56 protein-coding genes, 1 tRNA gene and 3 pseudogenes (2 of these 60 running past the window's edge) are annotated in these 55,835 nt (G+C 67.6%); 36 read left to right on the forward strand and 24 right to left on the reverse strand.

The window, feature by feature from the left end; all coding sequences use genetic code 11:
- Positions 1-608 carry the beginning of an IS607 family element RNA-guided endonuclease TnpB gene (gene tnpB / locus P3H15_RS00960; RefSeq protein WP_276135540.1) on the reverse strand. The gene continues 955 nt to the left of window position 1, outside the view, so 608 of the gene's 1,563 nt are visible here — the first part of the coding sequence; its start codon is at positions 606-608; its stop codon lies off the left edge, out of view.
- Positions 605-715 (reverse strand): annotated as a pseudogene (locus P3H15_RS00965) (IS607 family transposase); the annotation flags it as partial. The gene tnpB and the pseudogene P3H15_RS00965, both read right to left, overlap by 4 nt.
- Positions 716-1,258: 543 nt before the next feature.
- On the opposite strand from P3H15_RS00965, the pseudogene rpmE reads away from it, so the two are divergent.
- The 10 genes and pseudogenes from rpmE to P3H15_RS01015 all read left to right on the forward strand — a co-directional run.
- Positions 1,259-1,438: pseudogene (gene rpmE / locus P3H15_RS00970) on the forward strand (50S ribosomal protein L31); the annotation flags it as partial.
- Between the two features lie 56 nt (positions 1,439-1,494).
- Positions 1,495-2,103, forward strand: a complete 609-nt coding sequence (locus tag P3H15_RS00975) for a trimeric intracellular cation channel family protein (RefSeq protein ID WP_276135541.1) — start codon at positions 1,495-1,497, stop codon at positions 2,101-2,103.
- Between the two features lie 68 nt (positions 2,104-2,171).
- Entirely contained in the window at positions 2,172-2,858 is a 687-nt protein-coding gene (locus P3H15_RS00980; protein WP_005238656.1) for a response regulator transcription factor, read from the forward strand.
- Positions 2,858-4,336: a HAMP domain-containing sensor histidine kinase gene (locus tag P3H15_RS00985; RefSeq protein ID WP_276135542.1), complete on the forward strand. Its 1,479-nt coding sequence runs from the start codon at positions 2,858-2,860 to the stop codon at positions 4,334-4,336. Before P3H15_RS00980 ends, P3H15_RS00985 begins: the two co-directional genes overlap by 1 nt.
- A 129-nt stretch (positions 4,337-4,465) precedes the next feature.
- Positions 4,466-5,953, forward strand: a complete 1,488-nt coding sequence (locus P3H15_RS00990) for a trypsin-like peptidase domain-containing protein (RefSeq protein WP_276135543.1) — start codon at positions 4,466-4,468, stop codon at positions 5,951-5,953.
- Positions 5,953-6,513 (forward strand): molybdenum cofactor biosynthesis protein B, encoded by a 561-nt coding sequence (locus tag P3H15_RS00995; protein WP_005567398.1) that lies wholly within the window; start codon positions 5,953-5,955, stop codon positions 6,511-6,513. The genes P3H15_RS00990 and P3H15_RS00995 overlap by 1 nt, the downstream gene beginning before the upstream one ends.
- Before the next feature lie 663 nt (positions 6,514-7,176).
- Positions 7,177-7,860 (forward strand): MspA family porin, encoded by a 684-nt coding sequence (locus P3H15_RS01000; RefSeq protein WP_276135544.1) that lies wholly within the window; start codon positions 7,177-7,179, stop codon positions 7,858-7,860.
- A gap of 72 nt (positions 7,861-7,932) precedes the next feature.
- Entirely contained in the window at positions 7,933-8,616 is a 684-nt protein-coding gene (locus P3H15_RS01005; protein WP_276135545.1) for an MspA family porin, read from the forward strand.
- Between the two features lie 241 nt (positions 8,617-8,857).
- The gene (locus tag P3H15_RS01010) at positions 8,858-9,541 is read left to right on the forward strand and encodes an MspA family porin (RefSeq protein WP_276135544.1); all 684 of its coding nucleotides are present in this window, start codon (positions 8,858-8,860) and stop codon (positions 9,539-9,541) included.
- 72 nt (positions 9,542-9,613) lie between these two features.
- On the forward strand, positions 9,614-10,297 hold the full coding sequence (locus tag P3H15_RS01015) for an MspA family porin (protein ID WP_276135546.1): 684 nt from the start codon (positions 9,614-9,616) through the stop codon (positions 10,295-10,297).
- 68 nt (positions 10,298-10,365) lie between these two features.
- Here the strand turns inward: P3H15_RS01015 and mscL are convergent, their stop codons facing one another.
- The 4 genes from mscL to P3H15_RS01035 form a co-directional block, all read right to left on the reverse strand.
- On the reverse strand, positions 10,366-10,833 hold the full coding sequence (gene mscL / locus P3H15_RS01020) for a large conductance mechanosensitive channel protein MscL (protein WP_015889435.1): 468 nt from the start codon (positions 10,831-10,833) through the stop codon (positions 10,366-10,368).
- A gap of 82 nt (positions 10,834-10,915) precedes the next feature.
- Positions 10,916-11,629, reverse strand: a complete 714-nt coding sequence (locus tag P3H15_RS01025) for an SAF domain-containing protein (RefSeq protein ID WP_276135547.1) — start codon at positions 11,627-11,629, stop codon at positions 10,916-10,918.
- A gap of 98 nt (positions 11,630-11,727) precedes the next feature.
- Positions 11,728-12,036 (reverse strand): FmdB family zinc ribbon protein, encoded by a 309-nt coding sequence (locus P3H15_RS01030; RefSeq protein WP_276135548.1) that lies wholly within the window; start codon positions 12,034-12,036, stop codon positions 11,728-11,730.
- A gap of 80 nt (positions 12,037-12,116) precedes the next feature.
- Positions 12,117-12,716 carry a 5-formyltetrahydrofolate cyclo-ligase gene (locus tag P3H15_RS01035; RefSeq protein ID WP_276135549.1) on the reverse strand — a complete coding sequence of 200 codons (600 nt, stop codon included), beginning with the start codon at positions 12,714-12,716 and terminating at the stop codon, positions 12,117-12,119.
- A gap of 105 nt (positions 12,717-12,821) precedes the next feature.
- Here P3H15_RS01035 and P3H15_RS01040 point away from each other — a divergent pair, with 105 nt between their 5' ends.
- From P3H15_RS01040 to P3H15_RS01075, 8 genes are all read left to right on the forward strand, one after another.
- The gene (locus P3H15_RS01040) at positions 12,822-13,742 is read left to right on the forward strand and encodes a UTP--glucose-1-phosphate uridylyltransferase (RefSeq protein WP_276135550.1); all 921 of its coding nucleotides are present in this window, start codon (positions 12,822-12,824) and stop codon (positions 13,740-13,742) included.
- 19 nt (positions 13,743-13,761) lie between these two features.
- Complete coding sequence (gene glp / locus P3H15_RS01045; RefSeq protein WP_015889440.1) at positions 13,762-15,021, forward strand: gephyrin-like molybdotransferase Glp; 1,260 nt, start codon at positions 13,762-13,764, stop codon at positions 15,019-15,021.
- An 89-nt stretch (positions 15,022-15,110) separates the two neighbouring features.
- Complete coding sequence (locus P3H15_RS01050; RefSeq protein ID WP_015889441.1) at positions 15,111-15,746, forward strand: GNAT family N-acetyltransferase; 636 nt, start codon at positions 15,111-15,113, stop codon at positions 15,744-15,746.
- A gap of 321 nt (positions 15,747-16,067) precedes the next feature.
- Positions 16,068-16,808 carry a gephyrin-like molybdotransferase receptor GlpR gene (gene glpR / locus P3H15_RS01055; RefSeq protein ID WP_276135551.1) on the forward strand — a complete coding sequence of 247 codons (741 nt, stop codon included), beginning with the start codon at positions 16,068-16,070 and terminating at the stop codon, positions 16,806-16,808.
- Positions 16,809-16,906: 98 nt separating this feature from the next.
- Positions 16,907-16,979: transfer RNA gene (locus P3H15_RS01060), tRNA-Ala, on the forward strand.
- 505 nt (positions 16,980-17,484) lie between these two features.
- Positions 17,485-18,423 (forward strand): cell surface protein, encoded by a 939-nt coding sequence (locus tag P3H15_RS01065; protein WP_276135552.1) that lies wholly within the window; start codon positions 17,485-17,487, stop codon positions 18,421-18,423.
- 2 nt (positions 18,424-18,425) lie between these two features.
- Entirely contained in the window at positions 18,426-18,926 is a 501-nt protein-coding gene (locus P3H15_RS01070; protein WP_095861224.1) for an ImmA/IrrE family metallo-endopeptidase, read from the forward strand.
- Positions 18,926-19,939, forward strand: coding sequence for a hypothetical protein (locus tag P3H15_RS01075; RefSeq protein WP_276135553.1), 1,014 nt, complete (start codon positions 18,926-18,928; stop codon positions 19,937-19,939). The genes P3H15_RS01070 and P3H15_RS01075 overlap by 1 nt, the downstream gene beginning before the upstream one ends.
- Before the next feature lie 22 nt (positions 19,940-19,961).
- On the opposite strand, the gene P3H15_RS01080 is transcribed toward P3H15_RS01075, so the two are convergent.
- Together P3H15_RS01080 and P3H15_RS01085 are read right to left on the reverse strand one after the other, a co-directional pair.
- Entirely contained in the window at positions 19,962-21,380 is a 1,419-nt protein-coding gene (locus P3H15_RS01080; protein ID WP_276135554.1) for a glucose-6-phosphate dehydrogenase (NADP(+)), read from the reverse strand.
- Between the two features lie 133 nt (positions 21,381-21,513).
- Positions 21,514-21,930: a helix-turn-helix domain-containing protein gene (locus P3H15_RS01085; RefSeq protein WP_005238699.1), complete on the reverse strand. Its 417-nt coding sequence runs from the start codon at positions 21,928-21,930 to the stop codon at positions 21,514-21,516.
- A 643-nt stretch (positions 21,931-22,573) separates the two neighbouring features.
- On the opposite strand from P3H15_RS01085, the gene P3H15_RS01090 reads away from it, so the two are divergent.
- Both P3H15_RS01090 and P3H15_RS01095 read left to right on the forward strand, forming a co-directional pair.
- A complete protein-coding gene (locus P3H15_RS01090; protein WP_005561362.1) occupies positions 22,574-22,717 on the forward strand; it encodes a hypothetical protein in 144 nt (47 codons plus the stop codon).
- 140 nt (positions 22,718-22,857) lie between these two features.
- Positions 22,858-23,697 carry an SDR family oxidoreductase gene (locus P3H15_RS01095; protein ID WP_276135555.1) on the forward strand — a complete coding sequence of 280 codons (840 nt, stop codon included), beginning with the start codon at positions 22,858-22,860 and terminating at the stop codon, positions 23,695-23,697.
- A 3-nt stretch (positions 23,698-23,700) separates the two neighbouring features.
- Here P3H15_RS01095 and P3H15_RS01100 read toward each other — a convergent pair.
- From P3H15_RS01100 to P3H15_RS01120, 5 genes and pseudogenes are all read right to left on the reverse strand, one after another.
- Positions 23,701-25,704 (reverse strand): annotated as a pseudogene (locus tag P3H15_RS01100) (ABC transporter ATP-binding protein).
- 50 nt (positions 25,705-25,754) lie between these two features.
- Positions 25,755-26,384, reverse strand: a complete 630-nt coding sequence (locus tag P3H15_RS01105; protein WP_276135557.1) for a hypothetical protein — start codon at positions 26,382-26,384, stop codon at positions 25,755-25,757.
- A gap of 189 nt (positions 26,385-26,573) precedes the next feature.
- Positions 26,574-28,013 (reverse strand): HAD-IB family hydrolase, encoded by a 1,440-nt coding sequence (locus P3H15_RS01110; protein WP_276135558.1) that lies wholly within the window; start codon positions 28,011-28,013, stop codon positions 26,574-26,576.
- 4 nt (positions 28,014-28,017) lie between these two features.
- The gene (locus tag P3H15_RS01115) at positions 28,018-30,276 is read right to left on the reverse strand and encodes a glycerol-3-phosphate 1-O-acyltransferase (protein ID WP_276135559.1); all 2,259 of its coding nucleotides are present in this window, start codon (positions 30,274-30,276) and stop codon (positions 28,018-28,020) included.
- 17 nt (positions 30,277-30,293) lie between these two features.
- On the reverse strand, positions 30,294-31,748 hold the full coding sequence (locus P3H15_RS01120; protein ID WP_276135560.1) for a wax ester/triacylglycerol synthase domain-containing protein: 1,455 nt from the start codon (positions 31,746-31,748) through the stop codon (positions 30,294-30,296).
- A 169-nt stretch (positions 31,749-31,917) separates the two neighbouring features.
- Here P3H15_RS01120 and P3H15_RS01125 point away from each other — a divergent pair, with 169 nt between their 5' ends.
- Positions 31,918-32,412 carry a DUF2505 domain-containing protein gene (locus P3H15_RS01125; RefSeq protein ID WP_276135561.1) on the forward strand — a complete coding sequence of 165 codons (495 nt, stop codon included), beginning with the start codon at positions 31,918-31,920 and terminating at the stop codon, positions 32,410-32,412.
- A 3-nt stretch (positions 32,413-32,415) separates the two neighbouring features.
- On the opposite strand, the gene soxR is transcribed toward P3H15_RS01125, so the two are convergent.
- Positions 32,416-32,895, reverse strand: a complete 480-nt coding sequence (gene soxR, locus P3H15_RS01130; RefSeq protein ID WP_072941138.1) for a redox-sensitive transcriptional activator SoxR — start codon at positions 32,893-32,895, stop codon at positions 32,416-32,418.
- 42 nt (positions 32,896-32,937) lie between these two features.
- On the reverse strand, positions 32,938-33,468 hold the full coding sequence (locus tag P3H15_RS01135; protein ID WP_276135562.1) for an FABP family protein: 531 nt from the start codon (positions 33,466-33,468) through the stop codon (positions 32,938-32,940).
- A gap of 108 nt (positions 33,469-33,576) precedes the next feature.
- On the opposite strand from P3H15_RS01135, the gene arcA reads away from it, so the two are divergent.
- Positions 33,577-34,794, forward strand: coding sequence for an arginine deiminase (arcA, locus tag P3H15_RS01140; protein ID WP_276135563.1), 1,218 nt, complete (start codon positions 33,577-33,579; stop codon positions 34,792-34,794).
- Positions 34,795-34,862: 68 nt separating this feature from the next.
- Here arcA and arsC read toward each other — a convergent pair whose 3' ends face one another.
- Complete coding sequence (gene arsC / locus P3H15_RS01145) at positions 34,863-35,210, reverse strand: arsenate reductase (glutaredoxin) (protein ID WP_346348737.1); 348 nt, start codon at positions 35,208-35,210, stop codon at positions 34,863-34,865.
- 97 nt (positions 35,211-35,307) lie between these two features.
- Between arsC and P3H15_RS01150 the strand changes: the two genes are divergently transcribed.
- The 4 genes from P3H15_RS01150 (at position 35,308) to P3H15_RS01165 (ending at position 38,627) form a co-directional block, all read left to right on the forward strand.
- Positions 35,308-35,991: an NAD(P)H-binding protein gene (locus P3H15_RS01150; protein WP_276135565.1), complete on the forward strand. Its 684-nt coding sequence runs from the start codon at positions 35,308-35,310 to the stop codon at positions 35,989-35,991.
- 58 nt (positions 35,992-36,049) lie between these two features.
- A complete protein-coding gene (locus tag P3H15_RS01155; protein WP_005238723.1) occupies positions 36,050-36,424 on the forward strand; it encodes a GntR family transcriptional regulator in 375 nt (124 codons plus the stop codon).
- A gap of 49 nt (positions 36,425-36,473) precedes the next feature.
- Positions 36,474-36,905, forward strand: coding sequence for a DoxX family protein (locus tag P3H15_RS01160; RefSeq protein ID WP_276135566.1), 432 nt, complete (start codon positions 36,474-36,476; stop codon positions 36,903-36,905).
- An 84-nt stretch (positions 36,906-36,989) separates the two neighbouring features.
- Positions 36,990-38,627: a BCCT family transporter gene (locus tag P3H15_RS01165; RefSeq protein WP_276135567.1), complete on the forward strand. Its 1,638-nt coding sequence runs from the start codon at positions 36,990-36,992 to the stop codon at positions 38,625-38,627.
- A gap of 62 nt (positions 38,628-38,689) precedes the next feature.
- On the opposite strand, the gene P3H15_RS01170 is transcribed toward P3H15_RS01165, so the two are convergent.
- Positions 38,690-40,198 (reverse strand): dolichyl-phosphate-mannose--protein mannosyltransferase, encoded by a 1,509-nt coding sequence (locus P3H15_RS01170; protein ID WP_276135759.1) that lies wholly within the window; start codon positions 40,196-40,198, stop codon positions 38,690-38,692.
- Between the two features lie 74 nt (positions 40,199-40,272).
- On the opposite strand from P3H15_RS01170, the gene rsmI reads away from it, so the two are divergent.
- The gene (rsmI, locus tag P3H15_RS01175) at positions 40,273-41,103 is read left to right on the forward strand and encodes a 16S rRNA (cytidine(1402)-2'-O)-methyltransferase (protein ID WP_276135568.1); all 831 of its coding nucleotides are present in this window, start codon (positions 40,273-40,275) and stop codon (positions 41,101-41,103) included.
- Positions 41,104-41,117: 14 nt separating this feature from the next.
- Here the strand turns inward: rsmI and P3H15_RS01180 are convergent, their stop codons facing one another.
- The 3 genes from P3H15_RS01180 to P3H15_RS01190 form a co-directional block, all read right to left on the reverse strand.
- Positions 41,118-42,293 carry a DUF2786 domain-containing protein gene (locus P3H15_RS01180; RefSeq protein ID WP_276135569.1) on the reverse strand — a complete coding sequence of 392 codons (1,176 nt, stop codon included), beginning with the start codon at positions 42,291-42,293 and terminating at the stop codon, positions 41,118-41,120.
- A gap of 108 nt (positions 42,294-42,401) precedes the next feature.
- Positions 42,402-43,961, reverse strand: a complete 1,560-nt coding sequence (metG, locus tag P3H15_RS01185; protein ID WP_276135570.1) for a methionine--tRNA ligase — start codon at positions 43,959-43,961, stop codon at positions 42,402-42,404.
- 53 nt (positions 43,962-44,014) lie between these two features.
- Entirely contained in the window at positions 44,015-44,869 is an 855-nt protein-coding gene (locus tag P3H15_RS01190; protein ID WP_276135571.1) for an SDR family oxidoreductase, read from the reverse strand.
- 75 nt (positions 44,870-44,944) lie between these two features.
- Here P3H15_RS01190 and P3H15_RS01195 point away from each other — a divergent pair, with 75 nt between their 5' ends.
- Both P3H15_RS01195 and P3H15_RS01200 read left to right on the forward strand, forming a co-directional pair.
- The gene (locus P3H15_RS01195; RefSeq protein ID WP_276135572.1) at positions 44,945-45,787 is read left to right on the forward strand and encodes a TatD family hydrolase; all 843 of its coding nucleotides are present in this window, start codon (positions 44,945-44,947) and stop codon (positions 45,785-45,787) included.
- 138 nt (positions 45,788-45,925) lie between these two features.
- Complete coding sequence (locus P3H15_RS01200; protein ID WP_276135573.1) at positions 45,926-46,366, forward strand: DoxX family protein; 441 nt, start codon at positions 45,926-45,928, stop codon at positions 46,364-46,366.
- A gap of 50 nt (positions 46,367-46,416) precedes the next feature.
- Here the strand turns inward: P3H15_RS01200 and P3H15_RS01205 are convergent, their stop codons facing one another.
- Positions 46,417-47,187, reverse strand: coding sequence for an amino acid ABC transporter ATP-binding protein (locus P3H15_RS01205; protein ID WP_276135574.1), 771 nt, complete (start codon positions 47,185-47,187; stop codon positions 46,417-46,419).
- The gene (locus tag P3H15_RS01210; RefSeq protein ID WP_276135575.1) at positions 47,184-48,605 is read right to left on the reverse strand and encodes an amino acid ABC transporter substrate-binding protein/permease; all 1,422 of its coding nucleotides are present in this window, start codon (positions 48,603-48,605) and stop codon (positions 47,184-47,186) included. Before P3H15_RS01210 ends, P3H15_RS01205 begins: the two co-directional genes overlap by 4 nt.
- Before the next feature lie 288 nt (positions 48,606-48,893).
- On the opposite strand from P3H15_RS01210, the gene P3H15_RS01215 reads away from it, so the two are divergent.
- The 4 genes from P3H15_RS01215 to P3H15_RS01230 all read left to right on the forward strand — a co-directional run bounded on the left by P3H15_RS01215 (position 48,894) and on the right by P3H15_RS01230 (position 52,511).
- The gene (locus P3H15_RS01215; protein WP_276135576.1) at positions 48,894-50,009 is read left to right on the forward strand and encodes a resuscitation-promoting factor; all 1,116 of its coding nucleotides are present in this window, start codon (positions 48,894-48,896) and stop codon (positions 50,007-50,009) included.
- Positions 50,010-50,031: 22 nt separating this feature from the next.
- Positions 50,032-51,159, forward strand: coding sequence for a resuscitation-promoting factor (locus P3H15_RS01220; protein ID WP_276135577.1), 1,128 nt, complete (start codon positions 50,032-50,034; stop codon positions 51,157-51,159).
- 10 nt (positions 51,160-51,169) lie between these two features.
- Positions 51,170-52,060, forward strand: coding sequence for a 16S rRNA (adenine(1518)-N(6)/adenine(1519)-N(6))-dimethyltransferase RsmA (gene rsmA, locus P3H15_RS01225; RefSeq protein ID WP_276135578.1), 891 nt, complete (start codon positions 51,170-51,172; stop codon positions 52,058-52,060).
- A gap of 247 nt (positions 52,061-52,307) precedes the next feature.
- The gene (locus tag P3H15_RS01230; RefSeq protein ID WP_276135579.1) at positions 52,308-52,511 is read left to right on the forward strand and encodes a cold-shock protein; all 204 of its coding nucleotides are present in this window, start codon (positions 52,308-52,310) and stop codon (positions 52,509-52,511) included.
- An 89-nt stretch (positions 52,512-52,600) separates the two neighbouring features.
- On the opposite strand, the gene P3H15_RS01235 is transcribed toward P3H15_RS01230, so the two are convergent.
- Positions 52,601-53,035, reverse strand: a complete 435-nt coding sequence (locus P3H15_RS01235; protein ID WP_276135580.1) for a hypothetical protein — start codon at positions 53,033-53,035, stop codon at positions 52,601-52,603.
- Between the two features lie 107 nt (positions 53,036-53,142).
- Complete coding sequence (locus tag P3H15_RS01240; RefSeq protein ID WP_276135760.1) at positions 53,143-54,111, reverse strand: YafY family protein; 969 nt, start codon at positions 54,109-54,111, stop codon at positions 53,143-53,145.
- Positions 54,112-54,339: 228 nt separating this feature from the next.
- Between P3H15_RS01240 and P3H15_RS01245 the strand changes: the two genes are divergently transcribed.
- The 3 genes from P3H15_RS01245 to P3H15_RS01255 all read left to right on the forward strand — a co-directional run.
- On the forward strand, positions 54,340-55,182 hold the full coding sequence (locus P3H15_RS01245; protein WP_346348739.1) for a YdcF family protein: 843 nt from the start codon (positions 54,340-54,342) through the stop codon (positions 55,180-55,182).
- A gap of 195 nt (positions 55,183-55,377) precedes the next feature.
- Complete coding sequence (locus P3H15_RS01250; RefSeq protein WP_005255454.1) at positions 55,378-55,680, forward strand: urease subunit gamma; 303 nt, start codon at positions 55,378-55,380, stop codon at positions 55,678-55,680.
- 8 nt (positions 55,681-55,688) lie between these two features.
- Positions 55,689-55,835 carry the 5' end (the start) of an urease subunit beta gene (locus P3H15_RS01255; RefSeq protein ID WP_276135582.1) on the forward strand. Its footprint extends 168 nt past the window's final position, so the window shows 147 of its 315 coding nt (coding positions 1-147); it begins with the start codon at positions 55,689-55,691; its stop codon lies off the right edge, out of view.

Below are 55,835 nucleotides of genomic sequence, written 5' to 3' on the forward strand. Positions count from 1 at the left end.
GTGGATTCGCACGTCCGGATCGCTCCGATCCGGGGCAACTGCACATGACGGCGGTCACCGCCGTCGGTGACCAGCCCGAAACTGCCCGTGGTGAACCGGCAGGAGAGCACCGCCCGTTTGCCTTTGAAGCGGGGGAATCCGGTGGCGCCTTTGCGTTTCCTGGATCGGGCATCGGACCAGTTCGACAGGGCGGCGGCGCAGTTCGCGATCCCGGAACTGTACGCCTCCTTCGAATTCTGTTGCCACCACACCTGCCCGGTGTCGCTGTTGACGGCGACGTCGTTCTTGACTGTGTTCCAGTGTTTGCGCAAGCTGTACGCGGACCACGACATCGACGGGGTCAACTCCGCGTCAGGGATCTCGTAGGATCGTTCCGCAGTGCGTTGGTCGAGGTTTGCTTTGACCTGCGCCAGTGCCCAGTTGTAGGCGAAACGCTGCGCCCCACAGTGCGACCGCAACACCGACGCCTGCTCCGAGGTCGGATCGAGGACGTACACGAACGCACGGATCACTGTCCGAGATGAATTCGCGGCCTGTTCGGGAGCCGGGTCCGGAGTCGGTGCCATGTCCTGGGTACCGAGATCGGCGAGCAGAGCGGTGGGCGTCACGACAGGTCCGCCGCAGCGGCCATGGCAGCTGCGGCACGCCGGCGTGCACCGCGCCGCCCGGTCCGGCGAGCGCACAGGGAGGTCATCGCCTCGGTCGTATCGCGCACCCAGATCATCAGCCACCCCGTCGTCGTTGAAACATACGCAGGGTACGACGGGGCACTGACAATACTGCCTCGATGAACCCGAACTCGAACCCGGCGCGGTGGTCCCGATGCTCGGCGAGTGATCGTCGACATACTCGGATCACCCGGCAGCCCGCCGAGTGTGGCGCGTTTCCGCCTCGGGCCGTAACCGATCCCGGTGACCGTCCTCGACACACCAGACAACTCTGTCCGGACTCGGTCACCATCACCACATGCCCCCGGCGTTCCAAATCGGCTTACTGATCCGAGGACGACACCCGGCACTACACCACCACCGCACCCCCAGAACCCACCGATGGGGCCGACCGCCCGGATCCCCCACCGGAATCGCGCCGGACGGCAACTGCCGAGCCCGGACCGGCAAGGCCCCCGCATGTAACCACACCAACGCGGTCCGGTACTTCACACCGTCCGCCGCCGCCCAACCCTTCAACATCACGGCACTAACAACACTAAACAACATCAAACAGTCAGATCGCCCAACCTGTACGCAACCCCTGCGAGAGCAGCGAATGCGACCGCACCGTCAAGTGGGCGGACGGCGGGACCTATCCGCTGGTGGTCGTGGACGTGACCAGTGAGTCGCACCCGTTCTGGACCGGCGCGCAGCGCGTGATGGACACCGCGAGCCGCGTCGAGAAGTTCCAGCGCCGCTATGGAGCGCGCACGGGTCGAAGGCCGTGAAGCTGGGATTGGTGGACCCGGCCGGGAAGTGACACGCCACGTGCGAACCTTGGCGGGTGCTGCTGTACATCCTGGAACTGGTGGGCATCGCGGTGTTCGCGGCGTCGGGCGCCATGGTAGGGGTGACGAAGCGCCTCGACATCTTCGGTGTCTGCGTGGTCGGTGTGTTCACCGCTCTCGGTGGCGGCATCGTCCGCGACGTCCTGCTCGGCATCCATCCGCCGACGTCGCTGGGTAGCTGGCCGAACCTCGGCACGTCGTTCGGCATGTCGTTGCTGGTGTTCTTCCTGCATTCGACTGTCGGACGGCTCCGCCGGGAGATCCTGGTGCTCGACGCCCTGGGGATGGGGCTGTTCGCGAGCACGGGCGCGGTGATCGCGCTCGACCACGGGGCGAGTCCGCTGGCGTCGTGCCTCATCGGCGGCACCGCGGCGATCGGCGGCGGCATCCTGCGCGACGTGCTGGTGAACGAGGTCCCGTTGCTGCTGCAGCGGGACTTCTACGCGGTGCCGGCGCTGCTCGGTTCGGCGCTGGTCGTCGCGGTGAGCGAGTGGGGGTCGGGTACCGATGTGGCGCTGGTGGTGGGGACGGTGTTCGCGTCCGCGCTGCGGTTGGTGGCGTTGTGGCGGAACTGGGGGCTGCCGGGTCCGCGCGTCCTCGAGTGACGGGCGCCATCTCGTGTCGAGGTCCCCTTCTCAGACATATCTCAGTTGATCGGGCCAAACTGTCGGGTATGCGCATTTTGGTGGTCGACGACGATCGCGCCGTGAGGGAGTCCTTACGGCGGTCTCTCAGCTTCAACGGGTACTCGGTGGAACTGGCCGTCGACGGTATCGATGCTCTCGAGAAGGTCGCGAACGCGCGCCCCGACGCGCTCGTGCTCGATGTGATGATGCCGCGTCTGGACGGTCTCGAGGTGTGCCGCCGGTTGCGGAGCACCGGCGACGACCTGCCGATTCTCGTCTTGACCGCGCGCGACTCCGTGTCGGAGCGGGTGTCGGGTCTGGACGCCGGAGCCGACGACTACCTGCCGAAACCGTTCGCCCTCGAGGAGTTGCTGGCCCGGTTGCGTGCGCTGCTGCGCCGCGCCGCGCCGGAGCCGGGCATCGATTCGGAGAAGATGACGTTCGAGGACCTCACGCTCGACCCGGTCACCCGCGAGGTGACGCGTGGCGAGCGGTCCATCAGCCTCACCCGCACCGAGTTCTCGCTCCTCGAGATGCTGATGGCCAACCCGCGCCGGGTGCTGACCCGTGGCCGCATCCTCGAGGAGGTGTGGGGTTACGACTTCCCGACGTCCGGCAACGCGCTCGAGGTCTACGTCGGGTATCTGCGCCGCAAGACGGAGGCGGACGGAGAGACCCGCCTGCTGCACACCGTCCGCGGGGTCGGCTACGTGCTGCGGGAGACTCCTCCGTGATGGCTGTTCCGTTCCACAGAACTGCCCCTAGGTCGGGGTCGGCGAAGCACGACACGCACCCTATTTCGCGGCACCCCACAGGACCGATCCCGTTACCGCCCGAGATGCGGCCTCCGATGCCGTTGACGCGGTCGGTCTCGTTGCGGTGGCGGGTGACGCTGCTCGCCGCGTCCGTGGTGGCCATCGCGGTGGCGGTGATGGCGATCGCAGCGTACGCAGTGGTGTCGCGGGCCCTGTACGCCGATGTCGACAACCAGTTGCGCAACCGCGCGTCGGCGCTGATCGACAGCAACCTCGTGACGTTCGATCCGCGCTACATCGCGGGCGCGACGCTGTACACGACGGACATCAGTGTGGCGCTGGTGTTTCCGGACCTCGACACGTACACGCCGCCGGGTTCCAATGTGCCGATCGGCGAGCCGGAGTTGTCGGTGGCGCGCGGCGAGCAGGAAACGTCCCTGCGCACCGCGGACAACCAGCGGGTGCTGGCCGAGCGCACCCAGGACGGCAGCACCCTGGTGATCGCCCAGCGGCTGGCGCCGACGGGGGCGGTGCTCGACCGGCTGGCCTGGGTCCTGTTCATCGTCGGCGGATGCGGGGTGGTCCTCGCGGCCGCCGCCGGAACGACGGTGGGGCGCACCGGTCTGCGTCCGATCGCCCGGCTCACCGCCGCCACGGAACGGGTGGCCCGGACCGACGACCTGACGCCGATGCCGGTGACGGGCAACGACGAACTCGCCCGGCTCACCGAAAGTTTCAACACCATGCTGAGGGCGCTCGCGGAATCGCGGGAGCGGCAGAGCAGGCTCGTCGCCGACGCGGGACACGAACTGCGGACGCCGCTCACGTCGTTGCGCACCAACATGGAGTTGCTGATCGCGTCGAGTCGTCCTGGCGCGCCGCATATTCCGGACGACGACATGGCCGAACTGCGCACCGACGTGGTGGCGCAGATAGAGGAACTCTCGCAGCTGGTGGGCGACCTCGTCGACCTCGCCCGCGAGGACGCACCGGAAACCGTCTTCGAGAGAGTCGATCTCAGCGAAGTGGTGGACCGCAGCCTCGAGCGTGCGCGACGCCGGCGTAACGAGATCGACTTCACCGCCGTCACCGTTCCCTGGTTCGTGTACGGCGACCACGCGGGATTGTCGCGGGCGGTGCTGAACGTCCTCGACAACGCCGCCAAGTGGAGTCCGACCGGTGAGCAGGTGCGGGTGGCGATGAAACCGGCAGGCGACGGACTTCTCGAGCTGACGGTCGACGACGCGGGCCCGGGTATTCCGGAGGAGGATCGGGAACTGGTGTTCGACCGCTTCTACCGGTCCACGGCGTCGCGCTCGATGCCCGGCTCCGGGCTGGGGCTGGCGATCGTCCGGCAGGTGGTGGTCAAGCACGGCGGCACGATCGCAGTGGACGTCTCCGAACGGGGCGGTGCGCTCATCCGCATCGTCCTTCCGGGTGAACCCGAAGCGGAATAGGCTCGAAGCTCGAGGTCTCGGCTAACTCAAAGGCCGGTCTCAGGACCTTCTCAGTCCCACCGGGCACTCTCGTGGACAGAGACGGTGCGACTGCCCCTGCGGGTGGTCGCGGGAGATGGAAGTGATGCGATGACCGAGGATCGAAACAGCCACGACGGCGACAGCCGCGAGAACGCCGGTGGCGACCGGGGCGGGCGCCCGGACCAGCCGGCCCACCCGCAGCCGCCGACGCCGGGGTACCACCCGACCGAGCAGTTCCCGACCACTCCGCACAACCCGGCGGGCGGTCCGGCGGGTCAGCAGGCCTACGGCGCCGGGTACCCCCAGGGCAACCCGTACGGTGCGCCGCACCAGCCCACCCAGCAGTTCGGGCAGCCCCAGCACGGCGCTCCGGGACATCCGGGTGCCCAGCACGCGGCCGGGCAGCCCGGTGCGCCTCAGGGGCCGTTCCCCGGCCTGCAGGGGCCCGGCCAGGCAGGGGCGGGATCGACGGCGACCGCGACCAAGCGTCCCGCGCGCACGGCGATCGTGGTGGGCGCTGTGGCGCTCGCTCTCGTGAGCGGCGGCATCGGCGGCGTAGTGGGCTCCCTGGCAACGGATCGAAACGGCGGCGGCGCCGCGGTGACCAACTCCCTCGACGCCCCCAAGAACAACACTGCGACCCCGGCCGCGAATGCACCGGCGGGGTCGGTGCAGGCGGTCGCGAACAAGGTGGTCCCGAGCGTCGTGCAGATCGAGGTGGCGACGGCAGGCGGTTCGGGTGGCGAGGGGTCCGGCATCGTCATCTCGTCCGACGGCATGATCCTCACCAACAATCACGTCGCGGGCGCGGCCGCCAAGGGCAGCAAGCTGACGGTCGCCTTCTCGGACGGCAGTAGGGCCGACGCCAAGCTGGTCGGCGCCGACCCGGTATCCGACCTCGCGGTCATCAAGGTGGACGGCAAGACGGACCTCACGCCGATCGAGCTGGGCACTTCGGGCAACGTGCAGGTCGGACAGCAGGTCGTGGCGATCGGTTCGCCTCTCGGTCTCGCCGGCACCGTCACCGAGGGCATCATCTCGGCGCTCAACCGCCCGGTGTCCACCAGCGGTGAGTCCGGCAACCAGAACACCGTCATCGACGCCCTGCAGACGGATGCGGCGATCAACCCGGGCAACTCCGGCGGCGCCCTCGTCAACATGGACGGTCAGCTGATCGGCATCAACACCGCCATTGCGAGCATCGGCGGTTCCGGCGGGGGCGAGCAGAGCGGCTCCATCGGTCTCGGCTTCGCGATCCCGGTCGACCAGGCCCGGCGCATCGCGGACGAGTTGGTCAAGACGGGCAAGGCCACCCAGGCCGTCATCGGGATCCAGGTCCCGTCGCAGGACGCCGCCAACGGTGCCACCGTCGTCGAGGTCACGTCGGGCAGTCCGGCGGAGAAGGCGGGAATTCCGAAGGGCTCGGTGATCACCAAGGTCGACGACCGGGTCATCACCAGCGGCGACGCGCTCATCGCCGCCATCCGTTCACACGCACCGGGAGACAACGTGTCCATCACTTACACCGACGGGAACGGATCGAATTCCAAGACCGTCGACGTCACACTCGGAACCGCCGAACAGGGCGGCCGCTGATGAACACGGGGATTCTCGGGCAGGTCGAGTCTGTTCTGAACGGGGCCACTACGGTAGGGACCATGGACATCGAAGCCTCGCTGGCCGGCCGCGCGCTGGTGGTAATCGTCGACGACCGCACCGCTCACGGTGACGGCAAGGACTCCATCGGACCTCTGGTGACGGAACTGCTGAACGAGGCCGGCTTCATCGTCGACGCCATCGTCGCGGTGGCGGCCGACGAGGTGGAGATCCGCAACGCGCTCAACACCGCCGTCATCGGCGGCGTCGACCTCGTCGTCTCCGTCGGCGGCACCGGGGTGTCGCCCCGCGACGTCGCCCCCGACGTCACCGCCGAGGTCCTCGACCGCGAGATTCCGGGAATTTCGGAGGCCCTCCGGTCTTCGGGTCTCGCCGCCGGTTCACTGGATGCCGGCCTCTCCCGCGGGCTCGCCGGTGTGTCCGGCAGCACACTCGTGGTCAACCTCGCGTCCTCCCGCGCCGCGGTCCGGGACGGCATGGCCACCCTGACGCCGCTCGCGGCACACGTGATTTCCGAATTGTCCGGTCTGGAAGGCTGAGACGATTTCTCGTTCCGACGAGCCGGGTTCGCACAGCGAGCCCGACGAGCAGGCAGTTCCGAGCCGGGCCCCGATCGACAGGGCCCGGCTCGAGCGCATCTTCGGGGACGTCTTCCCCGACACCACCGCGGACGAACGCGAACCCGGCGAGGCGTCTCAGTATGTGGACACACGCAACGAGTCCGAGGAGTGGCTCCGGCGTCAGGTTCCTCCCCACCATGGGTGAATGCGTGATTGGAATCTGGATGAATCTAAGTGTTGTCTGCAGTAACGGAAAAATTCGCGCTCGGAAAGTCACTGGTACGGCCGCTTTCATTCACGCGATTCCAAAGCGGGGCTACCCGTAGGTAATGTTTCGTTTTCAACTTTGTGAGGCACATCACAATTGCGTCACGAGCTGATCACGTTGCTCAGGTTCTTAGCGCAGGTTAATGTCCCTGACGAGTCAGTACGAAGATGGAGGGCGGGGCGTGGTGCCACGTCGTCGCCCGGACGGCCTCCTTGTGAGGTGTGTCTCTAGTGTCGAAATTCGGGCAACTGGACTTCTGTAGTTAACGCTGCGGACACCTTTGCTCCGAATACTGCGCTGGGCCCGAAATGGACCACTCCTCAGCTTCGATCGTCGGGGCTGGGAACCTGCACGAATCCTGATGAGGGGAACGAATGAGCGAGAACCGCAAGTCCGGCCTGCGCCGTGGCGCCCGTATTGCAGGCCTGGGTGCTGCTGCGGCTGTTGCACTCGGTTTGATGTCTACTGGTGCGGCGAGCGCGGATACTTTCATCCCGCTGCCCGATGGTTCGAAGGCCGGCCCGAATGCGACGTTGACGCGTACCGCGGAGAGCGCTCTGTCGTCGCCGTCGTTGGCTGCCAATGGCGCCGGTCGTGTGGCGTGGGTGTCGGGAACTGTGACTGCTGATGTCAAGGGCATCAAGGAGGTCACCGAGGTTCCGGACGCGAATGCCACGACGAACAATGCGGGTACCTACAACGGTACGAATGCGACGACGACGCATGGTGTTTCGCGGGTGTCGACCGGGTACATCGTGGGTTGCCAGGTGGACATCACCGGTCTGTCGGCGAGCCCGTCGTTCTCTGCGGATCTGTCTTCGTTGACGCCGAGCCTCGGGCTGTCGGTTCCGTTGAACTCGGGTGAGGTCAAGTACGTGCCGATCGCGGCGAAGGACATCAAGAAGGACGGCGTGTACGCGCTGCAGTACCAGGATGCGGAGCTGCAGGTTCAGAAGTGCGGTGGATTCGCGCAGGCTCGGTCGTACTCGGTCGTGGAGATCGTGGGTAACGACTACTCGAAGACCGTTCTGTACGGTGCGCCGTTCAGCATCGGCTGATTTCGGTCTCTTTCGCAGTTCTTCCCACCCACTTTCTCGCGTGTGCGAGGTTTCTATCCCTGAGAGGGAACAATGATCATCAACCGTAAGAACGGTGTGCGTCTGGCCGCGGTCGGTGCCGCTGCTGCCGCGACCATGGGCTTCTTCTCCGTCGGTGCGGCGAATGCCGATACGTTCATTCCGCTGCCCGGTGGTTCGATCACGCAGACGTTGGCTGACGGCACCGTGGTGACGGTGAACCTGACGGACGAGAGTGCGAACATTTCGCCGTCGATGGGTTCGACGCCGTTGCACCGCAACGTCTGGGTCAACGGCAAGGCCTCGGTCACGCTGGACGGTGCCGGCGCCAAGGGCGCCACCATCACCCCCGGTTACATCCTCGCCTGCCAGGTCGACTTCGGTGCCAAGGGTGACGCCGGCGCCAGCACCAAGATGACCATCGATGAAGACAGCGGCAACCTGGTGTCCGGCCCGTTGGCCGGCAAGAGCAGCGGTGCGATCACCCTGGGCCCCGGTCAGGCCAAGAACGTCACCATTCTCGACCTCGAGAAGAAGGACGCCTACGGCGGAGAGTCGCACACCGGCGGCAACAAGTTCACGGGCAAGACCGGTTCGGTCACCTGGGCCGACTCGACGCTCGGTGTAGCCGGCTGCGCGGGCTACGCCCAGGCGCGCAGCTACGTCAAGGTCGCGGTCAGCACCGACAACGTGAGCAGCAACGTCACCCTGTGGGGACAGCCCTTCAGCATCGGCTGATCTTCTCCATAAACAAGTAGGAAATACTCCGGAATCGGGGCGCGGGAATACTCGCGCCCCGATTTTTGGCGTTCAAAATTCGCTATTACACGTAAATAACGCTCCTTTATGTACGGTAACGCTTACGTAAATGCGCCCTTCTGGATATTACGTTTCAGACTCGAATGCTCTAACTTTGGACCTCGCTGGGTCGTTGGTCCTCTCCGAAGGTCGGAGCAACCACGCCTGATGAGGGGAACGAATGAGCGAGAACCGCAAGTCCGGCCTGCGCCGTGGCGCCCGTATTGCAGGCCTGGGTGCTGCTGCGGCTGTTGCACTCGGTTTGATGTCTACTGGTGCGGCGAGCGCGGATACTTTCATCCCGCTGCCCGATGGTTCGAAGGCCGGCCCGAATGCGACGTTGACGCGTACCGCGGAGAGCGCTCTGTCGTCGCCGTCGTTGGCTGCCAATGGCGCCGGTCGTGTGGCGTGGGTGTCGGGAACTGTGACTGCTGATGTCAAGGGCATCAAGGAGGTCACCGAGGTTCCGGACGCGAATGCCACGACGAACAATGCGGGTACCTACAACGGTACGAATGCGACGACGACGCATGGTGTTTCGCGGGTGTCGACCGGGTACATCGTGGGTTGCCAGGTGGACATCACCGGTCTGTCGGCGAGCCCGTCGTTCTCTGCGGATCTGTCTTCGTTGACGCCGAGCCTCGGGCTGTCGGTTCCGTTGAACTCGGGTGAGGTCAAGTACGTGCCGATCGCGGCGAAGGACATCAAGAAGGACGGCGTGTACGCGCTGCAGTACCAGGATGCGGAGCTGCAGGTTCAGAAGTGCGGTGGATTCGCGCAGGCTCGGTCGTACTCGGTCGTGGAGATCGTGGGTAACGACTACTCGAAGACCGTTCTGTACGGTGCGCCGTTCAGCATCGGCTGATTTCGGTCTCTTTCGCAGTTCTTCCCACCCACTTTCTCGCGTGTGCGAGGTTTCTATCCCTGAGAGGGAACAATGATCATCAACCGTAAGAACGGTGTGCGTCTGGCCGCGGTCGGTGCCGCTGCTGCCGCGACCATGGGCTTCTTCTCCGTCGGTGCGGCGAATGCCGATACGTTCATTCCGCTGCCCGGTGGTTCGATCACGCAGACGTTGGCTGACGGCACCGTGGTGACGGTGAACCTGACGGACGAGAGTGCGAACATTTCGCCGTCGATGGGTTCGACGCCGTTGCACCGCAACGTCTGGGTCAACGGCAAGGCCGCAGTTCACCTGGACGGCGCCGGAGCGACCGGTGCGGACATCCAGCCCGGCTACGTGCTTGCGTGCCAGGTCGACTTCGGTGCAGAAGCCGGCGCGGGCGTCGACTCGGGGAACCTCGCGGACCTCGTGACCGGAGCCGCCACGTCCATTCCCGTTACGCCCAGCGGCAGTGGTGCCGTCACCCTCGGCCCCGGTGAGGCGGTCAGCGTCGACATCCTCGACCTCGAGGCGGCCGACGCCTACGGCGGAGAGTCGCACTCGGCATACAACAGCTTCGAGGGTACCGACGGTTCGGTCACCTGGGCCGACTCGACCCTCGGCGTGAGCGGCTGCGCCGGCTACGCGCAGGCGCGGTCGTACGTGAACGTGTCCGTGGAGACGGACAACGTGAGCAGCACCGTCACGCTGTGGGGACAGCCCTTCAGCATCGGCTGATATTCGTTCCACCCAAGACTCCGGGCCCGTGCACGCACCTGCTGCACGGGCCCGGAGTCGTCGAAACGCTATTCGCGGGTCTGCTCGAGCTTCGCCGCCTTCTCCGCGGGCATGGCGTGCGCTCCGTCGGAACTCGCTGCCGCACCGTCGGTTTGGAGGCTCGCTTCGAGGATGTCGCGGATCTGGATCAGCAGGTCGGCCTCGCTGGCCTTCTTGTCCGCGGGTTCGGTGATGAACCGCTTCTTCGCGGCGTTGGCCGGGACGATCAGAATGAAGTACACGACCGCGGCGATGATCACGAAGTTGATCACGGCCGTGATGACAGCACCGATGTTGATGAAGGTGGCCGGGTTGTCGGCGAGGATCTGATAACCCCAGCCCAGGTCGTTGGCGCCGCCCGCAACGGCGATCAACGGATTGATCACGTTGTTGGTGAACGATGTGACGATGGCGGTGAACGCGGCTCCGACTACGACCGCGACGGCGAGGTCGAGGACGTTTCCCCGGAGCAGGAAGTCCTTGAATCCCTTGAGCATGTCGACGTCTCCTCGAGTGGGTGGCAAGTCATCCAGCACTGTCTCCCGGAAAAGCCTAGATCAGCGCGGCGCCGCGTGGCGGTCACTGAAACGTCACGGTGATCGCGTTCGTGAGGGATGCCGCGGCCACCGTCATGGCGTCGGAGGCCGGAAGCGCCAGCATCACCACCCGTTCTCGCTGGTCACGTCCGTTCTCGGAGGGAGTCACCAGTACGACGACGGCGCGGGACGCCAAGACGGTGGCTCCGGACCGCCGGTCCGGATCCGACGGTGTGCCGGGATCGACCGTGAGCACGTCGACGCGATCGCCCTCACGCAGGAGTTCGGTGACGGCCGGGTCGGCGAGCCGGACGGGAACGATCCGTGCGTCGTCGATGCCCGCTGCCGCAGCGGCCAGACGCGGTCCCAGTACCCGGACGTCGGTGAGGGCTTCGCCGGCGCGAGTCGGTCCGGCGAGGGTGCGTCCGTCGACATCGGCCACGGCGGTGACGGCCCCGTCGGGTAGGCTCCCGGCCTCGAACTCGACCAGTTCCACGTCGGCGTCCGTGAGGACGACACCGGGTGGCAGATCCCGTGCCGCCACCACGACCGCGGAGCGGGCGGAGCCGGGGTCCCCGCGGGCGAGCAGGGCCAGCGCGAGGCAGACGAGTGCGGCGGCCAGGACGCGCCTGGCGGCGAGGGTGCGGGCCCAACCTGGATGGGCGAGATCCGACAGCCGGTCGGCCCACGACGGGCTCAGGCTTCGGTGTGCGCGGTTCGACCGGTTGTGACCGGTCTGGGCAGGGTCGAACGACATGGCTCGACGCTAGGAGAACGGCAGGCCCGCAGGTACGCCGAACGGGCCCGCCTGTGGATGGACGAGAAGTTGTGGATAACCCGCGGGAGGAGCGAGAACTAGCTGGCAGCAGCCTTGGCCGGTGCGGTGGTCGCGGTGCTCGACGAGCTGGACGAGGCCTTCGACGAACTTTCCGACTTGGCGGCGGGAGCGGAATCGGTCTTGGCCGGCTCGCTGGCCGCTCCGGACGTGCCACGGCTGTCGGTGCGGTAGAAACCGCTGCCCTTGAAGACGATGCCGACGGAGTTGAACAGCTTGCGAAGCTTGCCCGAGCATGCGGGGCAGACCGTCAGGGAGTTATCGCTGAACGACTGGACGATGTCGAAACGGTTGTCGCATTCCGTGCACGCATATGAATAAGTGGGCACTGGGTTCCTCCGCACTGTGTAGTCAAACCGCAGGTTTTAGCACTCTACAGTCGACAGTGCCAACAACGCTAATCAGGGAACTATTCCGGACCGCACGTTCCCCCTCGTTCACCGAGCGCGACGAGGCCCGCGCCGGGGGTGAGAGCCCATCCCATACGTACGTCGTGGGGATCCTCCGGCAGTTCGGACACCAGTTCCTCGTCGCGGACCACCGTGATCAGCCGCGCGCCGGGAGCCGCGAGCCCGAGGGTCCGGTCGTAGAAGCCCGCGCCGCGGCCGAGTCGCACGCCCCGTCGATCGACGGCCAGGGCGGGAACGAAAATGGTATCGGCCGAACGGATCTCGCTGGGTTCCTGCACCGGCCCGGTGGGTTCGCGCAGGCCGTAACTCGCGGCGGCGAGACCGTCGGCGCCCGTGAACTCGGACCAGTGGAGCGGGCCGGGACCGCGGGTGACGGGCACGAGGACGCGCCCGGCGACCCGCCTGAGGGCGTCGAGAAAGTCCAGTGACCCTGGCTCGAGCGCGGTGGGGACGTAGGCACAGACGGTCGATCCGCCGGTGACTTCACGTGTGACGAGCGCGACGATCGCCTGGTCCTCGGCGGTGCGGCGTTCCGGGGTCAGCGCACGCCGCCCGGTAAGCACCAGGCGCCGCCACTCGTCCTTCGTTCGTGCGTGCATGCCCCAACCTTAGAGCCGGCCCGACAGCGTCTCCGGCGGGTTCCGGGAGGTAGCTGACAGGATCTTGGTGACTGACTGGTAGGTCCGCACAGTTAAGGTGTGGGCATGACAGACGCCGCCCCGCACACCGCCAGCGCCTTTCGCACGGCTGTCGTGCCCGCAGCGGGAATGGGGACGCGATTCCTCCCCGCGACCAAGACCGTGCCGAAAGAGCTGCTCCCGGTCGTGGATACCCCGGGTATCGAACTCGTGGCCGGAGAAGCCGCCGATTCGGGTGCCGGCCGGCTCGTGATCGTCACGTCGCCCGGTAAGGACGGGGTGGTCGCTCACTTCGTCGAGGACCTCGTCCTCGAAAGCAAGCTCGAGGCCAGCGGCAAGTACCACCTGCTCGAAAAGGTGCGCAAGGCTCCCGGCCTGCTCGAGGTGGAGTCCGTCGTCCAGGACCAGCCCCTCGGCCTCGGCCACGCGGTCGGCTGCGCGGAGTCGGTCCTCGACGACGACGAGGACGCCGTCGCCGTGCTCCTCCCGGACGACCTCGTGATGCCGCGCGGCGTGCTCGAGACGATGTCCCGGGTCCGCCGCAAGCGCGGCGGCACCGTGCTCTGCGCCATCGACGTCCCCAAGGACCAGGTGAGCGCGTACGGCGTCTTCGAGGTCGAGACGGTGCCCGACGCCGTCAACCCCGACGTCCTCAAAGTCACCGGCATGGTCGAGAAGCCGGCCATCGAAGACGCCCCGTCCACGTTCGCGGCCGCAGGTCGCTACCTCCTCGACCGCGCGATCTTCGACGCGCTGCGGCGAATCGAACCCGGCGCCGGCGGCGAGCTCCAGCTCACCGACGCCATCGCCCTCCTCATCAAGGAAGGCCACCCCGTTCACGTCGTCGTGCACCGGGGCACGAGACACGATCTCGGAAATCCCGGCGGCTACCTCCGCGCTGCGGTTGACTTTGCGTTGGACATGGAAGAGTACGGCCCGTCGTTGCGCGAATGGCTGATCGACCGATTGAACCGGACGGAATCCTAGAAGCTCGGGAGGCAAGAACTTGCGGTCGGTCGAGGAGCAACAGACGATCGTGACCGCGGCCGCGGTGGCGCCGCGGCCGGTCCGTGTGGCGATCTCCGAAGCTCAGGGGCTGCTGTGTGCCGAAGAAGTGGTCACCGAGCGGCCGCTTCCTGGGTTCGACCAGGCCGCCATCGACGGTTACGCCGTCCGCAGCGTCGACGTCCAGGCCGCCGGAACCGACATCCGGGACGACGAGGGTGCTCCCGTGGAACTGTCCCTTCCCGTGGTCGGCGAGGTCACGGCCGGTTCGCGGCAGCCGATCCGGCTGCAGCCCCGTCAGGCCGTCAAGGTCGACACGGGCGCCCCGCTCCCGACGCTCGCCGACGCCGTCCTCCCGCTCGACCGCACCGACGGCGGCCGGGCCCGCGTCAAGATCTACAAACCGGTCCGCTCCGGCGACTACGTGCGTCGCGCCGGCGACGACGTGCAGCCCGGCGACGTCGCCGTCCGGGCGGGCACCATCATCGGCGCCGCCCAGGTCGGGTTGCTGGCCGCGGTGGGACGCGACAAGGTGCTCGTCCATCCCCGTCCCCGGCTGTCCGTCATCTCGGTCGGTGGCGAACTCGTCGACGTCGATCGCACCCCCGGGCCCGGTCAGGTCTACGACGTCAACTCCTACGCGCTCGCCGCCGCCGCCCGCGACGCAGGCGCCGACGTCAACCGGGTCGGTATCGCGAACGCCGACGCGCGTCGTCTGCGCGAGGTGGTCGAGGGTCAGCTGATCCGGTCCGAGATCGTCGTCATCGCGGGTGCCGTCGGCGGCGGCGCCTCCGAGGACGTGCGGGACGCGCTCGCCGATCTCGGCAACCTCGAGGTCGACCGGGTCGCGATGCACCCGGGATCGGTCCAGGGTTTCGGCCAGCTCGGCCGGGACGAGGTTCCGACGTTCCTGCTCCCGTCCAATCCGGTGAGCGCCCTGGTGGTGTTCGAGGTGATGGTGCGTCCGCTGATCCGCATCGCACTGGGTCGCAGGCAGCCGATGCGCCGCGTCGTCACCGCCCGCACCGTCGCACCCATCACGTCCATCGAGAACCGCAAGGGCTTTCTCCGCGGTCAGCTGATGCGCGACGAGGCCACGGGGGAGTACCTCGTCCAAGCTCTCGGCGGGGCGCCGGGCGCGTCCTCGCACCTGCTCGCCACCCTGGCCGAGGCCAACTGCCTCGTCCTCATCGAACCCGAGATCACCGAGGTGCGGACGGGTGACCAGGTGGACGTGGCGTTCCTGGCGCAGCGTGGCTGATGACACGGTGTGGGACGAGATGACGGTGTGGGACGAGATGACACAGCATCGGTGTGAGACAACATGACACAGCATCGGTGTGAGACGGGATGACGCAGCATCCGGGTTGGCCGCCGCATCTCGGGCCTCTGCGGGTGAAGGGTGGCGTCGTCACGGTGCGCGCCATCAGGTTGCGTGACGCGGCCGCGTGGAGCCGTCTGCGCACCCGCGACCGCGCGCATCTCGAGCCGTGGGAGCCGACGGGGGAGGCGCCCTGGGAAGCGCGCCATCATATTTCGGGATGGCCGGGGCTGTGCAGCAGTCTGCGTTCGGAGGCGCGGAAGGGCCGGATGCTGCCGATGGCCATCGAACTCGACGGCAATTTCTGCGGCCAGATCACGATCGGCAACGTGGTGCGGGGTGCTCTGCGCTCCGCGTGGATCGGTTATTGGGTGGCCAGCGACGTCAACGGGCTCGGCGTGGCCACGGGCGCGCTCGCACTGGGGCTCGATCACGCCTTCGGCCCCGTGGGTCTGCACCGCGTGGAGGCCACCGTGCGCCCGGAGAACCTGGCGAGCCAGGCGGTGCTCCGCAACGTCGGCTTCCGCGAGGAAGGTCTGCTCGCGCGCTATCTGGACGTCGACGGGCAGTGGCGTGACCACATTCTGGTCGGCATGACCGTCGAGGACGTGCCAGGCACTGTCGCGGACTCGCTCGTGCGGAGTGGCAAAGCCACCTGGGCGTGAGCGCCGACGCCGTCAGCGCGTGACCGGCAAATCCGCCATTAATTTGCCCGCCGAATCGGACATGGACAAACGTCCAGCTATGCGGCAGTTACTTCACGGTATCAAAGCTCCCCGGCCGGGACTCCGCTTTCGGCGAGTCTTTGCCCGATCGTTTCCTTCGCCCGCTCGGCGCATGTCGAGCACCACATTTTCGCGTTACGCATGTGACACCTGAGTATGGTGGGATCGGCGCGTCTGCGAAGATGTGCGTGTTCATGCGGTTAGCCTGGATGGGTCAACAGCGGTATCCATGCTGGTAGACGATTGGGAGGAGGTCGCCGAATGCCGAACTCGTTTCTCTGGATCGGGCTCGTCGTCGTGTGGCTCTTCGTCCTGGTCCCGATGCTGGTGAACAACCGCCCCCGGATTCGGCAAACCAGTGACGCAGCACTCGCGACGCGCGTGCTGCACCGCGGCGACGAACGTCCCGTGCAGCGTGGACCCGCGGCAGGGCACCGCAGCGACCCGTACTGGCAACCGGAACCGGACCACTACGGCTACGACGCGGAGGACCTTGTGGACACTCACGCAGAGGAAGACGATTTCGACGGTGAGCGGGCACCGGTCGGTGAGTACGTGCCGGTGCGCCGCGGGCGTGGCGGCTTCGATCCCGAGGCCGACGCGATCGCGCGCGAGGCCCGCTACGGGTTCAGGCAGCGATCGCTTCTCGGGCTGGTGTTCGCGACGATCATGTCGGCGGCGCTCGGGCTGATCATCTCGCCGCTGATGTGGTGGGCGTTCGCGGCGGGCGTGGCCGGTCTCGTCGCCTATATGGCGTACCTGCGCCGGCAGGTTCAGATCGAGCAGGAGATCCGTCGTCGGCGGACGGCACGTCTCAACCGCTCGCGGCTGGGCGTCGAGTCGCGTAGCGACGACGAACTCCGGCTCGTCCCTGCCCGGTTGCGTCGTCCGGGCGCCGTCGTCCTCGAGGTGGACGACGAGGACCCCGAATTCGATCATCTCGAGCACTTCGACGACGAGCCGATGCAGCAGGCGACCATGCGCCGGGCCGCCGGTGAGTAGCCCTCCGATCCGGGCCGAAAGCCACGTCGGTGCAGGCGATTCGCTCCTTCCGCGGGTTGCCTGCTAGAGTTTGCCGAGCGGATCGCAGGATCCGCGCCGGGGCTGTGGCGCAGTTGGTAGCGCGCTTCGTTCGCATCGAAGAGGTCAGGGGTTCGATTCCCCTCAGCTCCACCGCAGAAGAGGCACTCACTCCCTCCGGAGAGAGTGCCTCTTCTGCGTTCCGGCCCAGGTGAGTGTCGTCGTCCGGGGTGCGGGACCGCGACTCTCCGAGCCGAAATTTGCCAAAAGGTAACTGAATGCTGTGTACTGTCCGTAGGTCATCAAGGGGTCGATCGCACGGGGTGGAAATACATGCAGGCAATGCGCAAGATCTCGAAGTTCCTGGAGCCGGCGACGGTGGTCGCGACCATCACCGCGACGATGTTGCTGGTGAACGTTCTGTGAACTCCGGCCGGCCAATCGACATCGTGCCGGCCCCGACCGATCCGCACCTCCAGGCGGCAACGCCGAGCCCGTAGGGGTTCTCCGAAGCTGCTCGAGTCCCACCTGGCTCGGGCATCGCTGGTGGTGCCGGTTCCCCGACACCGGCACCACCAGCACCTCCGCTCGATTCGCTCGTTACCATGACAGCGGCGACGTCGCCGTGAACGTGGTGTCGTGAATACGAGGGGGGTGCATGGTGAGCGCGCGTCGTGTCTTTCGAAGGCTGACCGTGGTCGGGCTGGCTGTGGCCTTCTTGTCCGGGCTCGCCTGGATCACTGTTTCGGCGTTCCCGTCCGACGCCGTCGCCGGCCCTCAGTACCACGAATGCGACGGCGGCCGCTGCGAAGGCGGTTCCACCGGGTCTCCCGGCGGTGGTAAGCCCAGGGATCCCGACCCACCGTGCGAGAGCCGGCGCGGATGCGGTGGCGGAGAGCCCAGCGAGACACGGGAACCCAGTCACACGGCCGAGCCCACCAAGACCGCCGAGCCCACCAAGACGGCCGAGCCGTCCGGGACCCAGGAGCCGTCCGGGACCACGGAACCCACCGTGTCCGCTGAACCCACCGTGACGTCGGCTCCTTCGACGTCACGTGTCGTCGTCGTTCCGCCCAACCCCATCGTGTTGCCGCCCGTCGCGGAACCGAAGGTCGTGCGCCCGGACGCGTCCGGAGGCGACGATTCCGGAGACGTGGGATCCGGAGACGAGGGTTCCGACGCTGCGGGCGCCCCGGCCCCCGGGAGTCCTGCCGGTGCGCCACCGGCATCCGGGGGAGCACCGGCAGGAGGTTCCGGGTCCGGTCCCGGTGCCGCCGCGGCAGGCCCGGGTGTGAGCGGTTCCACGGATTCCGTGCCCCAGGACCGGCCCGCCGGGGAGACCCCGGGCAGCGACGCACAGTCGCCCGGCGCACAGGCGCCTGGCGACGGCGATCCGGATGCCGCGCCGCCGGGAATGGTGCCGGTGGTCCACAGTGAGCCGTTGCCTGCGATCACCGTTCTCGGTGGGGTCGGCGTGCTGCTGTGTTGCGCGGGCGGAGCGGGTGCGCTGACCTTCAAGGGCGCTCGCGCACAGCAGGCACGCATCGCGGCCGCACGGGCGGAATTCTTCCCGCCCGCTTCGAATGGAGGGGTGTAGTCGTGGGGGCGAACAGATCTCATCGTCGGGTGGCGGCGGCCGTGGACGCGGTGTGTGACGCCGCGGCCCGAGCCGAGGCAGTGACGCTCCGGCACGTGGTGGACGCGGTGGCCCGCGAACGGCAGCGTGCCATCGAACTCGATTTCACGAAGCCGATGGCACCCGGGGTCTGCGGCCAGCGGCGCGCGTACCCGGACCGGGACGTGATCGTGCTGGCGCCGGGTCTGCCGGACCTCGACCGCACGCTCGCGCACGAGTTGGGTCACATCGTGTTCCGACACGAAGGAGCGGAGATCGTGGCCGCGACCCTCGAAGCCGGCGACGATCTGATCGCCTACATGCTCAGCCAGCGGTCGCGGCGGCGGGGAGACGAACAGCCGTCCGACGAGGTGGCCGAGTGGGAGGCCGAGACGTTCGCGTCGATGCTGCTCATCCGTTTGAAGACGATGCAGGGGCGCGGTACTCCCGTGTCCGTGCTCCGGTACGACGAGGCGATCGGCTGATGGGCTGGCTGGTTGCGCTGGTCGTCTGGACGGCGGCGGGTGCCCGGATCGGCCGCGTCGCCGCGCGTCAGCCGACGCCTTTGCGGGTGGCGATGGTGGTGGCCGTGTCCAGTGCGGCAATCGCGTCGACGCTGGCCGTCCCGGACGTCGCAGGTCGCCTCGACACCGTGGCTCCGACGGCCGGGCTGTCGGAGATCGTCCTCGAACTGGCGTGGACGCTGTTCGCCGCCGCGAGCGCGGTCGGCGCGGTCTCCGTGTGGCCGATACTCCCGCGTGCGGCGTTGCGCGCCGTGGCCGTCGTCGTCTACACGGTCGCCGTCGTGGTCGGAATCGGGCTTGCCGGTGGATATCCCGTCCCGGCGCTGGTGTTCATCGTGATCGCGCTGACCGCGGTGGTCGTGACCGGGGTCCGGCACGTCGCGTGGACCCCGCTCGGCCGGGGAATCTCGCTGATCGTCGTCGGATCCGCGACGGTCCTGGCGGCGGCCGGCGTGGGACTGGTGCGTGAGGTGTCCGGGCAGACGTGGACCGTCGGTTCCTCGTCGGCGTACACCGTCGCGGCCGTGATCGTGTCGGTCGGCACCGTGTGGGTGCTCGTCGAAACCTGGCTGCGCGCACGGCAGGACCTGCACCGCATGGACACTCTGCATTCGGTGCTCGTCACCCGGTTCCCCGAAGTGGTGGAGGGGGACGGCAAGGGCAGCACGACCGTTCTCCGCGCCTCCGACGCGGTCGCCCACGTCATGGACGCGCTGTACCTGCAGGCGGGTGCGGGCATGCTCGACGCGGGCGAACAGGACCTTCCGGAATCGACGGCCGAGCGCGCCAGGATTCTCGCGCGCTGGATCGACGACCCGGTCGCCTCGGACGTGCTCGACACCGAATGGATCGCGCCGCCCCAGGGCATGTCGCCGCGCCGATGGGTGCTCGAGCTCGCGGACGCGTACACCGAGTTCGGCACGTCGGCCCCGGCTCCCGCGCAGGCGGATACCGCCGACTCGGCTGCGGACTAGCCGGGGCGACCGGTGAGGCCGGTCAGTCCGGCGATCCGGTGACGAGCCATCCGCAGGGTGCGGCGAGGTCCTCGGCCTCGGGCGGGCCCATGGATCCGGCGGGATACGGCTTGGCCGGGGGAGGGTCCCGCAGGAGCGCGTCGGCGACGGTCCAGACGTGGGCCAGGCCGTCGGGGCGCGTGAACAGCGACCGGTCGCCGTGCAGGACGTCGAGGATGAGCCGCGAATAGGGTGCCAGGGCGTGGCCGAGCGGCACCGTGTCGAGGGGCAGCCCCAGGTGGCCCACCGACAGGCTGTCGTCGGGCCCGGGTTCCTTGACGACCATCGAGATGTCGATCTCGCCGTCGCCCTTCAGATCGAACGTGAGGACTGCGCCGTCCGGCGGAATGTCGGTGAGCGGGCCCTGGGGACTGCGGAAGACCAGGCTCACCCGTTGCTTGCTGACGCCCAGCATCTTTCCGGTGCGGAGGAGGAACGGCACCCCGTGCCAGCGGTCCGTGTCGACCCACAACCGGGCGGCGACGAACGTCTCCGTCGTCGAATCGTCGGCGACACCGTCGACGTCGCGGTACCCCTCGTACTGGCCGAGCACCACGTCGGCGGTATCGAGGGGACGGAACGCCCCGATCACGGATTCCCGTGCGGATTGGAGATCGTCGGCGCCCAACGTCTCCGGCGGTTCCATCGCGATCTCGGCGGCGACCTGGAACAGGTGCGTCACGAGCATGTCCAGGACGGCGCCGGTGGCGTCGTAGAACCGGGCGCGGTCGTCGATGTCGAGTGTCTCGGGCACGTCGATCTGAATCTGCTCGACGTGTTCCCGGTTCCAGACGCCCTCGATCATCCCGTTCGCGAAGCGCAGGATGTGCAGGTTCTGGGTGCTCTCCTTGCCGAGGAAGTGGTCGATCCGATAGATCTGCTGCTCGTCGAGGACGTGGTGCACGGCTTCGTCGAGTTCGGTGAACGCCTCCTGGGAAGTCCCGAACGGCTTCTCGTACACGACGCGTGCGCCGCGGGCCAGATCGTGAGCGCCGAGCGCACGGGTGGTCTCGGCGAACGTGCTCGGTGGCAGCGCCAGGTAGTGGACCAACTGCGCATCTGCCGCGCCGAGGTCCTGCCGCGCCTGCTGCACGGCCGCGGGGAGCGTTCCCGGGTTGTCGGGGGTGAAGCCGCCGCCGGCGAATCTCAGCCGCCGGGAGAACGGTTCCCAGTCGGCGTCGTCGTGCGGCACTCCGAACTGGTTCACGACGTCGCGCACGTGGTCGCGGAACTGATCGTCGGAGACGTTGCCCCGCCCGGTGCCGATCAGCATCCACTCGGAGTTCAGGAGTCCGGACAGGGCGAGTTGGAAGAACGCGGGGAGGACCATGCGTTTGGACAGGTCTCCGGTGGCACCGAAGAGGACGAAGATCGTGGGACCGAGCTGCGGTCTGTCAACCATTGCTCCATCATGCGCCACCGAGGCACGCCGGGCAGGACAATCCGGTGGTGTTGGCTGGCCCACGTCCGCGAGTCCTACGCGGACCCGCGAAGCGATCTTCTGCGAACTCGTTGCCGCCCAAGGGCTCTCGTGGTCAGCGGGACGCGTCCGGCGGGACCTCCGGCAACCCCTCGCTGGCGCGGAGTTTCTCGGCCATCGTGGTGAGCAGATTCTGCGACTCTTCGGAAAGGTCGAACGCGCGGCTGGAAAGCTTGCGGAGGCCGTATCCCTGGAGTTGCGAGAGAAGCTCGAGATCGTGGTCGATCTTCGCGGCGTAGATGTCGTTGAAGAAGTAGTCGGGCTTCACCTTGAAGAAGCGGGCGAAGGCCGCGACCGTCTCGTCGGAGGGATTGGTGCGCTGCCCCGATCGGAGCTGGGAGATGTAGGGCTTCGAGATCTGATGTCCGTCTGCGATCAGCGCCGCAGCGACCTCAGCGTTGGTATGCGGTTTACGTCCCGGAGGGTGGACCGTGTCGAAAAGCTTGTTCAACCGCGCAGCAAAATCTGCCATTGTGAGCCGCCGGGTCCTCTCTCGTGCGCGCGTCAGTCGTGTGAACGACACCGTACCACGATGATAACCGATTGATAACTCACGGACATAGAGGCAAAACGCCGTTCGCTCGAGAATGTCTTATCTCATATATGTTTCAATCACCGCGCGCCGTCCGCTGGGGAGTCGTCGGCTTTTCGGCCGCCCTCTGCGCTCGTCACGCACGGTCTACCGTTGAAAGTTCAAGGGGGGCGCCGGTGCGGTCGGCGATGTGCTCGCGTCGGAATTCGCGGCCGAGGGTGTGGCCGCATGGTTGCCATTTCAATCACTGAGAGTTTGCTGGCAACGTCGCAGGGGTGTGCGCCGCGAGGTCGGCGTGGCCATCGTCCCTGTTCAGGGCCAATGTGTTGCGTTGCGCATCGCAACGTCGAGAGGTCGCTCGCGGCCCGCGGGGCTTGGTGAACACTACTGTGAAGCAGAGCCTTCTGCACGGGCGGCGGGCCGCGCGCCGCCGTTTCGTTCCACGGCCGCTGCGGGTCGGGTGCGCGTCCGCCCCGACAAGCTGGACGATTGTCCAGCTCAGCCGGGGTTCTGCAGCGGCGGCGGACCTTCGAGTCTGGCCAAAATCCAGGCCGTCGGGGATGATTGTGATATGGAACACAGAATGAGTGACGCCGAGCTTCGGAAGGCGATTCGAGTTCTGCGCGAGCGCGCCGACGACGCCCGGCACCGAGGAAACGACGACGATGCCAACGGGATCGAGAGGACGATTCGTACCTATCAGGAAGAAATGACCCAGCGGTTGTGAACCGTCACGAACCGGCCCGTCGAGGGCCGGTTCGCGTCTCTTCCGGGCAGGTGCGCCGCCGCAGTTGCGTGCGCGCAATCAGATTGCGTGCGTAGACTTCCAGCCGACACGGATCGGTGACGACGGGGGCGCACACGGCTATGGCGATCAAGACGCTGGACGGCAAGAAGTGCCTGATCACGGGCGCAGGTAGCGGAATCGGGCAGGCGACGGCCCTGGCGGCTGCGGCGGAGGGCGCCGAGCTGTTCCTCACCGACATCAACGAGGTCGGCCTGGCGCAGACGGTCGAGCAAGTCGGCAGCGGTGGGGGCACCGTCAGTTTCTCGCGCGCGCTCGACGTGTCCGATTACGACGCGGTTGCCGCATTCGCCGCCGATGTCCACGACCAGTTCGGCAGCCTCGACGTCGTCATGAACGTCGCCGGCATCTCCGCGTGGGGGACGGTCGAGAATCTCGAGCACCGTCACTGGAAGTCGATGGTCGACGTCAATCTGATGGGTCCGATCCACATCATCGAGAGTTTCGTGCCCCCGATGGTGCGGGCGGGACGCGGCGGTCACCTGGTCAACGTCTCTTCCGCCGCCGGACTCCTGGCGCTCCCGTGGCATGCGGCGTACAGCGCAAGCAAATTCGGGCTCCGCGGAGTGTCCGAGGTCCTGCGGTTCGACCTCAAACGGCACGGGATCGGCGTGAGTCTCGTGGTTCCCGGTGCGGTCAAGACGCCGCTGGTGGGCACCGTCGAGATCGCAGGCGTCGACCGCGACGATCCACGCATCCAGAAGGCGATCCACCGCTTCGAGAAGCGCGCTGTCACGCCCGAAAAGGTGGCGTCCTGCATCATCGCCGGCATCAAGAAGGACCGGTATCTGGTGTACACGTCGCCGGACATCCGGTTCGGCTACTGGTGGGCCCGCAAGTTCTCGCCGCCGTACGACTTCGTGATGCAACGGGCGAACGACCAATTCAGCAAGTTCCTGTAACGGCTAGGCCTCGCCGGCCCGGAGTACGGTGCCGTCGGTGAACCGGACGCCGTCGGTGCACCGGCACTCGACCTGCCCGGCCCCGAACTGCTCGGCGTGGAGGCGCGCGTACAACCCATGTCGCGCAAGGAGTTCGGTGTGCGTGCCGCGTTCGACGAGTGTTCCCTCGTCGAACACGAAGATCACGTCGGCGTGCTGAATCGTGGACAGCCGGTGGGCGATCGCGAGCGTGGTGCGTCCGCGCATCACCTCGCCGAGGGCACGCTGGACGAGTCGCTCGGAGACCGTGTCGAGCGCGGACGTCGCCTCGTCGAGGATCAGTACGCGGGGATTCTTCAGCAGCACCCGGGCGATGGCCAGGCGTTGCTTCTCGCCGCCGGACAGGCGGAATCCTCTTTCGCCGACCAGGGTGTCGAATCCGAGGATGCGGTCGTGGATGTTGGCGGCCGCGGCAGCCGCCTGCAATTCGGTATCCGTCGCGTCCGGCTTGGCGTACCGAAGGTTGTCGGCGATCGAGGCGTGGAACAGATACGGGTCCTGGGTCACCATTCCGACCGCGTCGGCGAGTGAACTCATGGTCAGGTCGCGCACGTCGTGGCCGTCGACCCGGACGGCGCCGCTGTCCACCTCGTAGAGGCGCGGCACGAGGTAACAGAGCGTGGTCTTGCCTGCGCCGGACGGTCCCACGAATGCCGCGAGCTGACCGGGTTCGATCTCCAGCGACGTGCCCGCGACCGCCCAGCGCCTGCTGCGACGTTCCGCCGGTGCGGCTTCGGGTGCCGCCGAGGCCGGCAGCCGCGGCGCGACGGTCGCGACGCCGCGCATGCCGCCCCCACCGCCGCGGCCCAGGCTGCGCAGAGCCACCGGGTCGGGATCCGCGGTGGCCAGGCGGAAGGGCGCGGGATACACGAAATACACGTCGTCCAGTTCCACCCGCCCGGGTGAGTCCGCGGGCAGTTCGACGGCGTCCGGCCGGTTCACGATCGCGGGTTGCAGGTCGAGGTACTCGAAGATGCGGCGGAACAACGCCATCGACGTCTGGACGTCGAGGGTGACCCGCATCAGCGAGACCAGCGGTTGCAGCAATCTGGCCTGCAGCGTCGAGAACGCGACGAGCGTGCCCGCGGAGAGCGCCGCGGAACCGCCGCTGACGAGATACCCGGCCAGCAGGTACACCAGAGCGGGAGTGATCGCCATGAACGAGCTCACGACGGCGAAGAAGCCCTGCCCCGTCATGGCTTGGCGCACCTGAAGTTCCGTCTGCCGGGCGTTCTCGGTCCGATACCGGTCCAGTTCGGTGTCGGCCTGGTTGAACACCTTCGTCAGCAGCATACCCGATACGCTCAGTGCTTCCTCGGTGATCGCGGTCATGTCCGACAACGACTCCTGCGTCTTGCGCGCCAGAACCCGCCGCTGGGCGCCGACCCGCCGCTGCAGATAGACGAAACCGGGCAGCAATGCTACCGCGAGCAGCGTCAGCTGCCACGACAGCAGCAGCATCGCGACGAGCGACGCCGTGACGGTGACGACGTTCGAGAGGATGCTCGACGCCGTGGACGTGAGCACCGACCGGACGCCGCCGACGTCGTTGGCCAGACGCGATTGGATCGAGCCGGTCTTGGTGGAGGTGAAGAACGCCAGCTCCATCTTTTCGAGACGGGCGAACAGGCGTTCCCGGAGATCCGCCATCGACAGGTTGCCGACCTTGGTGGTGAGGTAACTCTGTCCGACGCCGATCACCGAACCCGCCAGCGTCACCACGATCATGGCCACCACCAGCCACAGCAGCAGCGTCAGATGCACGCCGCTGCCGTCGGTGGGGAACAGTGCGCGGTCGAATACGGCCTTCGTGAGGAACGGATTCACGATGCCGAGCAGCGAGGAGACAACGATCGCGGCCGCGACGAGCACCAGCTACCCCCGGTAGGGGCGCAGGAGCGCCCAGATGCGGGGGAGCAGCGAAGGCTCGTGCGCCTGCTGCGTGGATGCGGGACCGGTCGCGGGCATCTCCCCATCGTGCCCACCGAGCGGAATCCTGGCGAGCCGATTCGGTCCGGTTACGGCCGGTCACCGCGCTCGGGGATGCCGAGTTCGCCTCGCACCGCGGTGAGGAAGTCTTCCTGGGCGCTCTTCCCGGACTGGAAGTGGTCGGCGAACTGTTGCTGGCGGGTGGACAGGGCGTCCGCTGACACGACATCATCTGCCGCGAAGTCGTTGCTCAGCCAGCCGATCGTCTCGGCGCCGGCCAGATACTCGACCACCATTCGCCGTGCCGATTCCACTACCGCTCCGGATCCGATCAACTCCACCGCCGCGAACTTCGAGCCGAGCACGATATTCTGCCGCGGTAGGGGCCCGAGGATTTCGAGCATCACGCCCGAGAGGTCGGGGCCGTCGAAGTGGTCGAATGCCACCGACACGGAACCCGCGGTGGTGCGCACCTCGTTGGCCGCGGTGAGGAACTCCGTGTAGATCTGCTGCCGCTGTGTTCGCAGGAACTCGTTCGAGGACTGGTTCACCGTCGCCTCCACCTGATTCGACGTGTTCAGCAGTGTGAACGCCCCTCCGGACACGGAACCGATCAGGGTGCCGACGACGGCCATCGTGGCGACCAGCATGCTGAGCCGAAATTGATGGCGCCGCACAGCTATTCGGTCGAGAGGGTCGGCACTCTTGGTCTCGCTCACGGTTTCACTCCCATCGACGCTCCACCGGTGTACGTCGACTCTCCCGCACGGCCCGCGGCCCGTCGCGCGTAGTCGACTACGCGGATTGTGAAACCTTTCGAGGGTGTCGGAGCGATATGCGTAGTAGGCGGCGATCGATGGCGCCGTTCCTATTCACCGGCAGTGTGAAGGCCGGAACGCAGAACTTCGTCAGCGGTGCCCGCCGTGCAGGCAGTCCTCGAACAGCGTGCGCACCTCGTTGACGTGCCGGTCGAGGTCCGCGAGGTCCCAGCCGTCGGTCGGCACGGGCGCGAGGACGTCGACGTCGACGGTGCCGGGGTGCGCGACGAGCGAGTTCCGCCACATCCGTTCGCCGGCGTTGTGGATGACGATCGGCACGATCGGCACTCCTGCCTGCATCGCCAGATGGAATCCGCCCTTCTTGAACTTGCCGAGTCGCGGGGTCGGTGAGCGGGTGCCCTCGGGGGCGATCGCGATGGAGATGCCGGACTGCAGTTTGTCCACGGCCGGGCGGAGCGCCGCCCGCGCCTTGGCGCTGTCCGACCGGTCGATGTAGGCGACGTCGAGGAGGGCACCCACGGGAATGAACCGGGGGTCGCGCGCGGCCTCCTTCTTCGCGACGCCGGTGACGTCGCGCCGGATGACGCTGCCGATCACCAGCAGGTCGAGCGAACTCTGGTGGTTGAACATGAAGACCGCGGGCCTGGCCGACCACGCGTTCTCCTTGCCCTTGACACGCACGTTGACGCCGCAGATCGTGAGCGCGAGATCCGGTCCGAAGCTGCCGACCAGGTTGGCGCCGGTCTGCCGGTTCTGGGTGAGCAGGCCCGCGGAGACGCCGAACACCGCGGCGCCCATCAGCGCGCCGATCGCGGTGGTGGTCCGGGCGATGGACATCGGGTCGGCGCCGCTCTCGGGAGGTCGCAGATTCACCGACGGCCACCCGTTCTGCCGCGCGGTGGCCGCCAGTTTGCGGTCGGGGTTCAGCGCCACGGGATGTCCCACCGACTTCAGCATCGGAACATCCTCCGCGCCGTTGGAGTACGCGAAGCTGTCACCCAGATCGGCGTCGTGCTTGACGGCGTACTCGCGCAGTGCCTCGGCCTTGGCCGGCCCCCACAGCGGCGCCGAGTCGAGCTTCCCGGTGAGCATCCCGTCGAGGACCGCGGGCCGGGTGCACAGCACGTCCTCGGGTTCGATGTCGAGGTCGGCGGCCACCGACAACGCCTGATACGGGGTGGCGGACGTGGCCATCACCACCCGGTGGCCGGCGTGCCGGTGCGCGGCGAGCAGGCCGCGGACCTCCGAGAAGATCATCCTCGCGATCTCCTGCCGGAACAGCCGCTGCCCCCACTCCTGCATCTCGTCCTCCATGCGCCCGGCCAGGCTCTGCACGCCGATGCGCATCAGGTTGCCGACGTCGGCGCCCCGGAACCGGGTCTCCACCGCGGCGTTCGTGGTGCGGAGAAGCTCGGCGACGCTGATGTCGAAGCGCCGCAGGCGGTCCCGGTAGACGACACTCGCGGAGTACCCGCTGATCAACGTGCCGTCCAGGTCGAACGCCGCGAGGGTGGCCGGACCCGGAACGGCGGCCGCGATGTCGTCGTGGAGACTGCGGAGATCGCTCATCTACTCACCTACCACCCATCTGGTCCAGATTTTCGTGCGCGATGGCCCGGATGCGGAGCACCTGGTCGATCAAGGTCTGGAGTTCGGCCTCGAACTCGACCCGCCGGGCAGCCATGTTCTCGGCGTTCGGTTCGACCAGTCCCCGGTTCCGCGCCAGCTTGAGCGCGGTCGTGAAGAGTTCGGCCGAAATCGACTCGCTGCTCCCGATCTGCTGCCGGAGCCGTCGTTGTTCGGCGAGCGCAAGGCACGCCGTCATGAATGCCTTCTCGTCGAACTTCCGGTCCACGGGAGTGCGCAGCAGCTGACTCGCGACCACCGCGTACGCCTCCAGGAACGGCTGCAGAACCCGGTGCGCCAGGTGAATACGCATCCCGGACAACAGGTTCGCCGCATGTTGAGGGTCGCCCAGATTCGATTCCCACGCCGGGTCGATCAGGTCCAGTTCGGCCCGCAGTTCCTTCCGGAAGCTGTCCTTCTCGCTGAAGAAGAATTCGAACTTGAGGAGGTCGCGGATGCGGAGTGCCGCATTCCATCCGTCCTCGAGCGGGTCGGTGAACTGCTGATCGACGGCGGCGCGCAGCACCATCTCCGCGATCGCCCTCATCACCAGGAAGTGAATGGTGTTGTTGCGGTAGAACGCTGCCACGAGATGCTGGTCGCGCCCGAGGTAGAACACCCTCTCGCTGCCCTGGCCGAAACTTTTCAGGACCCCGGAGTCGAGATGGGTGCGCACGGCCTTGCGGATCACCTGCGGATCCGTCAGATCCACGTCGCCCGCGGTCGGCAGCGAGCGCGCCGTGATGTAGTCGACGAGCGGCCCGAGAATGGCACCGACCTCGTCGACGGTAAGCGCCCGGTCCTCGATGCCGAGGAACGCGAGCATGACGAGTGAGGATGCCGTGACGGGGGTGACCTCGTTGATGCGATGGCACACCTCGAACGCCGTCTTCTGCACCGCCAGCCGCAGGTCGTCCTCCTGGGCGAGATAGTCTGCCAGCGACATCGGCCTGCCGACGTTGACGTGCGCGACACCGTGCCGTTGCCCCTGCGCCCGAACGTATCCGAAGAGCCAGCGCAGACTCTCCTTGCTCTTCGCCTGGCCGTGCGCCTCCGCCGCCATCGCCCCGACCTCGTACAGCTGGTCGTAGGTCAGCGACACCGGGACCAGATACACGTCGGACATTCCGCTGTCCCGGAACGCTTTCGCGAGGTAGTTGAGTAGGCCGAACCGCGGCGGCCGCAGCTTCCCGGTGCGGCTGCGCCCGCCCTCGATGTACCACTCGAGGTTGAACCGTTTCGTGAGCAGGTAGCGCATGTACTCGCGGAGCGTCCACTTGTAGATCTCGTCGCCCTCGATCTTCCGGCGGATGAACACGGTGCCGCTGCGCTTGCCGATCGGTCCGATCGGCCAGAAGTTGATGTTCAGACCGCCCATCACGTGGTTGAGCGGAAGGTCGTTCGCGATCAGCGCCGGCCGCAGCACCAGTGGGTCGAGGTACGAGCGGTGACTGGGCAGGAACACCAGGGAATGTTCCTTGTTCAGCTCCCGCAGGTCGCCGAGCCGGGTGGTGTCGACGTCGAGACGGTATGCGCGGGAGAAGTAGCGGCCCAACTGATCCCACAGTGTGATGGCCCGGCGGCTCTGGGCGGCGACCATCTCGTCCAGCGCCCCGCGGGCGCGGCGGTCCACCTCGGCGACGGGGAGATTCAATTGGGCCGACAGTTCGTGCGTGCCGTCGTGGTACCGGCTGGCGTCGGTGATCTCGTCGACGACGAACCTCGACACCTTGTACTGCGTGCCCAGCACGGTGCGCTCGGCCCGCTCGAGGGTCAGCGCCGCCTGGCGGCGGATGAAATCCGGAAGCGACCCACCGCCGTTCTCGGCGAGCCGGCGTTCGAGGTCGCTGAGCGGGGCCGGGTCGCCCTCCAAGACCTGGCACCGGGCCGGGTCGTCGCGCATCACCCGGCGCTGTGTGTTCTGGCCGGGGTGCAGCGGATCGCGCAGCGACAGCGTTTCCCGCAATCGCTGCGCGCCGTCCGGATGTGTCTCCTTCGGCAGCCACACCACCCGGAGCGGGGTGAGCAGCGGATCGTCCTTCCGCCGTGCCAGATCGGCGAGCGCCTGGTCGGTGACGCGGACGGTGGGCGGCGGCTGACCGGAGTCGTTCGCCTGCCGCTCCAGCCACGTGCGGAGAACGTCGTCCTCCATGTCGCTCATCGTCTCGATGAGATAGACCCGTGGCCGTGTCGTCTGCTCGTCCATCGCGCCAGCCTTTCCTTTCACCCGCGGCCGAGTTCGACGATCTCGTCGAGACTCTCCTGCAGGCACGACATGAACCGCGCCGGTGCGGTCACGGCGGCGGTGTCGAGATTGACACCGATGCAACACGTGCCGACGTGGGAGACCAGAGTTGCCATGACCGCGCAGCCGGGGGCGGGGCCGAACGGGAACATCCGCTCGATCCGGGCACCCGCCAGATACACGGGCACGGGCACGCCTGCGACGTTGCTGGCCTGCAGATCGAGGCCCGTCGACTGCGAGAGGTACCAGTTGGCCAGCACCACCGTCGGGATCCGGACCAGGATCGGGGCGGCGGAATCGAGCAGACCGAGCGCCGGTTCCTGGCGCAACTCGAGAATGATCGCGCGCACCTTCTTGATCCGTGCGATCGGGTCGCGCTCTCCGACCGGTCCGGCGAACCGGGCCGCCGCGAACCGGTTGCCCCCGGTCGGATCCGACGCCGAACGCATACTCACCGGCATCCCCACCGGAATCGTCTCGAGGTCGTGGCCGAACGATTCGTGATAGCGCCGGAACCCGCCCAGCAGCGCCGCCACGTACGCGTCGTTCAACGACCCGCCCGCGACGTGGGCGGCGGAACGTAGTTCGTCGACACTCACCTCGAGCACGCCGAACCAGCGTCCGAGCCCCCGGTCGCGCAGCAGGTCCGAACCCGTGGTCGGGGGAGGAGTCACCACCCGGCGGATCGAGTTCGCGTAACCGGCGACCTCCGTGACACTGCCCACCGGGTCGCCGACGACCGTCATCGCCGTCCGCACCGCGCCGCGGATCAGGCCGCCGAGACGGCCGGGGGTGCTGCGCACGTTGTCGAGTGCCTGCTCGAGCAGGGCGCCGCCACCCGACATCTGCTCCGGCAACGGCGCAGGCCGATCCGGTTTGTCCGGCGACGGTTCGGGACGCCTGCTGTGTAGCAGCGTCATCAACTGGATGCCGCCGAGACCGTCCGTGATGCTGTGGTGCGTCTTCACCACGTAGACGGCGCGGCCGTCGTCGAGTCCCTCGATGAGCATCGCGCTCCACGGCGGCCGGGCGCGGTCGAACGGCTCCGTCGCCATGTGCCTGCACATCCGCAGTGCGTGGTCGAACGTCGCGGGCTCCGGCAGACGCACCCGCGACAGGTGATAGTCGAGATCGAACTCGGGGTCGACCGACCACATGGGGTTGCCCAGCCGCAGCGTCGGCTCCACCACCCGCATCCGGATGCGCGGCACCATGTGCGACGCCCATTCGTGGGCGCGCACGAGCCGCTCCCAGTCCGGGGGCTTGTCGAGGACGTCGACCGCGACGATCGGTGAGCGCAGCTTCGGCTGCACCTCCTCCATCCGCCACATCCCGGTCTCGAAGTCGGACATCGTGCGGTCCGCTCCCCAGGCGACGTCGGAGAAATCCACGTCGACGGCACTCGGTGGTATCAGAGGTTCGCCGTCGGCCATACCCACCCTCATTCGGTTGCTCGAGTTGCCCTCAGCTGCTGCTTTTCCAGTGTGGACCCGCCCCGCAGATCGCGTCCCTGGTTCCGGCGGATTCGCGCTCCGCGCCCGTGCGTGGTTGACGAGTCCCTGGACTCCTTCGCCGCTCACGGAGTTGTCGTAGGCTGCCGTCATGGCGAAAAGCTTCGACTACTCCGAACAGGTCGCGTACCCGATCGACCGCGTGCACGCGACGGTGACGGACCGGGCGTTCTGGCAGCACCGGTTCGAGGAGGCGCCGGAGAAGCTCACCCTCGACGACAGCCGCGGCCCCGGCACGCTGACGGCGACGATGCGCGACACCATCGGCGCGTCCTCCCTCCCCGGGTTCGTGCGCAAGGTCGTCTCCGGTGAACTGAAGGTCGAGCGGGCCGACGAATGGGGCGCACTCAACGGAGACCACGCCGACGGCCGGATCAGCGGCAGCTCCACCGGGATCCCCGTGAAGATCGACTGCACGTCGGTGCTCCGCGCGTCGGGCGACGTCACCGTCCTCGACGTCTCCGGATCGGTGCAGGTCAAGATCCCGCTCGTCGGGGGGCAGATCGAATCCCTCGTCAGGAAGCTGGTCGGCGACATGGTCGGGCAGGACCGCGACGCGATCGAGAAGTGGCTCGGCGACCGCTGACGCTCACGCCCCCGGGGCGGGGCCGTCCAGTTCGACGTCCAGCGTGCGGGCACCCGGCCCCGCCGTGCCCAGCCGGTCGTGGCTGTTGACGATCGCGCAACTCCCCAGCGACAGGCACCCGCAGCCGATGCAGCCGGTCAGGTTGTCGCGGAGCCGGATCAGCTGCTCGATCCGCTGATCCAGATCGGCGTGCCACCGCGTCGACAGCTTCTCCCAGTCCTTCCGGTTCGGGGTGCGGCCCTCGGGGAGGGTCGCGAGGGCGTCCCGGATCTCGGCCAGCGGAATCCCGACCCGCTGGGCGATGCGGATGAACGCGACCCGCCGCAGCGTGTCCCGGCGATAGCGACGCTGATTGCCGGACGTCCGCCTGCTGGTGATCAGCCCCTCGCGCTCGTAGAAATGCAACGCCGACACCGCGACGCCACTGCGCTCCGACAGCTGTCCCGGCGTCAGTTCCTTCGCTCTCCACTCGGGCATCTCCACGACAGGCAACCTTTCACCGGGTTACCTGAACAATACTCGAGGTCAGTCGCGGCGGAGATGACCGTGGAGATGGTGCGTGAGCGGAGTCAGGTCGTGTGCCATCCACAGGTCGTACGTGAGGTCGCCGCCGCGCACCGACAACTGCCGTCGGATGCTGTGCACCGGTTTGGCGTCCGGGGACGCGCTCAGCGCCACCATCGACAACTCGATGATCCCCTCCCGGATCTGACCGCGGTGGATCTCGGTGAATCCGGTCGGCTGGGCGACGAGCAGTTCCGCTTCGTCCTCGGCGACGACCCGCAGATACCCGGACTCCGAGTGCAACGGCCGCCCGGTGCCCGCCTCCCACGTCCGAGACCGGTACGCCAGGAACGGTTTACCGGTGGGAGCGAATTCGATCTCCTCGGTGTACGCGAAGTCGTCGATCGTCGGGTACGCACCCTCGCCCTCGCCACGCCACAGACCGGCGAACGGCGCCAGGGCGGGCGGCACGGACGGAACCGGTGGTGTGGTCGCAGACGAACTCGCCGTCGCATCCGTGTGCGCCGGCGAGAGAGTCGAGTTCTCGTCCATGAGATACCTCCGCCGCTTCACGGTACTCGCCTGCGGGGCCGAGGGACACGGTCGGCGGCGGGAGCGTTTGAGCGTGCCTGCCGGGCCCGCCGGCATTACCGTCTAGACATGAACGCGTCGGGTTCTGTACCGCTGGGGGCCAACTCCGAAGTCGGGCAGCTGCGTGCCGTCCTCCTGCACCGGCCCGGGGACGAACTGAAGCGGCTGACACCCCGCAACAACGACCAACTGCTGTTCGACGGACTGCCCTGGGTCGACCGCGCACAGGAGGAGCACGACGCGTTCGCGGACCTCCTGCGCAGCCGCGGCGTCGAGGTCCTGCTGCTGTCCGACCTGCTCAGCGAGACACTCCGCGCCAGCGGAGCCGCCCGCATCCACGGCATCGGCGCGGCCGTCGACCCCCGGAAGCTGGGCCACACCCTGGCGCAGGAACTCGCCGCGCACCTCCGCGGCGTCCCGGCGCCCGAACTCTCGACCATCCTCACCGCGGGCATGACGTTCGACGAACTCCCCGTCGCCGCGAACACGGCGTCGCTGGTCCGTCGCATGCACCACGGCGGCGACTTCGTCATCGACCCGCTGCCCAACCTGCTGTTCACCCGTGACTCGTCGTTCTGGATCGGACCGCGCGTCGCGATCACCTCGCTGGCACTGCCCGCCCGCGTCCGCGAAACGTCCCTCACCGACATCATCTACGCCCACCACCCGCGTTTCCGGGGCGCGCGGCGCGCCTACGAATCCCACACGGCCCCCGTCGAAGGCGGCGACGTCCTGCTCCTGGCGCCCGGCGTCGTCGCCGTCGGAGTGGGGGAACGCACCACACCGGCCGGAGCCGAGGCGTTGGCGCGCAGCGTCTTCGAGGACGAACTGGCGCACACCGTGCTGGTGGTGCCCATCGCGCAGGCCCGGGCGTCGATGCACCTCGACACCGTGTGCACGATGGTCGACCACGACGCCGTGGTGATGTACCCGATCATCCAGGACACGCTGTCGGCGTTCACCATTCACCGTGAGGACAACGGCGTGTCGATCCGCGGGGCCGACCCGTTCCTGAGCGCCGCCGCCGAGGCCATGGGCATCGGCAAACTGCGCGTCATCGATACCGGACTCGACAACGTCACCGCCGAACGTGAACAGTGGGACGACGGAAACAACACGCTCGCACTCGCACCCGGCGTCGTCGTCGCCTACGAACGGAACGTCGAGACCAACGCCCGGCTCGAGGCGTCGGGCATCGAGGTACTGCGGATCGCCGGTTCCGAACTCGGTTCGGGCCGCGGCGGCCCCCGCTGCATGTCCTGCCCGGTCGCCCGCGACCCGCTGTAGGCGGCTCCGCCGCCCGTGCGTGGTTAAGGAGTGCAGGGACTCGTCAACCACGCACGGGCCCGGAGGGCCTAGAGGATGTCGCCGACCTTCGCGGCCGGGCGGGCGAGGACGGTGCCCTTGTCCGTCACGACGATCGGTCGCTCGATGAGGATGGGGTTGTCCACCATCGCTTCCAGTAGTTCGTCCTCGGACGCCTCGGCGAGCCCGAGTTCCTTGAAGACGGCCTCCTTCTTGCGGATGGCCTCGCTCGGTTTCAGGCCGGCGTCGTCGAGAAGTTTGCGCAATCCGTCCCGCGAGGGCGGGGTCTCGAGGTACTTCACGACGGTCGGCTCGATGCCCGCGTCCCGGATCAGTCCGAGGACCGTGCGGGACGTGCTGCAGCGCTGGTTGTGGTAGATGGTCGCGGTGTTCGCCATATCCGACATTCTGCACCCGGGGAACAAATGCGCCCGCACCGAGCGCTGAACCATGGGTAGCAACTCGTAACCAGTCGACGAAAGAGGGAGATCGATCATGGCCGAGCACCGGGACGCGGCTCCGCAGCGCATCGTCATCGCGGGTGGACACGGGAAGATCGCCCGTCACCTCATCAAGATCCTCACCGCCCGCGGTGACCGTGCGGTCGCGCTGATCCGCAACCCCGACCACGAGCACGAGGTCGCGGCACTCGGCGCCGAACCGGTGGTGATCGATCTGGAGACGGCGACCGCGGACGACGTCGCGAAGACCCTCGCCGGTGCGGACGCCGCGGTGTTCGCGGCCGGTGCCGGTCCGGGCAGCGGAATCGCCCGCAAGGACACCGTCGACCGCGGGGCCGCGGTGCTGCTCGCCGACGCCGCCGAAAAAGCGGGGACGCGGCGATTCGTTCAGGTCGGTTCGTTCGGGGCGGGTGAGCCGATCCCCGAGGGCACCGACGACGTGTTCGCCGCCTACCTGGTCGCGAAGACGGCAGCCGAGGAAGATCTGCGCGCCCGCACCCACCTCGACTGGACGATTCTCCGTCCGGGTGGTCTGCTCGACGACGACCCGACAGGTCACGTCACGCTCACCGCGCCTCCCCTCGAACGCGGCACCGTCACGCGCGCCGACGTCGCAGCCGTGGTCGCGGCGCTCCTGGACCACCCGAACACGGCGAAGAAGACGCTGATGCTGACGTCCGGTCCGACGCCGATCGAGGACGCCGTCGCCGCGCTGTAACCATTGCGGCGCCGCAACCGCGCAACTACGGTCTGATACAACGCGTGGAACAACGGAGGTGGCGCCGGCCGTGGACATCGACATCGACCCCGATTCGTCGACCGCCCCGTTCGACCAGTTGCGATTGCAGATCATCGAGCAGGTCCGCAGCGGGCAACTGATTGCGGGAACGAAGATTCCCACGGTCCGTGCGCTCGCCGTCGAGGTCGGCCTCGCACCGAACACGGTCGCCAAGGCTTACCGGGAACTCGGCGAGCAGGGTGTCATCGAAACCCGAGGCAAGCAGGGCACATTCATCGCGAGCGGCGGTGACCCCATTCGCGCCGGAGCCGAGAAGGCCGCAACAGGGTATGTGCAGGAACTGCGCAAGCTCGGGGTGTCCGACGAGGAGATCCTCGGCTTCGTGCAGTCCGCTCTTCGTGGCGCCGAATGAGGACGGCGCCACATCCAGAAGTGTGACCACAGAAAGGTAGACGCTCTGTATGGCCTCCGCACTCTTCCGTGACCTCGCACTACTGATCGCCCGGATCGGGCTCGGCGTGATCTTCGTCGCGCACGGCTGGCAGAAGTTCTTCGACTACGGAGTGAAGGCCACCCAGGCGTCGTTCGCCGACATGGGCGTCCCGCGGCCCGACATCTCGGCTGTTGCGGCCGCCACTGTCGAACTCGCGGGTGGATTTGCTCTCATCGTGGGCATCGCCACACCGATCGCCGGAATCCTGTTGTTCCTCGACATGCTCGGGGCGCTGATTCTGGTGCACGCGGACAAGGGTGTCTTCGTTGCGAACGGCGGGTACGAACTCGTCGTCGCACTCGGCGTCGGGTCACTGTTACTCGCTGTGATCGGTGCCGGACGCCTCAGCATCGACGGGCTCCTCGGAAGAGGCTCGGGATGGGGCAAAACCGCAGCGTAACGATACCGTTCGGCGGGTCTCGATTCGGTGTGAAGCGATGGGCTAGCTTGCTTTTGCCATCGAAAATGACCAACGTAGTTGTTCATGGCAATGAATACTGATCTGCCTGATCAAGGTTCCGACACCGCTGACGCGGCCGTCGGCGGAGGGCTCAAACGGGTCGGTGTTCGCACCGATCACGTCGTGTTCTCGGCCGCCGCCGCCGCGGTCTCGGCAATCGTCGTCTGGGGGCTCGCGGCGCCCGACAATCTCGACATTACGACCGGCAAGGCGCTCGACTGGCTGGTCACCGACATGGGCTGGTTGTTCGTCCTGTCGGCGTCCGGGTTCGTCCTCTTCTCACTGTGGCTCGCGTTCAGCAAGTTCGGGCAGATTCCGCTCGGCAAGGACGGCGAGAAGCCCGAGTTCCGGACCGTCAGCTGGATCGCGATGATGTTCAGCGCCGGAATGGGCATCGGACTGATGTTCTTCGGTGTCGCCGAACCGCTCGCGCACTACGTGACACCCCCTCCGGGTTCCAGTGGTGGCATCGGAACTGCGATGGCCACCACCATGTTCCACTGGAGCCTGCACCCGTGGGCGATGTACGCGGTGGTCGGACTGTCGATCGCGTACGGCTCGTACCGCAAGGGTCGCAAGCAGCTGTTCAGCTCCGCGTTCATCCCGCTGCTCGGCCGCCGCGCCGAGGGGCCGATCGGCAAGTTCATCGACGTCCTCGCGATCTTCGCGACGCTGTTCGGGACCGCCGCCTCGCTGGGTCTCGGCGCACTGCAGATCGGTTCCGGATTCCAGGTCGTCGGGTGGATGTCGGAGGTCGGCACGTTCCTGCTGGTCGCGATCGTCGCCCTGCTGACCCTCGCGTTCGTGGCCTCCGCCGTGTCGGGTGTCGCCAAGGGAATCCAGTGGCTCTCCAACACCAACATGGTGCTCGCCGTCGTCCTGGCCTTGTTCGTGTTCGTCGTCGGACCGACGGTCCTGATCCTCAACCTGCTGCCCACCACGATCGGCGCCTACGCCGCGCAGCTCGCGCAGATGTCGGCCCGCACCGGCGCGTCGTCCGATCCGGCCACCGGCGAATGGTTGTCCTCGTGGACCATCTTCTACTGGGCATGGTGGATCTCCTGGACCCCCTTCGTGGGCATGTTCCTGGCCCGCATCAGCCGCGGCCGCACCATCCGGCAGTTCGTGGTCGGCGTGATCGTGGTCCCGAGCGCCGTGAGCCTCGTGTGGTTCGCGATCTTCGGCGGTGCGGGAATCAGCGAGCAGCGTGACGGAATCGACCTCGCCGGGCAGGACACCCAGGAGGGTCAGCTGTTCGGGATGCTCAACCACCTGCCGCTCACCGGCATCACGACCGTCCTGGTGATGGTCCTCGTGGGGATTTTCTTCGTCTCCGGCGCCGATGCCGCCTCGATGGTGATGGGAACCCTGTCTCAGCGCGGTTCACTGGAACCGCAGCGTTGGGTGGTCGTGTTCTGGGGTGTGCTCACCGGTGGCGTGGCCGCGCTGATCCTGTGGACCGGCGGCGACACCGCACTCGACGGACTGCAGACGATGACGATCATCGCTGCGGCGCCGTTCGTCATCGTGATGATCGGGTTGTGCTTCTCGCTGTACAAGGATCTGTCCCGTGACCAGATGATCGTCGACGGCCGGGAAATGCGGAGGGAGATGCGGAGGGTGGCGGCGAAGCGTCGTCGCGACCGGATCTCGTCCCGCTAGAGAAACAGTCTGCGAGCCGCCCGGGTCCCACCGGACCCGGGCGGCTCGACTCGTTTACGGTGTCAGCGCCAGCTGGGCAGCCACAGTTGGTGCTGCCACGTCTCCGGGGTGATCGGGACGGCCGTGAGGATCGGCCACAACCAGATGAAGTTGGCGACCACGAGCCCCACATAGAGGCAGACGGCGAGCAGGCCGGTGGTGCGGCGCTCGAACGACGCCCGCGCGCTTCCGAGGACGTCGCCCAGCACGAGCGCGATTCCCATCACCATGAACGGCGCGAGCGCCACCGCGTAGAAGTAGTACATCTGGCGGTCCAGCGTGGTCAGCCACGGCAGGAACGCGGCGCCGTAGCCGGTGAGGACGGTGGCGTACCGCCAGTCCTTCCGCACCACGGACTGCCACAGGGCCCACGCGAGCATCGGCAGTGCCAGCCACCACATGGCGGGCGTCCCGACGAGCATGACGGCCTTGACGCAACTCGACGCCCCGCAACCGGTGACGTGATCGCCCTCGGCGAAGTAGTACAGCATCGGGCGCAGACCCATCGGCCACGTCCACGGCTTCGACTCCCACGGGTGGTGATTGCCCGCCGAATTGGTGAGGCCCGCGTGGAACTGGAGGACGTTGCCGCTGTAGTACCACAGCGACCGCAGCGCTGCCGGCACGAACGACCAGGTGCCGCCCGTCCCGATCTCGTTGCCCACGGCATGCCGGTCCACGCCGGTCTCGCTGGCGAACCACGCCCAGTAGCTGGCCAGATACACGAACAGCGGAACGACGACGAGCGCGTACAGCGCGGGGCCGACGTCGCGGACGCCGGCCCCGGACCACGGGCGGCGCACCCCGTAGGCGCGTCGGGCCGCCACATCGAACGCGACGCTGAGCAGCCCGAAGAACACGATGAAGTAGACGCCCGACCATTTGGTGCCGCACGCCAGGCCCAGCATGATCCCGGCGCCGAACCGCCACCAGCGCACACCGAGCCGCGGACCCCACTCGCTGTCACCGATCCGGCCCTCGGCGTACACCCGGGCCATCCGCTCGCGGACCTGGTCGCGGTCCACGATCAGGCAGCCGAGCGCCGCCACCCCGAACAGGGCCAGGAAGATGTCGAGCATGCCGAGCCGGGACGAGACGAACGTCACCCCGTCCGCGACCAGCAGGATCCCGGCGAGACCGCCGATCAGAGTGGACCGCGTGAGCCGGCGGACGATCCGGATCACCAGCAGAACCATGATCGTGCCCGCCACGGCGGATGCGAACCGCCAGCCCCAGCCGTTGTAGCCGAAGATGGCCTCGCCCATCGCGATCAGCTGTTTCCCGATCGGCGGATGCACCACCAGCCCGTAGCCCGGGTTGTCCTCGAGCCAGCCGCCGGTGAGCACCTGCCAGCCCTGCGGCGCGTAGTGCTTCTCGTCGAACACGGGAGTGCCCGCGTCGGTCGGGTACCCGAGCATCGTGAACCGCGTGATCGCCGCGATCGCCGTGACGAACAGCGTCACCACCCAGCCGCGGGCACGGTCGACGGGACCGTAGTCGGGGGGCGGCACGAGCGGCGCCGGTCCGACCATGGACGGCTGTCGTGCGGAGGGCGTCGCTCGCTCGTCCGTCAGCATCGTCACGCCGCAATCGTAGGCTGTGGGTCATGACTGGTCGCCTAGTGCTCGCCGCAACACCGATGGGGGACGTGGGTGACGCCTCGCCGAGGCTGCGTACGGCGCTCGAGACGGCCGACGTCGTCGCCGCAGAGGACACCCGCCGCACCAAGGCCCTCGCCTCCGCGCTCGAGGTGACGATCACCGGCAAGGTCGTCAGCTTCTACGACCAGGTCGAGACGGCCCGGCTGCCAGCCCTCGTCGCCGACGTCGCGTCCGGCAAGACCGTTCTCCTCGTCACCGATGCCGGCATGCCGTCAGTCAGCGACCCCGGGTACCGCCTGGTGTCGGCGTGCGTGGCCGAGGATCTGGCGGTGACGTGCCTGCCCGGACCGTCGGCGGTGACGACGGCACTCGCGCTGTCCGGGCTGCCCGTCGAACGGTTCTGCTTCGACGGCTTCCCGCCCCGCAAGCAGGGTCAGCGCAAGACGTGGTTGCAGGCCCTGGTCACCGAGCAACGCGCCTGCGTGTTCTTCGAGGCGCCGCACCGGCTCGCCGACTGCCTCGCGGACGCCGCCGACGTGCTCGGCGGCACCCGCCGCGCCGCCGTCTGCCGGGAGCTGACCAAGACCTACGAGGAGGTCCGCCGCGGCACCCTCGCCGAACTCGCCGAGTGGGCCGCCGAGGGCGTCCGCGGCGAGATCACCGTCGTGGTGGAGGGTGCCACCCCCGTCGCGTCCGACCCCGCCGACCTCGTCGACGAGGTGGAGCGATTGGTCGCCGACGGCACCCGGCTCAAGGACGCGTGCGCGCTCGTCGCCACCACCGGCGTGTCGAAGCGGGAACTCTACGAAACGGTGCTGGCGTCCCGGAAGGACTAGGCGGCAGGCGGGCGCTACCGCCGGAGGGCACGCTCCCCGGGTGCCAGCGACGCGTCGTCGGCGGCCGCCTGCCCGGCGTACCAGCCGTTGGCGTCGACAGCCCGGCCGCGCGCCTTCTTGGTCCGCGGAAACAGGCGGTCGAACTCGGCGTCCACGGCCTCCGACTTGGTGGCCAGGATCGGCAGCAGATCGGCGACGGGAATCGACGCCTCGTCGGCGGCGTCGGCCGTGGCCCGGCTGTCGGCGTCGCGCAACCGCTGCCCGATGCGGCTGGCGAAGCCCGCCAGGAAACCCTTCCGGAACGACGTCGTGCGCGAACCGCTGCGACTGTCGGCGTCCGCGAATTGCATTGCGCGCGTGGCCTGCACCAGCAGGGAGGTGAAGAGCATGTCGACCTGCTGGAGGTCGAGGGGGGTGCCGACCACGGTCGCGATGGCGAGCGAGCTGAACCACACGGTGCGCACCCGGTTGGAGTCGCCGATCTCCGTGAGAAGGTGCACCTTCTCCTTGACGTACGGATTCTCCAGGTGGATCCGGCGACTGTGCACCGCGGTGTTGCCCACCCCGTTCTGGGTGTGGAGGAGCGCCGCGTTGATCGCGTAGCGCGTCATCAACTCCTGCGCCTTCGCGGTGAAGATCTCCGCCTCCTCCGCGAAATCGGTGGCCTCGGCCTTGGCGAGCAGCCCGCGAATCCTGTTGAGCACCTTCGCGTCGGCCGCGGCCTCGCCCGGCATCGCCGCGGACGGGTCGGCGACCCGCACGACCGGCCACGTCGACGGCGGAGGAGTGAGCACCGTCCAGCCGGGCAGATTCGTCCACGACAGCGACAGGTCGGTCAGCTGGTAGACGGAGTGGTACGGGTCCTCGAACAGCAGTCCGGCGGCCAGGGCCCGAACGTCGGGACCGTCGACCGGAACCCGCGCCGCCAGGTGGGACGCGCCCGGGTATTGCTCGCCGATGGTGCGCAGTTGCTCCACCCAGTCCCGCGGCGCCCGGTGCGCGGCGCGGGTGCGCTCCGCCTCGTGCAGCACCAGGGCCGCCGCCAGCGCCGCGTCGGACGGCTCCTTCGATCTCCGCGCCAGATGCACGACGTCGGCGGGCTGCCACCCACGCTCGTATGCGCCCGACAACTCACCCATCAGGGTGTGGACTGCCGCTGCGGCCTGCGGGCTCACTTCGTCGTCGAACACGCGCGCTCCGTTCCCGAATCCACGGTGATGAGATCGAATGTATGTTCTATTCGGCGTCATGCGGAGAGTGTGCACGCAGGGTCCGACAAGATGTGGACCCCGCGTGAATCAGTCCTCCACGTAACGGGGGAACACGCCCGACGGCGCAGGCAGCGGTGTGCCCGCCACGATCCGCGTCGGAAGGTCGTTGAACTGCCGCGCGTCGCTCTTCTGACCCAGCAGGTCCAGGATCTTCTCCGCGGCGTCCGGCATCACCGGCTGCACGAGGACGCCCACGATCCGGACCACCTCGAGCGTCACGTACAGCACCGTCGCCATCCGCTCCGGATCCGTCTTCCGCAGCACCCAGGGCTCCTGCTTGGAGAAGTACCGGTTGGTCTCGCCGAGAACCGACCAGATCGCCTCCAGCGCGAGATGCAGTGCCTGGACGTCGTATTCGGCGCGCACCCGCTCCAGCAGCGCATCCGCCTGCGCGAGCATCGCCGCGTCGTCCTCGGTCAGCTCGCCCGGTGTCGGAACCTGCGCATCGCAGTTCTTCGCGACCATCGACAGCGAACGCTGGGCGAGGTTGCCGAGTTCGTTCGCCAGGTCGGCGTTGATCCGGGTGACGATGGCCTCGTGGCTGTAGCTGCCGTCCTGGCCGTAGGAGATCTCGCGGAGCAGGAAGAAGCGCACGGCGTCGAGGCCGTACTGCTCCACCATGGCGACCGGGTCGACGACGTTGCCGACCGACTTCGACATCTTCTCGCCCTTGTTGTAGAGGAACCCGTGCACGAAGACCCGCTTCGGCAACTCGATCCCCGCCGACATCAGGAACGCCGGCCAGTACACGGTGTGGAACCGGGTGATGTCCTTGCCGATGATGTGCAGGTTCGCCGGCCAGAACTTGCCGAACTGCTCGGAGTCCGTGTCCGGGTATCCGGCGCCGGTCAGATAGTTGGTGAGGGCGTCCACCCACACGTACATCACGTGCTCGGGGTGATCGGGCACCGGGACGCCCCAGTCGAACGTCGTCCGCGAGATCGACAGGTCCTTCAGGCCGCCCTTGACGAAGCTGACGATCTCGTTGCGCCGCGTCGCGGGCGCGATGAAGTCGGGATTCTCGTCGTAGAGGGCCAGCAGCTTGTCCTGGTACTCGGACAGCTTGAAGAAATACGTGGACTCCTCCGTCCACTCGACCGGGGTACCCGTCTCGGTGGACAGGCGCGAACCGTCCTCCTGCAGCGTGGTCTCGGCCTCGGTGTAGAACGCCTCGTCGCGGACCGAGTACCAGCCCGAGTACGTGTCGAGGTAGATGTCGCCGTTGTCGAGCATCTTCTGCCAGATCGCCTTGCTGGCTTCTTCGTGGTCGGCATCCGTCGTGCGGATGAACCGGTCGAAGGAGATGTTGAGCGTCTTGTCCATGGCCTCGAACACATCGGAGTTCCGCGCGGCGAGTTCGCGGACGTCGATGCCTTCCTTGGCCGCGGTCTGCTGCATCTTCAGACCGTGCTCGTCGGTTCCCGTCATGAAGAAGACGTCGAACCCGTCCAGGCGCTTGAACCGTGCGAGGGCGTCGGAGGAGATGTACTCGTAGGCGTGGCCGATGTGGGGGACGCCGTTCGGGTACGCGATCGCCGTCGTCAGATAGAAAGGTGGCCGCGAGGCGGTGGAATCAGCAGCATTCATGGTGCGACCACTCTATCTGCGCGCCGCCGTTTCGTGACGCGCAGATTCGGGATCTAGCCCGGGCCGGCGCCGTCCTCGCCGGTGACGGTGCGCGACTCGTACGCCGCGCGGGCCGACTTGTCCGTGGACCGCACCTGGTCGGGAACCATCCGCCGGACCGCGAAGTCGCGGGCGAACTGGGGAAACACGGTGACCAGCCGGACCAGCGGCCCGACGTACCAGGGGATGGTCACTTCGAACCGGGGACGCCGGATCACCGCGACCACCGCCTTCGCGACGTCGGCCGGCGACAGCAGCCGCGCCGCGCCCGTCGCCGTCCCGGCCGCGAGCTCGGTGTCCACGACCCCGGGCATGATCACCGAGATCTGCACACCCGACCCGCGCAGTTCCTCGCGGACCCCGGTCAGGTAACCGAGAACCCCGTGCTTGGTGGCGGCGTACGTCGACTCGCCGGGCGGTGCGACCTTCGACGCCGCCGACGCCACCGTGACGATCTGGCCGCGGCCCCGCTCACGCATCGCCGGGGCCGCCAGACGCACTCCCCGGATGACCCCGTGCAGGTTCACCGCGAGCTGCCGGTCCGTCGCGGACTCGGGTTCCTCGTCGAAGCTCCCGACCCACATGACGCCCGCATTGTTGACGAGGACGTCGAGCGGTCCCCAGTGATCCTCGACGGCGGCGAGGAACGCCGTGAACGATGCGGTGTCGGTGACGTCCAGTTCGAGACCCTCCACCGTCCCGCCCGCCCGGCCGAGTTCGTCCGCCGTGTGCCGGGCCGCGGCGCCGTCGACGTCGCCGATCGCGACCCGCGCGCCTGCGACCGCCAGCTGTCGGGCGATCTCCTTCCCGATTCCCCTCGCGCCGCCGGTCACCGCGATCACGCGGCCGTTCATCGAGCTCGAAGTCATGGACACGGCTCCCTCCCCGTCGGGGTGAAAAGTACCGCATGTGACACGTGCGGTGGCGGCGTCGACAATGTCCGCATGAGCAAAGACCGTCCCGCCCCGGAAGCCCCTGCGCCGCTGTTCCCGCTCGTCGACTCGCACACGCACCTGGACGCGTGTGGAGCCTCGGACGCGGCGAGTGTCACGGCGATCGTCGACCGGGCGGCCGCGGTCGGGGTGGAGCGGGTGGTCACGGTGGCCGACGACCTGGCGGCCGCGCAGTTCGCCGTCGACGCCGCGCACTGGGATCCTCGCGTCTATGCGGCCGTCGCGATCCACCCGACCCGGGCGAACGTGCTCGACGACGCGACCAGGGCGGAGATCGAGCGGCTCGCCGGTGATCCCCGGGTGGTCGCGGTGGGGGAGACGGGGCTCGACTTCTACTGGCCGGGGAAACTCGACGGCTGCGCCACCGTCCCCGAGCAGACCGACGGCTTCCGCTGGCACATCGACCTCGCGAAGCGGCTCGGCAAGACGCTGATGATCCACAACCGGGAGGCCGACCAGGCGCTGCTGCAGGTGCTGCGGGAGGAGGGGGCGCCGGAGACGGTGATCTTCCACTGCTTCTCCTCGGACGCCGAGATGGCGCGCGAGTGCGTCGACGCCGGTTACGTCCTCAGCTTCTCCGGCACCGTCAGCTTCAAGAACGCGAAGGTCCTGCGAGAGGCGGCCCCGCTGGTGCCGTCGGATCAGCTGATCGTCGAGACGGATGCGCCGTTCCTCACCCCGCACCCGTTCCGGGGCGCTCCCAACGAGCCGTACTGCCTGCCCTACACGGTCCGGGCGCTCGCCGAGATCCGCGGCGAGGACCCGGACGACCTCGCGAAAGCGTCCACCGCGACCGCCGAGCGCGTGTACGGCCTCCGGCCCGTGAGCGGGTAGCGAGTCCCTGGACTCGTCGGGCGCGCACAGGGCCGCAGGCCTTAAGTTGAAGTTTCAACCTAGGGAACTTAGGATCGTTGCCTGTTCAACCAATGGTCGTCCCGGTCGCGCGGGGACACCTCGATGAAAGGCGCATCCATGAACAACCCCGCAGTTCGAAACCTGGGAATTCTCGTCGCCCGCCTGGGCATCGGCGTCATCTTCCTCGCTCACGGCTGGCAGAAGGCGTTCACCAACGGCCACGCCGGCCAGACCGCCGGCTTCGAGGCCATGGGCGTTCCGCTCCCCGGCGTCTCGGCGTTCGTCGTGACCTGGCTCGAGGTCATCGGCGGCCTCGCGCTCATCGTCGGCGCCGCAGTCCCGGTCTTCGGGATCCTGCTGTTCCTCGACATGGTCGGCGCGTTCTTCATCGCGCACATCGACAAGGGCATCTTCGCGAGCGAGGGCGGCTATGAACTGGTCCTGGCGCTCGGCGTCGGGTCGCTGCTGCTCGCCGTCGTCGGATCGGGCCGCTTCGGTGTCGACGGACTGCTCGGCGACAAGCTGCCGTGGGCCGCGAAGGAACCGGCCACCGTCTGACCCCCATGTGAGTGGCGAAGTGTGCCCCGGCACGCTTCGCCACTCACGTGTCAGAGGACCTTGTTCAGGAAGTCCTGGGTGCGGGACTGCTGCGGGTCACCGAAGATCTGCTCCGGAGTTCCCTCCTCCACCACGTACCCGTCGGCCATGAAGATCACCCGGTCGGACACCTCGCGGGCGAAGCCCATCTCGTGCGTGACCACGACCATCGTCATGCCGCCCTTCGCGAGGTCGCGCAGAACCTGCAGCACCTCGCCCACCATCTCGGGGTCCAGCGCGCTGGTGGCCTCGTCGAACAGCATGATGTCCGGGCTCATCGCCAGAGCCCGTGCGATCGCGACGCGCTGCTTCTGCCCGCCGGACAGGTTCGCCGGCTTCGCGTTCGCCTTCTCCGCCAGCCCGACCTGCTCGAGCAACCGCACGGCCGTCGCCCGCGCCTCCTCCTTGGAGGCCCGCTTGGTCTGCACGGGCGCGAGCATCACGTTCTCGATCGCCGTCATGTGCGGGAACAGGTTGAAGTGCTGGAACACCATCCCGATGTGCTGGCGCACCCGGTCGATGTCGATCTTGGGATTGCTCACGTCGAAGCCGTCGACGACGACGTTGCCGCCGGTGATGTCCTCGAGTCGGTTGAGGCAGCGCAGGAACGTGCTCTTGCCGGACCCGGAGGGCCCGATCACGCACACCACCTCGCCGCTCGCGATGTCGACGTCGATGCCCTTGAGCACCTCGTTGTCGCCGAACGACTTCTTCAGGCCCTTCACCCGGATCTTCGGGTCGGCGGCCTCGGCCTTGTTCTCCGTCACCGGTGTCTCGGTCACTTGTTGATCCTCTTCTCGAGCCGGTTCGACAGCTTCGTCAACGCCATGATGATGATGAAATACATCGCGCCGATGATCAGCCACATATTGAAGGACTGGAAGTTGCGGGCGATGATGATCCGCCCGGTCTGAGTGAGCTCGGCGAGCCCGATCACGGACAGGATCGACGTGTCCTTCAGTGTGATCACGAACTGGTTGATGTACGACGGGATCATCGTCCGCACGGCCTGCGGCATCACGACCTTCTGCATCGACTTCAGGTAGCTGATGCCGAGGCTCCGGGACGCTTCCATCTGGCCCTTGTCGACGGACAGGATGCCGCCGCGCACGATCTCGGCCATGTAGGCGCCTGCATTGAGGCTCAGCGTGATGATGCCCGCGGTGAACGCCGACATCTGGAAGTCCAGCGCCGCCGGGATGCCGAAGTAGATGAAGAAGGCCTGGACCAGCAGCGGAGTGCCGCGGAACACGTCCACGTAGGTGGTGCCGATGCCGCGCAGGACGATGTTGGTCGATACCCGGAACAGGCCGAAGATCGCGCCGAGCACGAGCGCGATGGCGATCGAGACCACGGTCAGGACGATCGTCAGCCACAGGCCCTCGAGCAGCAGCGGGTAGGTGCTCTTGATCAGGCCGAGGATCGAGTTGTCGTCGTCGGAGGCGTCGGCGTTGAGGTAGGTGTCGAGGATCTCGTCGTACTTGCCGCTCGCCTTCACGTTGGCGAGACCGGTGTTGAACTCTTGGAGGAGCTGCGCGTTCTGGCCCTTCGCGACGGCGAACCCGTAGCTGGCGCCGGGGACCTTGTCGGTGACGGTCTTGAACCCGTTGCCCTGCTTGATGCCGTAGGCGAGGACGGGGTAGTCCTCGAACACGGCGACCGAGTTACCCGTGCGGACCTCGTCGAACATGCTCGACGAGTCGGCGAAGTACTTGGTGGTGAAGCCGTACTGGTCCTTGATGGACTCCGCGTACGTGGCGCCCTCGGTGCCGTTCTTGACGGCGACGGACTTGCCGCGCAGGTCCTCGTACGACGTGATCGAGTCGTCGGACTCGAGCACGCCCATCTGCACACCCGATTCGAAGTACGGGTCGGAGAAGTCGAACGTCGCCTTGCGGGCGTCGGTGATCGACATGCCGGCGATCATGCCGTTGGCCTGGCCGCCCGTGACCGCCTGCAGTGCGGCGTCGAATCCGACGGCGTTGACCCGGTAGGTGAATCCCTGGTCCTCGGCGATGGCGGCGAGAAGATCCATATCGATGCCGACGAGTTTGCCGCTCTCGTCCTGGAACTCGAACGGGGCGAACGTGATGTCGGTGGCGATGGTGTAGTCGTTGCCCGGAGCGGGCTGCTGCGCGCCGGCGATACCGGGCGCGACGAGTGTGACGAGCAGCGTCAGCGCGGCGATCACCGCGGGCACTCTCGGACGTCTGACGAGTCTCAGAAGTCGATCGGATCTGCTGCGCACGGAACCCCAGCTTTCTTGTCGGTAATGCCCGGTCGCTTCCGGGCTTCTTGGTGCACGTCGCAAGATACTGCGTTTCGAGGGTGGTCCGGACCAGAAGCGTTTGATCGCGGCAAAGCGAAAACTGTCCCCGATCTCAACCTTTTCGTGATCTAGAACGCAGGTTGTAGCGGCAAAGTTGCCAGACCATCGCCGATTCGTTACCGTACCGTGATCAAACGTCCGCCAGCCTTGGGAATTCATGTGTCGCCTCTAGCCAGAATCAACAACGCCAAATCGCCCCTTCTCTACGTCGTTGTCGCGGCACTGCTCGCGACGCTCGTCGTGGGTGGTGTGTTGGCAGTGGCACGGCACAAGACCGTCACGCTCGACGTCGACGGCGAGACCATCTCGCTCGGCACGATGGCGTCCGACGTCAGCGGCGCGCTCGACGACGCCGGATACACCGTCAGCGAGCGTGACGCGGTCGCCCCCGCGGCCGACGCGTCGATCTCCGACGGCGACACGGTGGTGTTGCGGCGGGCCCGCGAGATCGACCTCACCGTCGACGGGCAGCCCAAGACCGTGTGGACCACCGCGCTCACCGTCGACGACGCGCTGAAGCAGTTCGAACTCGCCGACGACGTCCACGTCTCGGCGTCCCGCTCCGAGCGTCTGCCGCTCGAGGGCACCTCGCTCGAGGTCGTCAACGCCAAGCTGGTCAAGGTCGCCGACGGCGGCGCCCCGCTCACCGACGTCCGCCTCGCCGCCCCCACCGTGGGCGAACTCCTCGCCGCCAACGGCGCCCCGCTCGAGCAGGCCGACACCGTCGTGCCCCCGGCCGACGCACCCGTCGTCGAAGGCGCCGAGATCCACGTGACCCGCGACCGTACCGAGACCCGCACCGAGACGCTGCCGATCGCGCCGCCCGAGAACCGCGTCGACGATCCCGCGCTCGACAAGGGCAAGACCGTCGTCGAGAACCCCGGAGTTCCCGGCGAGCGCACCGTCACCGCCTCCGTGAAGACGGTCAACGGCGTCGAGGCCGGACGCCAGGAGCTCAGCTCGCAGGTGCTCCGCGAGCCCGCACCCGCGCTCGTCAAGGTCGGTGTGAAGGAACTCGCCATCTCCAACGCCTCCACCTGGGATTCGATCGCGCACTGCGAGGCCACCGGCAACTGGGCCATCAACACCGGCAACGGATTCTTCGGCGGACTGCAGTTCACCCAGAGCACCTGGGAGGCGTTCGGCGGAACCCAGTACGCCTCCCGCGCCGACCTCGCCTCCCGTGAACAGCAGATCTCCGTCGCCGAGAAGGTCCAGGCAGCGCAGGGCTGGGGCGCATGGCCCGCCTGCACCAGCAAGCTCGGACTCCGCTGACGGTCTGAAGTAAAGGAACCCGATGTCACCCTTCGCGAAGATCAACTCGGCTCGCTCGCCACTGCTGTACACCGTGGTGGCCCTGCTTCTCGCCACGCTGATCGCCGGCGGAGTGATGGCCGTGGTCCGGCACAAGAACGTCACCCTCGACGTGGACGGCGAGACGATCTCGCTGAGCACCATGACCACGAGCGTCGACGCCGCCCTGGCCGACGCGGGGTATTCGGTCACCGACCGCGACGTAGTGGCGCCGGACCGCGACGCGACCCTCTCCGACGGGGACACCGTCGTTCTGCGCCGCGCGCGTGAGGTGTCGCTGACGGTGGACGGGCAGCCCAAGACGGTGTGGACGACCGCGCTCACCGTCGAGGATGCGCTGAAGCAGTTCGATCTCGGCGACGACGTGCACGTGTCCGCGTCCCGTTCGCAGCGACTTCCGCTCGACGGCGCCGCACTCGACGTGCTCAACCCGCTCGTCGTCAAGCTCACCGACGGTGCGCTTCCGGTCGCCGACGTGCGCATGGCCGCGCCGACGGTCGGGGACTTCCTCGCCGCGCACGGCGCGCCGCTCGAGCAGGCCGACACCGTCGTCCCGGCCGCGGACACTCCGCTGACCGAGGGGATGGACGTCACCGTCACTCGCGACCGCACCGAGACGAAGGTCGAGACGGTGCCGTTGGCTCCGGCGGAACAGCGCATCGAGGACCCGACCATGAACAAGAGTCGCACCGTCGTCGAGAGTTCGGGACTGCCCGGCGTCCAGGACGTCACGTTCGCGGTCAACACCGTCAACGGCGAGGAAGTCGGACGCAACCAGGTGTCCGCGACGGTCACGACGCCGGCGCAGCCCAAGGTGATCCGCGTCGGCGCGAAGCCGGGCACCGACGTGCCGCCCGTCGAGAACGGTTCGGTCTGGGACGCCCTCGCGCAATGCGAGGCCACCGGCAACTGGGCCATCAACACCGGCAACGGATTCTTCGGCGGCGTCCAGTTCGACCAGAACACGTGGGAACGTCAGGGCGGCCTCAAGTACGCACCGCGCGCCGACCTCGCCACCCGCGAGGAGCAGATCGCCATCGCGTCGCAGACGCAGAGGACACAGGGCTGGGGAGCGTGGCCGACGTGCTCGGGCAGGCTCGGCGTGCGTTAAAGTTCGGCTGGTGTCCGACGCCGAAGTACCCCCCGCCGCTCGAGGTCAGGCCGCACTGCTCGGCCCCGCCGAGGTGCGTGCGTTAGCCGAGGAGTTCGGCGTGCGCCCCACCAAGCAGCTGGGGCAGAACTTCGTGCACGACGCCAACACGGTCCGGCGCATCGTCGCGACCGCCGGCGTGGGACGTGACGACACCGTCCTCGAGGTCGGCCCCGGGCTCGGTTCGCTGACGTTGGCGCTGCTCGACGTCGTCGACAAGGTGATCGCCGTCGAGATCGACCCCAACCTCGCCGCGCGACTCCCGGTCACGGTCGCCGACCGTGCCCCGGAACTCGCGGACCGGCTGACCGTGGTCGGCGCGGACGCGATGCGGGTCAAACCGTCCGAGATCCCCGGTCAGCCCACGGCTCTCGTCGCGAATCTGCCGTACAACGTCGCGGTGCCCGTGCTGCTGCACCTGTTCTCCGAACTTCCCAGTCTGCGAACCGCGCTGGTGATGGTGCAGGCCGAGGTCGCCGACCGGCTGGCGGCGTCCCCAGGCAGCAAGATCTACGGCGTGCCCAGCGTGAAGGCCAACTTCTTCGGCGCCGTCCGCCGTGCCGGTGCCGTCGGGCGTGCGGTGTTCTGGCCCGTCCCCAAAGTTGAGTCGGGTCTCGTCCGCATCGACCGGTACGCCGAACCGCCGTGGCCCGTCGACGACGAACACCGCCGCCGAGTGTTCGCCGTCATCGATGCGGCTTTCGCTCAGCGCCGCAAGACTTTACGAGCCGCTCTCGGTGGATGGGCGGGATCACCCGCGGAGGCCGAGCGGCGACTGCTCGAGGCGGGCATCGCACCGTCCACCCGCGGCGAGACCCTCGACGCCGCGGCCTTCGTGCGTCTTGCCGCCACCCACCCGTGAGTACTTGTTACCGCGGGCGGTTAATAAGTACTCACGGGCGGGAACCGCACCCTGGGGGAGACAACCGACCGGATGTGTGGTTCACTATTGGAGGTCGTAAGTTTTGTGTTTGTGTTTCCCACGCTCGCAAATCGATGGTTGCGAGCGTTTGGACGTCCTCCACAGGAATTGTCGTAGACGGTCGTGTCAATGACCCTGGTAACCGAGCCGGTTGCCTGAAGAAGTTACTGTGTTAGAGGAGATTTACATGGCAGAGGGCATCGTGAAGTGGTTCAACTCCGAGAAGGGGTTCGGCTTCATCGCCCCCGAGGACGGCAGCGCTGACGTGTTCGTCCACTACTCGGAGATCCAGAGCGGCGGCTTCCGCACGCTCGAGGAAAACCAGCGTGTTTCGTTCGAGATCGGCCAGGGCAACAAGGGCCCGCAGGCCACCGGCGTCACCGTGATCTGAGAACGGCCATGACTTCCCGGTTCGCCGGGGCATGACGTTCGAGCAAGGCCCCACTCGTGAGAGTGGGGCCTTGGCTCGTCTGTGGACGGTTATGCCGAACGCAGGTGAGTTGCCTGATATCCCAGGTTCATCGCGCACACCAGCCAGAGTTGCAGCGCCGAACTCTCCGACGGCCCGAACAGCCCGATCACCGCAGCGGCTCCGAGGGCGGCGGCGACGAAGAACGTGGCCGTTCCGAGTGCCCGCCGGGGCCTCGATGAGAAGATCACCACTCCCGTCACGAAGAGCGCCCACAGCGTGGTGGCGACGATGGCGGCGGCGACGAACCAGGCCGCCGAATACCTGCCCGGCCACGTCCACGGCTGCGCTCCGTTGTCCAGTGTGCAGACGAACGCCAGCGAGAACGCCATGATCACCACGGTGGCGCCCCCGAGCGCCAGATGGCCTCCGACGAGCACCTTCCCGACTGTTCCCGCCCCCGCAGGCGCCCGCGCGCGCCCCTCCTCGACAATCGTGTGCTGCATCCCCGACTACCCCGACCTTTCGTTGTCGTCACCTGGTTGGACGCCGCGCAGGATCGTTCGGTTCCACGGGATTTTCGGTCCGCGGTGACGGCTGAACGGCGTCTCGGTCAGGCGTTACCGTAGCGGTCGGCGAAGAGGCGGTGACGCTCACCCACCCGTCGGCACTCTTCGCGCAGCTCAGGTGGGTCGAGGACGGTGAAGTCGACGCCGAATGCACTGAGCCAGTTGGCTATCGACGGCACCGAATCGCCGCCGAGCGCGACCGCGCACCGGCCGTCGGGCATTTCTTCGAGAGTTCCCCAGTCTTCGTGCACGAGGACCGCCATCTCGTCGATCGACGCGTGCAGCAGCACTCGTGCGCGGATCCGGGTGACGGCCCGGTTGATTCCGCGTGCGACGAACTCGGCGGCGCCGCCGGGCGGCAGTTCGCGGGGCGTGAACCGCGGTCCCGTCGGGATCTTGGGTGTCAGGCGGTCCACCCGGAACGACCGCCAGTCGGCGCGGGCGAGGTCCCAGGCGACGAGGTACCAGCGCAGTCCGGAGCGCACGAGCCGGTACGGCTCCACTTCGCGGCGGCTCTCGATGCCGTCGTGGGTGCGGTAGTCGAACCGGAGCCGTTCGTGGTTGTGGCATACGGACGCGACGGCCGACAGGACCTGGGCGTCGACGGCGCTCTTCGCGGGCTCGCGCTGGACGACGTCGACCTGCAGCGCCTCGAGGCGGTGCCGCAGGCGGGACGGCATCACCTGCCGGAGTTTGGTGAGTGCTCGCATCGACGCCTCGCCGATGCCGACCACGGAGCCGGTGGCGCCGGATTGGAGGCCGAGCGCGACGGCCAGCACCTCCTCGTCGTCGAGCAGCAGGGGCGGCATTTCCGCGCCGGCGCCGAGTTGGTACCCACCGCCGACCCCGACCGTCGCGTCGACCGGGTAGCCGAGGTCGCGGAGTTTCTCCACGTCTCGCCGGACGGTGCGCGGAGTGATGCCGAGCCGGTCGGCGAGTTCTGCCCCGGACCAGTCCTTTCGGGTCTGGAGCAGGGAGAGCAGCCGGAGGAGTCGTGCCGAGGTTTCCCGCATGCACCTCAGGATGCCATCGATAGAGGACATCTTCTGTCCTCTATCGGCGGGAGATAACGGTGAGTAACGATTTTCCCACCAGCCCCACGAGTGTCACTACACTGGCGCCGACGCTCCACGGACCATCGCATGAGTACTTCGTGAAAAATCCGACGGAAAGGTCTCAGCGTGACGCACTTCCGTGCTCGACCCATCTCTTCGGCGGTCAGGGCCCTGCTCGCCGCAGTCATGACCACCGCCTTCTGCCTGGCGCTGGCGGTCTCGACCACCGCCACCGCGTCCGCCTCGGCGGCGGACCTCTTCAACAGCGCGCAGGGCAGATTCGCCGCGGGGGACACCCGCGGTGCCCTCGCGGACATCGGCGGCGCCGTCGCCGGAGAGCCCGGCGACACGAACGCGCTGGCGTTGCAGGCCATCTACGCCGACGCCGCGGGCGATCTGATCACCCGTGAGGCCGCGCTCGCCCGGCTGGGCGCGGCGGACGGCGGTATGCGCGCCGGCGTCGACGGGATGCTGAACGCGATCAGAATCGCCTCGTTCACGCCCCCGAACCCGCTTCCGGCAATCCAGGGTCCGTCCACCGCGATCATCGTCCTCGGGTTCGGTCTGCTGCCCGACGGCACGATGCGGCCGGAATTGGTCAACCGCCTGCAGGCCGCGATGGTCCAATCGTGGGTCTCGCCGATATCGCCGATCATCGTCACCGGCGGCAACCCGCAGAACGGCGTCACGGAGGCGGCCGCCATGCAGGGTTGGTTGCAGGCGCACGGTGTGCCTGCACAGCGCATCCACCCCGAGCATCGTGCCGGATCGACGGTGGGCAACGCGCTCAACTCGGTTCCGCTCGCCCGCTCGCTCGGTGCGGGCGGCGCGATCCTCGTGACGTCGGCCAATCACATCCGCAGGGCAACGGTCGATTTCAACGTCGCCGGACTGCCGGTGGTCGGGGCGATGAGCGCGATTACCAGCGCGGGTCAGTTGATCGCCGAATTCATGCCGCTGACCAAGGACCAGCAACTGGGCATGTACCGCGACGCGATCAGGGTGTTCGGCATCCCCGCCAGCTATTGACTGTGACTAGGCGTCGCCGTCGGGCGGCGGGGGAGACGGTCATGGAGAGACGCTAGGGTGGCACTGTGACGGGTTCGTGTCACGAGTGTTTCCGGGGTGAGAACGGCGGGGTGAGGACGGCGGCCACTGCGGGCGTGGGCGGTGGCGGGGTGCAGTTCGTGGCAGTATTGCGACGCACCGACCGCAGGAGGACACATGCGCTTGTCGCCCCACGAGCAGGAGCGTCTGCTCCTGAGCTATGCCGCGGAACTCGCGCGTAGGCGCCGGCAACGCGGACTCGTGCTGAACCACCCGGAGGCCGTGGCCCTCATCACGGATCACATCCTCGAAGGGGCCCGCGACGGCCGGTCGGTGGCGGAGTTGATGGTGTCCGGCCGGGAGGTGCTCACCCGCGCCGACGTGATGGAGGGTGTCCCGGAGATGCTGCACGACGTGCAGGTGGAGGCCACGTTTCCGGACGGCACGAAGCTCGTCACCGTCCATGATCCGATCGCGTAGGGGTGACCGTGATTCCAGGTGAAATCTTCTGCGCCGAGGGCGTGATCGAGCTCAACGAGGGTTCTCCTCGCACCGAACTCGCGGTGGTCAACACCGGTGACCGGCCGGTGCAGGTCGGCAGCCACGTTCATTTTCCGCAGGCCAACCACGCGCTG

The sequence above is a fragment of the Rhodococcus sp. T2V genome, from assembly GCF_029269925.1.
Taxonomy (GTDB): Bacteria; Actinomycetota; Actinomycetes; order Mycobacteriales; family Mycobacteriaceae; genus Rhodococcus_F; species Rhodococcus_F koreensis.

Bases quoted from the DNA above. Each gene is read 5' to 3' on its own strand.
- P3H15_RS00980 (WP_005238656.1), top strand. From the start codon at position 2,172: ATGCGCATTTTGGTGGTCGACGACGATCGCGCCGTGAGGGAGTCCTTA.
- P3H15_RS00985 (WP_276135542.1), top strand. From the start codon at position 2,858: ATGGCTGTTCCGTTCCACAGAACTGCCCCTAGGTCGGGGTCGGCGAAG.
- P3H15_RS00990 (WP_276135543.1), top strand. From the start codon at position 4,466: ATGACCGAGGATCGAAACAGCCACGACGGCGACAGCCGCGAGAACGCC.
- P3H15_RS00995 (WP_005567398.1), top strand. From the start codon at position 5,953: ATGAACACGGGGATTCTCGGGCAGGTCGAGTCTGTTCTGAACGGGGCC.
- P3H15_RS01000 (WP_276135544.1), top strand. From the start codon at position 7,177: ATGAGCGAGAACCGCAAGTCCGGCCTGCGCCGTGGCGCCCGTATTGCA.
- P3H15_RS01005 (WP_276135545.1), top strand. From the start codon at position 7,933: ATGATCATCAACCGTAAGAACGGTGTGCGTCTGGCCGCGGTCGGTGCC.
- P3H15_RS01010 (WP_276135544.1), top strand. From the start codon at position 8,858: ATGAGCGAGAACCGCAAGTCCGGCCTGCGCCGTGGCGCCCGTATTGCA.
- P3H15_RS01015 (WP_276135546.1), top strand. From the start codon at position 9,614: ATGATCATCAACCGTAAGAACGGTGTGCGTCTGGCCGCGGTCGGTGCC.
- mscL (WP_015889435.1), bottom strand. From the start codon at position 10,833: ATGCTCAAGGGATTCAAGGACTTCCTGCTCCGGGGAAACGTCCTCGAC.
- P3H15_RS01025 (WP_276135547.1), bottom strand. From the start codon at position 11,629: ATGTCGTTCGACCCTGCCCAGACCGGTCACAACCGGTCGAACCGCGCA.
- P3H15_RS01035 (WP_276135549.1), bottom strand. From the start codon at position 12,716: ATGCACGCACGAACGAAGGACGAGTGGCGGCGCCTGGTGCTTACCGGG.
- P3H15_RS01040 (WP_276135550.1), top strand. From the start codon at position 12,822: ATGACAGACGCCGCCCCGCACACCGCCAGCGCCTTTCGCACGGCTGTC.
- P3H15_RS01050 (WP_015889441.1), top strand. From the start codon at position 15,111: ATGACGCAGCATCCGGGTTGGCCGCCGCATCTCGGGCCTCTGCGGGTG.
- glpR (WP_276135551.1), top strand. From the start codon at position 16,068: ATGCCGAACTCGTTTCTCTGGATCGGGCTCGTCGTCGTGTGGCTCTTC.
- P3H15_RS01065 (WP_276135552.1), top strand. From the start codon at position 17,485: ATGGTGAGCGCGCGTCGTGTCTTTCGAAGGCTGACCGTGGTCGGGCTG.
- P3H15_RS01075 (WP_276135553.1), top strand. From the start codon at position 18,926: ATGGGCTGGCTGGTTGCGCTGGTCGTCTGGACGGCGGCGGGTGCCCGG.
- P3H15_RS01080 (WP_276135554.1), bottom strand. From the start codon at position 21,380: ATGGTTGACAGACCGCAGCTCGGTCCCACGATCTTCGTCCTCTTCGGT.
- P3H15_RS01085 (WP_005238699.1), bottom strand. From the start codon at position 21,930: ATGGCAGATTTTGCTGCGCGGTTGAACAAGCTTTTCGACACGGTCCAC.
- P3H15_RS01090 (WP_005561362.1), top strand. From the start codon at position 22,574: ATGAGTGACGCCGAGCTTCGGAAGGCGATTCGAGTTCTGCGCGAGCGC.
- P3H15_RS01095 (WP_276135555.1), top strand. From the start codon at position 22,858: ATGGCGATCAAGACGCTGGACGGCAAGAAGTGCCTGATCACGGGCGCA.
- P3H15_RS01110 (WP_276135558.1), bottom strand. From the start codon at position 28,013: ATGAGCGATCTCCGCAGTCTCCACGACGACATCGCGGCCGCCGTTCCG.
- P3H15_RS01115 (WP_276135559.1), bottom strand. From the start codon at position 30,276: ATGGACGAGCAGACGACACGGCCACGGGTCTATCTCATCGAGACGATG.
- P3H15_RS01120 (WP_276135560.1), bottom strand. From the start codon at position 31,748: ATGGCCGACGGCGAACCTCTGATACCACCGAGTGCCGTCGACGTGGAT.
- P3H15_RS01125 (WP_276135561.1), top strand. From the start codon at position 31,918: ATGGCGAAAAGCTTCGACTACTCCGAACAGGTCGCGTACCCGATCGAC.
- P3H15_RS01135 (WP_276135562.1), bottom strand. From the start codon at position 33,468: ATGGACGAGAACTCGACTCTCTCGCCGGCGCACACGGATGCGACGGCG.
- arcA (WP_276135563.1), top strand. From the start codon at position 33,577: ATGAACGCGTCGGGTTCTGTACCGCTGGGGGCCAACTCCGAAGTCGGG.
- arsC (WP_346348737.1), bottom strand. From the start codon at position 35,210: ATGGCGAACACCGCGACCATCTACCACAACCAGCGCTGCAGCACGTCC.
- P3H15_RS01150 (WP_276135565.1), top strand. From the start codon at position 35,308: ATGGCCGAGCACCGGGACGCGGCTCCGCAGCGCATCGTCATCGCGGGT.
- P3H15_RS01160 (WP_276135566.1), top strand. From the start codon at position 36,474: ATGGCCTCCGCACTCTTCCGTGACCTCGCACTACTGATCGCCCGGATC.
- P3H15_RS01165 (WP_276135567.1), top strand. From the start codon at position 36,990: ATGGCAATGAATACTGATCTGCCTGATCAAGGTTCCGACACCGCTGAC.
- P3H15_RS01170 (WP_276135759.1), bottom strand. From the start codon at position 40,198: ATGGTCGGACCGGCGCCGCTCGTGCCGCCCCCCGACTACGGTCCCGTC.
- rsmI (WP_276135568.1), top strand. From the start codon at position 40,273: ATGACTGGTCGCCTAGTGCTCGCCGCAACACCGATGGGGGACGTGGGT.
- metG (WP_276135570.1), bottom strand. From the start codon at position 43,961: ATGAATGCTGCTGATTCCACCGCCTCGCGGCCACCTTTCTATCTGACG.
- P3H15_RS01190 (WP_276135571.1), bottom strand. From the start codon at position 44,869: ATGACTTCGAGCTCGATGAACGGCCGCGTGATCGCGGTGACCGGCGGC.
- P3H15_RS01195 (WP_276135572.1), top strand. From the start codon at position 44,945: ATGAGCAAAGACCGTCCCGCCCCGGAAGCCCCTGCGCCGCTGTTCCCG.
- P3H15_RS01200 (WP_276135573.1), top strand. From the start codon at position 45,926: ATGAACAACCCCGCAGTTCGAAACCTGGGAATTCTCGTCGCCCGCCTG.
- P3H15_RS01220 (WP_276135577.1), top strand. From the start codon at position 50,032: ATGTCACCCTTCGCGAAGATCAACTCGGCTCGCTCGCCACTGCTGTAC.
- P3H15_RS01230 (WP_276135579.1), top strand. From the start codon at position 52,308: ATGGCAGAGGGCATCGTGAAGTGGTTCAACTCCGAGAAGGGGTTCGGC.
- P3H15_RS01235 (WP_276135580.1), bottom strand. From the start codon at position 53,035: ATGCAGCACACGATTGTCGAGGAGGGGCGCGCGCGGGCGCCTGCGGGG.
- P3H15_RS01240 (WP_276135760.1), bottom strand. From the start codon at position 54,111: ATGCGGGAAACCTCGGCACGACTCCTCCGGCTGCTCTCCCTGCTCCAG.
- P3H15_RS01245 (WP_346348739.1), top strand. From the start codon at position 54,340: ATGACCACCGCCTTCTGCCTGGCGCTGGCGGTCTCGACCACCGCCACC.
- P3H15_RS01250 (WP_005255454.1), top strand. From the start codon at position 55,378: ATGCGCTTGTCGCCCCACGAGCAGGAGCGTCTGCTCCTGAGCTATGCC.